The sequence below is a fragment of the Chryseobacterium sp. CFS15 genome (genome assembly GCF_031118795.1).
Lineage (GTDB): Bacteria > Bacteroidota > Bacteroidia > Flavobacteriales > Weeksellaceae > Chryseobacterium > Chryseobacterium indoltheticum.
Map to the genome: position 1 here is coordinate 1 of NZ_JAVHYL010000014.1, position 57671 is coordinate 57671.

Below are 57671 nucleotides of genomic sequence, written 5' to 3' on the forward strand. Positions count from 1 at the left end.
TTTAAAGTTTTTTGATGACCCTAAATCCTTACCCAAACATCCAACCCCTCTACTCCTGCGCTCCCGTTTTACCGGATTGCAAAGATACTAATCTTTTTAACTTTACCAAATTTTATTTATAAAAAAATTAAAAGTCTTTATTGATCTCTATCCATCTGTAGATGACATTAGTCTTATCGTTTCCGCCTCCTTAAAAGCTCTTCTGCGCTACCGAATCACTCTCGTTTTTCAGTGGGGCAAAAGTAGAACTTTTATACAACACAATCCTAATTTATGTAACATTATGTTTAATTTTAATTCATATTTAAAGCTAAGGTATTGGTTACGTGAGAGAATAATTTTATGGGGTTTGGGTTGTTTGAGGGTTGGCGAGTTGGAGAGTTGTATGGAAGGTTTCGGATTTGGCAAGGGCAAGGTTTACAAAACAGTACCTTTTATATATGATATAGTCTTAATTCTTACAGGTCGCTCCCACGGAGCTTAATTTCCTATTATGGAATGTCGCATTCTATTCTATTAACTGGTCGCCACTCTGTGGCTTTTCAATCTTTACTTCTAGCGCATCGGGTGTGGTCAACTGAATGTATATATCCAATTAATTATAAAAGAATAATCTAAATTTTAGATTTTGAATTTAAAACTTTGAAATAGAAGTTTTAAAGATACTAAAAGCTCTACTAGAACTGAACCCTAGCCCGGAATGTTCTATCCGGATTTGGAAGAAAACAGCAGCAGGGGAATAAAATCGGGGGAGATATCTTAGTATCAGTGAAGCGTCTACCTTTATCCTGCTGCTCTTGCTCTTTGGTTGATTTTTTTAACCAAATTATTAATCTATTTTACTAATGCAAACTTACCATTGAACGGCATGTATGAGCTCTTTTTGCCGCAAAGGAAAAGCTCGGCAAAAAAAGCGAGTAGTGAAAGCCGGAAATAGCTACAAGAAAAAAGTTGGAGCGTTGGAAAAATGGATGGGTTGGAGAGTTTTAGTTGGAAGATTTATCGGAATAGGTAATATTTATATAAAAAATACCTCCGACAAAGTCAGAGGTAAATGTGTTTTAAGCTTTTAAGGCGAAATCAGAGATAACGTTTCGCTAATACCTTATATATATAGTAGCCGATTAAGCATCCTATGGTATCAGCAACAATGTCGAGTGTTTCCATTGATCTGCCGAGTTTCATTTCTTCCTGGAAAATTTCTGTCAGGAATGCGTAAATCAAAATGATCTGGAAGAAATAAGAAAATCTGATTCTGGGAAAAGCAGCAATAAAGCAAAAGCCCAATGCCGCAAATATACTTAAGTGCAAAACTTTGTCGATACCGTCGAACATAAAGAAGTATTCGTGATTTTCGACACCGGGACGCAGAAGCATATAAGTAAGAAATGCCCAATAAATGGGCAGTATCTTAATAAATATGTTTGAAATTTTATCCAATGAGTGCTTGATATTCTTCTGCTGAAAGCAATTCTGAATGATCCGCACCTTCCGCAATCTCAAGCTTAATGATCCATCCGTTTCCATAAGGATCTGTATTTAACAATTCTGGCTGATCTTCCAACGCAGCATTAAACTCTGTTACTTTTCCTGAAATAGGCAAGAATAAATCTGAAACCGTTTTTACAGCTTCTACACTTCCGAAGACATCTCCTCCATTCACATCATCATCTACTGTATCTACATCTACATAAACGATATCTCCCAACTCGCCTTGCGCAAAGTCTGTGATACCAATTGTAGCAACGTTACCTTCGATCTTTACCCACTCGTGGTCTTTAGTGTACTTTAATTCTGACGGTGTATTCATTTTATTTTTTTTATGTTGACAAATTTATTCAAAAATACATTAATGCTCCAATAAAATGTTGAAATATTTAATGCTTTTCAAACTTCTCATTTTATTAGTTTTCTTTGAGGTCTGTTTTATTTAAAAGTTGGTGAAAAGATTCGCAATTTAGCTTTTTTGTACTATTAGATTTTCTTTCAATCGAGACATTAAATTTTCCAAAATAAAGATCATCGAGCTTCTCATCAGAACATAGGGCATTGTGGATATTGGAAATACTCATATTTTCTGCTTTTAAAGATTTATTGTTCTCAACTTCCATATTTCCATTCTTAATAAAAAAAGAAACACGTTGATATTTCATTGTGAAATCTTGGGTTTCCACTTTCTTTAAATTCATATCTGCAGTTTCGTTTCCTAAAACGATAATGGCAACTGCAACAAAATTATTGAGCGCGTGCAATAGTATTGAATATATCAGTCCGAAATTCAGAACCATCCAAATTAAAATCAAGCCCATTCCTGAAGTCATTACAATGCCAATCCCAGTGTCTAACAGTTTTAAGTCATTAAACTCATAATGCATCAAACCAAAAAGCACTGCATTAATATAATAGATATGGTATGGAATATTCTTACTCCTATTTAATTCAAATGCTACAATAAATATGGCAAGTATTGGAATTAGATAATAATTCTGTAATAATATAATGTAAAGTAAGGATCCTAAATACATTACATATTTAAAGATCTTTTTCCCTGTAAAAATTCCTCGGAAGATCAATTCTTCCAAGACGGGTGCGATTGTAAAAGCTGCAATAAAATGAATTAAGGTAAAATCGTTGAAACGTGTTATACTAGAAGAAAATTCTGATTCATTAAAATATGATAAAATAATATTACCTATTAAAGATCCAAAGAAAATAATAATTCCTGCTTTTAATAAATTATTTTCTGTATAAATTCTCTTTCTCTTGTTTGAAGTTTCCATGCTGGTCATTAAAAAAACAAAAGACACACAATACTGCGCATCTTTTATTCTTATTTAAATTAATTATTATTACCTACCAAAGATAATGATTGAAAACCTATTATCCAATAGTTGTGAAATAAAATTCCTTTCTTATTTTAGAAAGGAATTTTATTAACTTATTTATAAACCTCCGGAATCACCAAAAGTGAATGTCGCAGAAATCCCGGCTCTGATTGTTGACAGCGGGAAAGCCGTTGAGATTTTGTATTTTGAAGTCATCTGCTCGTAGAATAATCTCAGATTCAGATTTTCCGAAACATTGTAATCTGCAGAAAGCTTGATATTCATTAATTTTTGTCCACCCGTAATTTGAGAATCATTTAATAAGATATTCATAATACTTGTCTGGCTGTCTCGCAGAGAAATATCACCACGGATATTTAGGTCTGAACCTTTCGCTCTTGCTCCTCTCTGATTATTGGTTCCCAAACGGAAGTTTCTTACGATATATCCCAATCTTACCACATATTCTGTATACGCATCTTCAGTAAGAGAGTGATTAACCAAACCAAGAATCATACTTCTTGTTTTGTTGTACTGCACCCCAAACTGCATATTGTTTCTCATCGTAACATCAACTCCGATAAGTGGTGAGAAAGATTCTGTATAACTTACCTGAGAGAATGTATAAGGATTTATATAATTATCATTCACGTCTCTTAAAGAACTCGATGTGTCATTTCGGCTGTTGAAATAATCAATATTCGATTGCACTCCAGTTGCTGTATACGTTGCGGTATAACTATGAAGAATATCAAATTTGGTAAACTGTCCGTTAATAATCGGGATATTTCTAAGGCCTGAATAGATAATTCTCCAGTTCGGAATCGGAAGTCCTGCTTTTTTTGCATTTCCTAAGCGCTCAGGATTTTTACCTTCCATTGCAGCACGGAATGCCGGAATTAAAACATAAGCATTAGAAATACCATATCCTTCTGTATATCCATCAGGATTTAAAACTCCGCCCATTTGTTGTGAAATCAACTGAGCATTGGCTCTGATAGCATCATAAATCACAGTACTTTCTTTAAATGATGAATTTAAAAGAACCACCGTATTGGAATAGGACACCATATCACTTGCAAATGTTAGGTTTGGATTCGCATTTCCAAAATCATCTACATAATTGAATCCTGTATGCGAGAAATTTCGATTATAGGTTTGTAAAACATTAAAACTTATATTAAAATCATTCACCGGGGAGACTTGCAAATCTGCCCTAAATTCTCGTGTGGACATCTTCATATAAGGATCTATCATATATGGTGAATCACTTACCCAGCCTCTTTCCATAGACAATCGTCTGATGTCTGCCTGCGAACCAAAAAGGAAACCTATAGACGGACCTCCTAATGTCTGGCCATAACCGTATCCGTTTGGAGCAGATAGTAAACCAGGAAGTACACTTCCGTTATTTTCGGTGTACGTTACATTCAATTGCTTCATAGAAGTAAGTACAAATGCTGCACTCTGTAAAATAGAAAGCTTGTTTTTAAACTTATATTTTTTGTACGTATATCTGTTTTTCTCCCAAGCCTGATTCACTGCATTATTTAATGAATCCTGTTCCTGTTTACGCTTTTGCAGTGTTGTAGAAATCTTTTTAAAGTAATTGAACTGCCCAAAGAATTTCGGAAGATCTGCCGTAGCATTTGCCGAAATAATATTGGTATTCTGACCAATTGATCCTAAACTTCCTTCAGGACTTGCAAGAAGCGCTGTAGATCTTGCATTCCAGTTATACGTAAATCCGTAACCCAATTCTGCATCTATGAAATCGAGATATGGAAGATATTGAAACGGTAATTTATAATTTAACTGAACTCTGTGATTGTATAAAACCGGTCTTCCTGATCTGAAAATATTTCCGAAGATGGAAGAAGTATCCATTGTATTCACATCTACCTGGTCATTCAATGTTCTCGTTGCTGAATTGATTTCCAGTTTTAAAGATTTAGTAAAATTAAATCCTAAACCATATTGCCAACCGAAGTAGAAGTTTCTGTTCTTCAAAGCAGCAAAATCATCATTAAGATTTCCGCTAAGAATGGCATCAATATTTCTAAATTCTAGCTCGTTATAATTTCTGTCGAGCTCAGTTCTGAAAGATAATCTCGTAGGAACCGGATTGAAATTAAACTCTTTTACCCATCTCAGATATTTTGTAGATTTTGCCGTATCGCTTATCATTTTATTGAATGGCTTTATTACCCACGGTTTGAATGTGTAGTTGTAATCTAAATATCCTCTGAAATATTGTCTGTAGTTTTTCTTGGTGTAGATATCACGGTAATGATCGTCATTATAAACTGCCGTCAATGAAAGGTTTTCTACATCATAAAATTTAGGTTTACTGTCAGGTTTTACCCTTTCTTTATGCATGTTTACCACACCAATACTTCTCTGCTGAGTATACGTTCTGGCGACTTTTTTAAGCTCTTCCTTATTTGCAGCTTTGCTAAATTCAACATCGGTATCTAAAGGATTGTACTTCGGATCTTCGATGGTTTGAGAATAAGAATAATTCACTGGAATTTTCATTCCTGTTTTTTCAGGTAAGAATTTATCTACGTTCACAGCCGTATTGATACTGAACGCCGATTGTGTAGCCTGACTTCTTTCAGCCGGCTTAGAATCTATGTTTCCGAAACCTACAGATGAATAAGAAGCACTTGTATTAATCGTTGCAAAATCTCCCAAGTTAAAATTCAAACTTGCATTTCCTGCATAACCGCCATCATTTTCGATTTCAGAAAGACGAATTTCGTTTACCCAAAGAACTACATTATTTGGAGTTTCACGACCATTACCAATATTCCTTACACCAATCATTATGGTTGTAATATTTCCTAAAGAAGGTCTACCTTTTATGTATATTCCTTTACTTGCATCACCAAATTGTGCGTCTTTTGTTCTTTGAATAATATTGTTAGGAGAATTTCGGTCTCTTCTGATTTTTGCATCTACAAAATCTTGAATATTAAAATCAACATCATTTTCTGCAGGCCAGATTTCTAAAGGTGTTGTCGCAAAATTTGATGTATATTTTACCGAAGCTTCATATTCGTAATAGTTATCTGTTGCATCGCTACCAAATCGAATAAAGAATTTTGTATTAGGATCATAATCCGAAGCTGCTGGATTATCTAAGTTTTGACCATGAACAAATAATTTCAATTTCTTATATCTTCTCATGTCTAAAGATGTATTTTTGAATACCCCTCTAGCCTGATTTGCAATTTGTGTTGCCTTTAAATATAATGAAGATTCATTTTGTCTTTGTGCTCCCGCATTCCCACTAAGAACCTGTCTGTCAATTCCCGGAGGAAGCACATAAGGAGGCTGGTTTAATGCATTTTCTTCGATATTCACGCTTCCTACTTCAAGCTCGGCATTTCCCGGAGCGTTTCCTATACCTTCCTGATCTGAAGCTACAGTCGGACTTGCAATTCCACTAGTATATTTTCTCCAGTCAGATCTAATCAAATCCATTGTACCAAATCTCAAAGTTGAAGTCTGATCAAATCCTGTTAATAATAATCTTGCGAATCTCACATTATTAAGAACCGAAGCATTTTTCTCACCTCCAACTCCTGGTTCATTGAATTTCGAAACAGGAATTCTAAAAAGATACCATTTTACATCATCAGTAGATCCATTTTGAAAAGTAGCCGTTACTGTTTTCTGATCAATAATATAGTTATCTGTTCCCAATCCTAAACTTGCCTGATCTAATTTGATCGCATATTCATTATAGTTTTCAGTTTGATCCAGATTATAATCTTTATTGATATCTTCTGCATCCGGAGTCTGTGAAGAAACTTCCAATGAACCGCTTCTTGAATTTCCTTCCGGACCTCTGAAATATTTGTATCGTTGTACAATAGATGCAGCCTGATTTCCTGTAAATTTATCAGACAAATAGAATACAAAATCATCAACTGCAGGATCTGAAAGATTGGTCACCGGGTTTACAAAAGTATTTCCAAACCTCATCGATTCCTGATCTGAGCTTAATCCGTCATATCCTAAATCCTGTGCTGTTCTATCTGCCCCTTCAGTTGAAAATGCATATAAAATCGGCGGTTGTTTTGGCTGTACTCCCCAATTGGAAGCGGTCGTACTTGAAGGACTTCCTCCGGTAGGCAAACCGTTTTCATACTGCATTAAACCGTCTTTAAGCACATCTTCAGAAACATTTCCTAATTGTAGTAAAAGTTTAGGATTTGCACCTAAAGTATTTCCGTCCGCATAAGGATCCATCATCCAGAATTCTACATATTCAATATTTGAATTTACAAAATTGGTAACACTTATAGGACGCATAATTCCCGCCCATCTTTGAGCTGTTGTTTCCGTTGCCGGATTGGCATTATAAGGTCCTTTTTCCTGAGGGAAATAAGAAATATCAAAAGTATTGGTAAACGTCTGCTCACCCGCTACAAAATCTCTGTTGTTGAAAATTTCTGAAAACTGTACCCTTCTTGATGCGTGATTGGAAACGGAAGCTGCAGTAATTCCCTGCGGAGCTTTACCTCCTACGCCCCAAAATCTCGGATCGATATTATACCATGACAACAAACCTCTTCCGTAACCGTTTGTCAAATCATCATTAGAGCCGGCTCCTGTAAAAAGTGGATTTCCCTGACTTTTTTCAGGTTTGGAAGCTAAACTCCAGGCGGTAGGTTCTTTTAATGATATTTTTGAAGTAGTCTGCTCAAAATCGTCGATGTATGACTGATCGTTTGTTCCTTTATTGATTCCCGGAATTAAATAGGCGCCTTCCATTTTAAAGTTTAAGTTGGAAGGAGCTTCAGTGTTGATTCCCGGAATTTTATCGGTGAGTCTAGTCAGGAATGGTAACTGATTGTTGTACATCATATTCACTCCCGCCATTGTATTGTTTACGGCTTCCTGACCGTAATTCACTTTTTGGGTAAGCGGAGATTCGGAATAATTAACAACTGTTCCACCGAAAATAAAGTTTTCGCTGACTCTTCTTTCTAAATTTAAACCTAAAAATCTTTTTCTCTGAGTATTAAAGGTCAATTGATTTTCTAATGAGATATTGATTGCCTGACCAGATTGTTTTACCGTTTCATTGATGATGGTAACACTTCCAAGCATATAATCTACTGTATAATCAATACCTTCTGTAAGCTGTACTCCGTTTGCAGAGACTTTTACAGAACCTTGAGGTACGTTGACGGCACCCAAAGAAATACCCTGTCCCTGAGCTCCTTTATAACGACCTTCCAGCGTATAACGCTGGGCAAGATTACTTTGGCTGGCTTGTAATTTCTGTTGTGTATAAAGATCTGAAAACACATATTGAGGATCATTACTGCCCAAAACCTGAGACATATAACTTCCGAAAGGCTGTACTTTGGTAAACATAATCCGGCCGAGATCTTTTCGGATCGTAATTCCTTCTACAAAGTCAAACACCCCGTCACCTAATACACCATTATTAGCCTGTAAGTCACCATTCACATTAAGTCTATCCCAGTTTAAGAGTTTAAGCAAATTGGTGCCTTCAACGGTCGTTCCGGGCAAGTAATTTACTTTACCACCTGTCTTAGCGTCACGATAATAAACGTTTAAAATAAAACCATCACGGTCTACCTGTGCTGCATCTAAAGAATAGAAGTTCTTCATCATTAGATTCCACATCGGTGAATCTACTCTTGTATTACTGTTTGATCTTAATAGCTTGGTAACAAGTACCGGACTTTCTTCAGAAAATTCCCCTACTTTATAAACCTGATTGGTTCCGTTTACAGTATATGAAAATGACACCGCTAAAAGCTGATTTTCATTTAGTTTTTGATTTAAAGAGATATACCCCAATTGCGGATGATAGGTATATTCATTCGCATCCATTCTTCTGGCTTTGGTACTCAGTACAAAATGCTCCCCATTTTCATAAGGCTGTGTACTTCCTGCAAATGTTTGTCCCTGAAAATTGGTAAGATAGTTTTTCCCTTGTTCTCTTGGAGTTCCAATTGCGTTATTAACCTGATTGTATAATCCGTTCTGAGAATTATCCGGCAACCCTGAAGCTCCTTCTCCCAAATCTCTGATCCCGATAATACTTTTCTGATATGCTAAATTTGAATTTCCTTGATCTAAAACCCAAACTTCCATTCTTGAAATACTGATTCTGGAGTTGATCTGTGGATAATTTAGCAAAGCATTATCATAATTATTTAAGAAATACTGTCCGATAAAATAATGCTGATTTTCTTCATAATCTAACGCATTTATCTTGAAGTTGCTCATTGTTCCACCACCTTGTACGACGATATTTCGTGCTTCACCTTGTTGTTGCGAAAGCACCACTGTTCCGAAAGTTTTACCTAACTGAAACTCGGTTTTCACCCCGAATAAAGATTCTGAACCACGTATCAAACTTGTAGAAAGCGGCATATTTACATTACCAAACTCAACTCTTTTGATGATCTTATCTTCACCACCAGAATTCGGTTTGTTGACATCATTTAAGCCTTTAGTCTGAAGATCTCTCCAGGTTCCTTTTGATTGCCAGACCAAATTCATTCTGTTTTCAAAGGCAAAACCACTTTGAGTATCGTAATTTGCTTTAAGCTGTAAGTTTTCACCGACCTTTCCGATTAATCCCAACTGAATTCTTTGATCAATATCAAAGGTAAAACTTGTTCTGTTTTGTGGTAAAATTAATGGATTATCTATTTTTTGATATAAACCTCCAAAGTCAAATGAAGCATAACCCGAAGGAATAATTTCAATTTTATTGCTTCCAAAAATAGATTCAAAAAGTCGGTTATTGATCGTTAGAGAAGGAATCAAACCTTTCTTTGCCGCATCTGTTTTATCTCTTCTGAACATTAGATTATAACGGTCAGATTTATCTCTATAAAAAGCCTTGGACTGCTCTGCAAGCATAAACTCTTTATAATCTTCCGGCGACATGGCAACAGGTGGTCCGGTAATTGTATTACCAATCTTAGGATACACGTAGTACATTCCGATTTTCACATCGTAATATGCTTCGTAGTAAGTAGGGTCGGTAACTTCGTAATCCTTTTTTATAGAAACACCTTGCTGCGGTTGATCCTGCCCATAAATATGTATAGAGGAGAATAAAAACGACAAGAGTATATAGATGCTGAGAAACTTATTATTTTTCACCAAATGTTAAATGTTTTTTAAAATTTGTTTTACCAATTCTTCTACAGTAATTTCGGGAATTTGCTTCAAAATACGATCTGCAATTTTCTCACTTGTTCTCTTAGGAATCCCTAAAACTTCTAATGCAGATAACGATTCTTCCTTCACTTTATTATTCTCAAACGAAGAAATATTTCCTTCGGCATCCCCAAATTTCTGAACTTTGTCCTTTAAATCAACAATAATTCTTTCGGCAGTTTTTGTACCAATTCCTTTTGCTTTTTGAATTAGTGCGCCGTTCCCTGAAAGTATTGCCGATGCAATTTCCTCAAGGGTTAAAGTTGATAATAAAATAAGCGCCGAAACAGCACCTACTCCATTTACACTAATTAAGAGATTAAACTTTTCTTTTTCCAAGCGGGTATGAAACCCAAAAAGCAAATGTGCATCTTCACGGATGATCTGCTGAATGAATAAAAATGTTTCTTTATTTAAAACCAGTTTTTGAGAAGTCATGAGGCTGATCCCGGTATAATATCCCACACCATTTACGTTGATTACTGCGTAAGTAGGTGTAAGCTCCTGAACGATGCCCTGTAAAGAAAATATCATTATTAAATTTTATAACTTCCAAATATAGTAATTTAAACTAAGTAATAAATTCATTTAACATAAGAATGATATTTAACTTTTTTTGTATTAACAAAGACAAGAATTTAGCTTAAAAACAAAAAACTCCAAAATTGATTTGGAGTTTTTTATATTTGATAAAAATGAGTAATTATTTTTTTACCTCTCTTCTTTGTGCATCTAAAACTGCTACCGTTGCCAGATTAACGATTTCGTCTACGCTTGAGCGCATCTGTAAAACGTGAACAGGCTGTTTCAGTCCCATCAAAATTGGTCCGATTACTTGCGCAACCTTCATTCCTCTGATGATTTTGTACGACAAGTTTGCAGATTCAAGATTTGGGAAGATGAATGTGTTTGCCGGAGTTGTTCCTAATTTTGAGAACGGATAATCGCTCAAATGATCTGCATTCATTGCAAAATCAGGCTGAATTTCTCCATCCACAATCATTTTCGGGAACTTCTCGTGAAGAATGCTTACCGCTTTTGCTACTTTTTTGGAAGTATCTGAGATTGCTGCAAAGTTTTCAAAACCAAGCATTGCAATTCTCGGTTCGATAGCAAATGATTTCACGGTGTGCTCTGCCATTTTAGCGATATTCACTAAGTCTTCAGCTGTAGGATTTTGGTTGATAGACGTATCTGCGAAGAAAATAGGTTTCTTTTCAGACAAAATCATCATCATTGCCGCAACTTTATCAACGCCTTTATCTTTTTCGATAACTTCTAAAACAGGACGCAAAACTGAAGTATAATTTTTAGAAAAACCAATAATCAAACCGTCGGTATCACCATGTCTCAACATCAGCGGTCCGAAATAATCTCTCTGGCGAACATATCTTTTTGCCTTGTACTCGTTCATCCCTTTTCTCTGACGAAGTTTCCAAAGTGTTTCTCTGTATTTTTTTCTGTTTGCTTTTTGGTCATCATCACTAGGATCGATAATCGGCACATCAATGTCGATTCCGAAACGCTCCATCTGTTCTTTGATGTATTTTTTATCTCCTAAAAGACTCGGATAAGCAATACCTTCTTCATATAAAATCTGCGCAGCTTTCAGAACATTATATTCTTCAGCATTTCCTAAAGTAATTCTTTTCGGGTTTGCTTTTGCACGGTTTTGCATCATTCTTACCAACTTTTCATCTCTTCCCATTCTGTCGAGAAGCTGATTTTCGTATTCGTCGAAATCTGCGATTGTTTTTCTTGCAATACCACTTTCAATAGCTGCTTTTGCTACCGCACTTGATACTTTTGTAATCAATCTGTTATCAAATGGCTTCGGAATAAAATATTCTCTGCCAAACTGTAAGTTCTGAACATTATATGCTAAAATAACCGCTTCAGGAACCGGTTCTTTAGCCAAATTAGCAATCGCATGTACAGCAGCCAATTTCATTTCTTCATTAATACCTTTTGCCTGCACATCAAGTGCGCCACGGAAGATATATGGGAAACCAAGAACATTGTTTACCTGATTAGGATAATCACTTCTTCCTGTCGCCATGATCACATCTTTACGCGTCGCAATTGCCAAATCATAAGCAATCTCCGGATCTGGATTTGCCAATGCAAAAACGATTGGGTTTTCGCTCATGCTGCTTAGCATTTCAGGAGTCATCACATTACCTTTTGACAAACCGATGAAAACATCTGAGCCTTTTACAGCGTCTTCTAAAGTTTCAATATCAGTCTGAGCAATAAAATCTAATTTTTCCGGAGTAAGGTTTTCTCTTTTATGATTGATAACGCCTTTGCTGTCGCACATCAATACATTTTCTCTTTTTAAACCAAGAGAAATATACAGATTGGTACATGCAATAGCTGCTGCTCCTGCTCCGTTTACCACCATTTTCACTTCTTCAATATTCTTATTGGCAATCTGAAGTGAGTTGATCAATGCTGCGGCAGAAATAATTGCTGTCCCGTGCTGATCATCGTGCATCAAAGGAATATCTAATTCTTCTTTTAGTTTCTGCTCAATATAAAAAGCTTCGGGAGCTTTGATATCTTCAAGGTTGATCCCTCCGAAAGTCGGAGCAATACCTTTTACAATCTGAATAAATTTATCAGGATCTTTTTCGTCAATTTCGATATCAAAAACATTGATGTCTGCAAAAATCTTAAATAGAAGACCTTTTCCCTCCATTACGGGCTTTGAAGCTTCAGCTCCGATGTCACCCAAACCGAGAACTGCCGTACCATTGGAGATCACAGCAACCAGATTTCCTTTTCCTGTATAATCATACACTGTTTCAGGATTGTGATGGATTTCCATACAAGGAACCGCAACACCGGGAGAATATGCCAATGACAAATCTCTCTGTGAAGAGTGTGGTTTTGAAGGAATCACCTCAATTTTTCCTTTGGGTTCTGCTTTATGATAATCTAACGCTGCCTGACTAAAGTTTTTTTCGTCGCGGTGAGTTTTACTTGACATATAATTTTCTGTTTTTATTTAAAATTTATCAAATTAAAAGTTACTGTTTTATCTTAAAACAAAAGAATCAAAAATTCAAGACTGGATTTCTCCGCTAAAATTTTAAAAAACTTCCTAAAAATCGCCAAACGCGGGCGGAAACAATATTTCAGATGTTAGTCCTATTTTCTGCCGCCACTCAAACAGTGGAAATTTCTTTACGGAATCTTTTAGAATTTCTTTACGCTGCGAACTCCTAAGTCGTTTAGAAAAGTTTGATTACTTAATTTGACATGTATTTATATATTATTTTTTTATTAAAACTTATTACTTATTATAAAATATATTTAATGTGGTAATCAACCAAGCTTTCGATGGGCTTTTGCACGATGTGCCCCACATTCAAATTGAGTTCTGACGCTGCAGAACGTAAAATATTTTCGTAATAATAAGCAATAGAACCGATAAAATTAATCTCGGCTTCTTTGGCTTCTTCGTAAGGAAGAACCTGATAATCGAAGAAGTTTTTCATCTCTTCCAAAACCATTTGCTGGAAATAGGGATGCTCTTTTCTTTCGACCACAAATTTATTGAAATTGGCTAGATAAGCATTGGGTCTTGTTGTATGATACATGTTTTTTAACGCTTCATCGATCGTTAAGCCATATATTTCTTTAAACTCAAGGTGAAGATCCTGAGGAAGTTTCTGCATAAAGAATCTACGCACCAACTGCTTTCCTATGGCACTTCCGCTTCCTTCGTCGCCCATAAGATAACCTAATGAAGGAAGTTTTATCTTTAAATTTTCTCCGTTAAAATAACATGAGTTCGAGCCCGTTCCTAAAATACAGACTATCGTTGGCTTCCCTCTGTACGCAGCATATGCGGCAGCCATAAGATCTTCTTTTACAGTAATCTTTGCGTTGATAAAAACTTTCCCCACTTCTTCTTCAATGGTCTGGCAGTTTTGTCTAACGCCACATCCTGACCCATAGAAAAATATCTTGGTAATCGAATTTTTAACGGATACTAAGCTGTTGTTTTTTTCAATTTCCGGAACAATAAGCTCTTTGCTGATGAAATTGGGGTTGAAACCAATGGTTTCCGTTTTCAAAAAAACATTTTTGAATTCGTCTAATATTACCCAATCTGATTTTGTAGAACCACTATCAACAATAGCAACCATATTTCATATTTTAAGAGTGCTAAATTATGAATTTATCTTTTAAATAAGCGATTATTGACACGAGATATATGTCATTCCGATCCGGCAGATGCCTTATCTATTTTAGAGTATGCGTTAACTAGTTTAGAGATTGGCTTTTCTATTTGTGCACAGACGTGTTTTATTTTAAAAAAGGCTTATCGATTCCGGAGGATGCTTTATATACTTTGGAGGATGCCTCATCTATTTTGAAAGATGTCTTATCTATTCTGAAGGATGTCTTATTTATTTTAATTTGCTGTTGAGATCCTTTCAGGATGACAAACTGAAAAATATAAGTTTTGTGAATAAAACCTTATAGGTTTTTGGAAACCTATAAGGTTGAATGAATGATTTTTTTGAACCTTTAGTCCGGTTATGCTTTTTTAAATTTGATCTTAGAGATTGTTTTGTATTGTAATGAGCTTCCATCGAGAATTGTAAACATATAATCTTTGGCTTTGTTGAAGGTGTCTACTAAATTGTCTTCTGAATTATAAACCGTATTATTTCTTACAGTACGGGCTGCATTTAAAGGAATGAAGGAATCTGCAACTGTTTGGGTTGCCTGTAACATCTGCACTTTTTCCTGCTGGAGTGTAGGAACCTGATATTCTATTTCGTTTGGTAAATAGTTTGGTGTATTCTGTAATAATGAAATAAGAACCTCGTAATTATTGGTACGCTGATCATAGCTCATTTGTGAAATCGAAATTTTAATATTTTCTTGCTGTGGATCTGCAACAGCCGAATTATTCTTTTTAATCCCTTTCAGCTTTCTTGCAATGGTCATAAAATCTTCCAGCTGAGCCATCGTAACTCCTTCTGTCGTCTTATACATTTTCCGAAGCTTTGTTATTTTTTTGCTTACGGGAGCAAAAAGTTTTTCGCGATTATCTACCGCAAGTGAATAGGGAGCTATTGAATTGTTTACGGTTTCCTGATGTGCAAAAGCAGTATTGTACATATCCTTAAGATTTGTCAGGAGCAGTTTTGGATTACTGGGATTGTATTTTGCACCAAGTTCTGCAATGTGTGTGCATAATAGATTGGCATTTGCAATGTTTTTTACATGCCCTGTTTCATTTTTTGACATAATTTGTATTTTTTTATTAAGATAAATTTAGAAAAAATTTCACTATAAAAATAAACCGCAGAAAATTTCTGCGGTTATATTTATTTAAGAGTGATGTTTTGTAATACAAATCTTTTTTTTTCAATCCTTTCATATCCGTCACCTATATTTCAAAAATGTAAAGCTTGAAGCATTTCGGATGCCAAAGCGGCATTTTGATCTATTTCATTTTTCTTTATAAAAAAAATTTAATCAGGAAATAAAAGAACAATCAACCGGATATCAGGGAGTAGACAATCGGGTTTATCATGAAAACTCTGAATCGTCACAAAAGCTTATATCAATCTAGGAGCAACAAATCAAAGAATTAAAAGAAGAAGTGGAATATTTGAAGTCTAAAGTAAAATAATTACTCAGAATACTAAATTATAAAAGAGGGCTAATTACTTTGTAGCTCTCTTTTATAATTTGTGAATAGACTTCTTCATTTTAGTTCTTCATGTCAGTATTTTTTTGGTTAAACTGTATCAACCAGTCTTCTATCTCTTCTTCAAGATAAGTCGCCTGCACTATCATAGCGTTTATAAAATCGTCGGGTACAGGATCGCCTTTCGAACTTTCTAGATTCCAAAGTTCATCAGACATATTTTCGTACTCTGAGTACACCCTTCTGAAACGGGTATTTTCTTTTTCTAAAACTTCAATATTTTTTTGCTGAAGCTGAAATTTTCTGTATTTGTTTTGAGATTTCATACAAATATTAGGATTAATTTTGGTTGGTAAACTTGTGCAGATACTTCTCATCATGCATTACAAGATAGAAAGACCATCAACAGAAAAAGTTGAAAATGAGTTTTTTATCAGGTACAGTTTCTTTCGTTCTGAAAATTAAAATTAGAAATTATTTTAACACGAAAAAAAAATTTAACAACTTTTTTCACTGTTTAACATATAGTTATAAATTTGCGTATTATTAAAATAGATGAGAGCATTACTACTACGCCACAAACAAGTATTATTATTTATCATTGCGGGCGGCCTCAGTGCGATTGTGGAAATCGGAAGTTTCAAACTATTCAGCACCTATCTTCCGCAGGCTATTTCTCAGGAGCAGAATTTCCACGGAATCCATTATCCTTTAAGTAATATTTTCTCGACAAGTTGCGGAATTTTATTTAATTATTTTCTGAGCATCTGGTTTGTTTTTGAACGCGGAAAGCATTCTAAGCGAAAAGAGTTTGCCTACTTTATGGTCGTTTCTTTTATTTCGACCATTTTAAGTTTAAGTTTCTTCCAGATCTTTTACAGTTTTATATTTAAGGATAATATTGATTTAATTTTTTATACCTTGAGTCCGGAAATGATCAGTAAAATTGCTGCAATTCTGCTGGTTTCCATTCTTAATTATTCTGTAAAGAAAAAAGTAATATTTAACGGCTGATTTGTGACTACAATTTTAAATTACCTCTGGAGATTCTGGCTGATTATATTGGCATTTGTTCTGACTATTATTCTGGGAATACCTGTCTATATTTTATCTTTAAAGAAGAGTACCTTTAAGTACGCACACGGTTTTATAAGAATCTGGTGCTACGGAATGTTCTTCGGGATGGGTTTACGATACGAGCTCATTAATCTGACCGATAAAAAAATCGACAAAAACAAACAGTACGTTATCATCTCAAACCACACTTCAATTATGGATATCATGTTGCCATGCATTTTATTCCCAAATCATCAGCTTTGCTATGTTGGAAAAAAAGAATTGGTGAAAATTCCGATTTTTGGAACTATTTATAAAAGAATATGTGTAATGGTTGACCGAAGCAGTGCAAGAAGTCGTGCTGATGTTTATAGAAGATGTGCCGAAAAAATGGAAGAAGGCAACAGCATTGTTCTTTTTCCTGAAGGCGGAGTTCCGGATGATACTTCTATTGTTCTGGACGAATTTAAAGATGGAGCTTTCACACTTTCTTCTAAACACCACTCTCCTATTGCCGTTTTTACTTTTATCGGTTTGAAGGAAATGTTTCCATTCGATAATTCTAAAGGCTATCCAGGGAAAGTAAAAGTATTTTTCAATGATATTCTGGAACCGACCTCATCACCAAAAGAGCTCAAATTGTCAGCTTTTGAGGCGATAAAAAAAACTTTGACAGAACATAGTTAATCAAAGAAATAATATATATTTGTTATCAAGAATTTTTTTTTAACAAATATGTCAAAAACAACTACTCAACCAACAAATTACCCTGCACTGTACACACTGATCTTAGTGTTTTTCTTTTGGGGTTTTATTGCAGCGGGAAACAGTATCTTTATTCCGTTCTGTAAAAACTATTTTTCACTTGACCAGTTTCAGTCACAGCTTATCGATTTTGCTTTTTATACAGCCTATTTTTTGGGTGCCTTGTTACTTTTCATATTCAGTACCATCAAAGGCATTGATATTATCGGAAAATGGGGCTACAAAAAAAGTATCGTTTACGGGCTTTTGCTCTCTGCAATAGGTGCAGCGATTATGATCATTGCAGTGAAAGCAAATGTATATTACGGGATGCTTATCGGATTATTTGTTGTAGCACTGGGTTTTTCTATCCAACAGACTGCCGCAAATCCTTTTGCCGTTTTGTTGGGAGATCCTAAAACCGGAACCAGCCGCCAGAATCTAGCAGGAGGTGTTAACTCTTTTGGTACATCAATCGGCCCCATCATCGTTGGTCTGGCTCTTTTTGGAACTACCGCAACTGTAGATGATGATCAGATTAAACATTTAGCTTTAGACAAAGTAATTTTACTGTACACCGCTGTTGGAGCATTGTTTTTAATTGCCGCAGGAATTTTTCATTTTTCTAAAAAATTACCCGCAGGAATTTCTACAGAACCAATGGAAAAAGCAGGAAAAGCAAGAAAGAATTTGATTGCAATGACTGTATTGGTCATCCTTTGTTTCATCCCAGTATTTGCAAGTTATAATTCTGATGCCGCTAAAAAAATTGAGGTTTTCAACAATGAAATAACTGTTTTAGAAAACAGCAAAAAGACTGAAACTAATGTTGCGACAATTGAAAATATTCAAAAAAATATTGATACTAAAAAAGCTGAATTACAAGAAGTAAAACATCCTTTAGAAAAGACAAGAATGTATTATTTGGGTGGAGCTTTGCTAGCCGTAGTTTTATGCCTTGTTTATGCAAATACAAGCTCTAAGAAAAATCCTGAAGGATGGGGAGCTATGAAATATCCGCAACTTGTGTTGGGAATGCTTGCCATTCTTGCTTATGTTGGAGTGGAAGTTGCTATCGGAAGTAATTTGGGGGAGCTTTTAAGTCTGCCTGAATTCGGAGGACACCAGTCTTCAGATTTAGCGCCTTATATTTCGATGTATTGGGGAAGTTTAATGATTGGAAGATGGACCGGTGCTATTACCGTTTTCAATCTTAGCAAACAGCAACAGATGATTGCGACTATTGTAGTTCCGTTTATTGCTTTTCTGGTCATTATAGGAATTAACGTTATTGCGCAAAAAGACATGTCTAATCTTTATTTTTATGCAATCTGTATCGTTATTCAGGTGATTTTATTTCTTGTGAGTAAAAACAAACCAGCTTTAACGCTTATTATCTTCGGTATTTTTGGTGTTACTGCTATGATTGTAGGATTAATGACAACCGGAAATTTTGCTATTTACGCATTCTTATCTGGAGGTCTTGCCTGCAGCATTATGTGGCCATCTATTTTTACTTTGGCTATTACAGGATTAGGAAAATATACCGCTCAAGGATCTGCATTTTTGGTAATGATGATTTTGGGAGGCGGAATTATCCCTCCGTTACAAGGTAAGCTTTCTGATATTATCGGAATCCACAGCTCTTATATTATCCCGGTACTTTGCTTTGCTTATATTACGGTATTTGCATATCTTGCAAAGAAGACATTGAGCAAACAAGGAATTGATGTTGACGTTTTAGAATCTGAAGGTGCACATTAATACTACAAAAACATATAAAAAAAAGAGATTTTGGGTGGGTATTTTACTTGCCCAATTTCTTTTGTTCTTTGCTTTCTCGAAATTGCAGATCATGGTTTCTCTTTTTGAAAAGTTATTTGAATTTCAGAAAAAAATCCATCAGATATTTTTCGCCTGGATTCCTTTTTCATTAGGAGATCTACTGTATATCTTGTTGGGAATTTTATTAATCTATTTGATCATTAAAGCTTTCAAAAAGAAGATGAGAAGCAATACTTTATTTAATATATTGATTGTTTTGAATATTGTTTATTTCACTTATCAAGTATTTTGGGGAATGCTTTATTTTCAGACACCCATCATTGCAAAACTTCCCAAAACCGAAATTACACTGGAAGTAAGAAAAGCACTTGCTTTAGAATATCTCGAAAAATCGAAAGCAACCAGAAAGCTCGTTAACGAAGATAAGAATGGTGTTTTTGTTATTAAAGATCTACATGCAATCCAGCAAGAAATTTTAAACCAGCAAAAAACGCTTCCCAATTTTATAAATCAAAAAGAAAGCACTACTACCAATTCATTTAAGCCCAGTTTATTTGGAAAAACAATGAGCTTTACCGGGATTCTAGGATATTACAATCCTTTTACCGCAGAATCCCAATTCAACGCTGAATTACCCTCTTCTTACCTTCCGTTTACTCTTTCTCATGAAAGCTCTCATCAGCTTGGATTTGCAAGAGAACAGGAAGCCAATTTTATTGGATATTTGATTGGTGTACATTCAAAAAATCCCGAACTTAGGTACAGTACAGAATATTTTACTTTAAAGAGTTTGTTGAATTCTATTGTGGAAGAAGATGAAAAGTTTGTAAAAACAGCGTTAGGAAATTACTCCGAGGAAATGAAACGAGACCGATTGAATGAAAGGAAGTTTATAGCAGAACATCAGGGATACCTTAATGACTTTTTTAGTTTTACGAATAACCTTTTTCTTAAAAGCAATCAGCAGGAAGGCGCAATTACATATTCGTATTTCATCGATCTTTTGGTGCGTTACAAAAGCATGTATATTAAATAAAAAAAAGAATCGTATCAGGCGATACGATTCTAAAAACACAAATGATGAAAAAAAATTTATTACCTTGACTTGTTCCCTCATTCAAGGCACTGTAAAAGTACGATTTTTTTTTAAAATTCAAAATCACATACAACTTTTTATGCAAGTTTTATGAAAATTTTATGATTTAAAACTTTTGCACTTTTCACTAATCCCAAAAAAGAGATATATGATCTTTCACAAAAATTGACTATCAAGGTATTGAATGAAAAAGGGACTGTTTAAAATTAAAATTAGATAAGAATATTATATAGGTTTTAGCCTTAAATATTAACTAATTTTAATACAATTTACCGGCTATAATTTGCTAATTATCACCGATAAAACAGGATTTTCATGTGAAATTGAAAGATCTAAGCTTCTAAATGAAGCAAAATTTTCCACAAAATGAAAATAGGAAGTAAAAAACATCTCAAAATACATTTGCATGACTAAAAAAAAGACAAAATATACCTGAAAAAACTACCATAAAATTTTCAATAAAAAAGACCTAAATTACTTTAGGTCTACTGGAATATGGCTTAGTAAATTATAGTTTTTAATAACACATCGAAAAACGTTCTATTATTAAAATTTTGTAAATTATTAATAATTATACAGTCACCAGTCTTTCATTTATTTTACTTCTTACTTTTTAATGAATTTTATTGCTTTTTTCTGATCTTTTAGTTGCAAAATGTATTGCCCTTTTGCAAGTTCCTGTACTGCAATTTCGCCTTTCTTGATCTCGCCAGACTTTACCAGCTGTCCCACAGCATTGTAGATAACAAAAGAAGAATTATCTGCCCCGTCTAAATGAATGATATCCGTAGCAGGATTTGGATATAACTTGATCGATTTTGACTTTACAACATCGCTCGTTCCAAGCGTTGCTGCAGGAAGTACAAGGCTTTGTGCATACGTTAAAGGGTCTGCAGTTGGAGCAGCAGTTTTTTCCTCTTTAAATACAATTACCCCTCTGTTATTAACTGGCTTCAAAATGTTAATATAGCTTTTAGGTCTATTTAAAGTAGCCATTGGAATATATTGTTGAGGCCAAGCAAAGTTTCCATTATCATCCAGCAAAACAGCGTTTAATGATGTTGAAATCGGTGCGGCACCATTTATTTTTTCTACTACGAAATAGGGTTTTCCATTCGCAAAAAACAAATCGCCCGTATGCATCATAATATCAGATGATATAGGAAAAACTTGTTTTGCATTGTCTGTAAAGAGTCTATTCCCAGTGGCTTTGTCAAATTTTTGTACATATTCTCCTCCCGTTCCTTGTGCACTGCCAGTATAATTTGCAATTGCCCATATATTTTGCGAACCGGGAGCAAAAGCCACTTTAATATTTTTTTCAAAGTTAGTTTGGTTGGTATCAAAATCTACCCCATTTACTCCCCAAGGTAGACTACCATCAGGGTTTACTCTCTGTAAATATGAGTCGAATCTGTTATTCTGCCCGCTTGAGTAGCCATAATAAACATTGTTTCCATCTGCAAAACCAGAAAAAAGAGTTGTAGGAGTGGTTGTTTGTGTGCTAATTTGCTTTGCACCATCTGCCCACAGAATAGTTCCGTTTAAATCTAATTTTTGAGCAAATAAATAGCTGATCTGTGATGTAGCCATTTTATGAAAAATAATTTCTACTTCATTATTTCCTAAATCATAAATATCTGCAGGAAGAGTTCTTTTTGTAGTATCATTAGAAACTATTTCCACTGGATTTGCCCATACAGGCTGTCCAGCAGCATTGAATCTTTGCATCTTTAAATAAGGCTGACTATACTGACCGTGAGCTGTTATAATATCTCCATTTTGCAACGGGAGAATTGAAGGAGGAAACCCTTCGCCAATATTAATACCGTTCGCCCAGACAGAAGTGCCTTGAGGATTGATTTTAAAAACATGTACAGATTTTGTAGTACCAGTACCACTTACCCCCAAATAAACATTGTTTGATGAATCTGATACTATTTTACTAATTGCGGTATATGTAGTCATAGGAATTGTATTGCTCAGCATAATACCATTTGTTCCTAATTGCTTATTACCGTTCTCATCTAGAATTTGAAGCCACAATTCATAATTTGCCGGAGCTGCTACTTGTTTCCAATATCCGATAAACGTCTTACCATCATTAGTTGTTGTGGAAAATGAATATCCGTTTCCGGTATCCACTACAAATAAGTTTTGATCAGTATTAGGATTCCATTGTGCGTATGATGCAGAAATCATGAACCCTGTACATAATAATGTAATTAATTTTTTCATATTCTCTATTATTCTTTTTTCTAGAACAAAGGAATAAAGTATTATCAAAGTATAATTGCAAAATATTACACAGTTACCACCTATAGACTGAAAACCCTCCACACATGAACCACACACCTGAACCTAATTATTTAAAATACAACAATTTAGAAATCATCAAGGTATTTCGACAAATCTTCTTTTGTATTGGTAAGATCTAATTTTTTTCGCAATCTTGTGCGTGAATTTTCTATGGTCTTTGGGGTAACATTCAATAAATTTGAGATCTCTTTAGTCGATAATCGTAGCTTTAACATTGCTGCCAGTCTTTTATCGTAATTGGTAAGATTCTGGTGTTTCTGTTCTAAATTTTTATAGAACGATTCATGAATCTGTAAAAAATGATATTCAAAATCTTCCCAGGTATTTGGCTTTACACTTATCTTAATCTCATTTATAATTTCTGAAATCTCTTCAGCATGCTGATATTTTGTTTTCAGCGCATTTACCTTTTCGAGGATAGATTTAAAAATAGAATCAACTTTTTGTTGCTCCATTGATTGATATACCAATAATTTTTCTTTCATGTGGTTATCAAACTCCAGTTCTTTTTCTCTTGCCTCGATCAGTTTTTTCTCAAGATTTAAAGCTTCAGTTTTATTTCTATAATTAATTGTATATAAAATGCAGATCACAACGATTAACAGAAAAACTACCAGAATAATGATATAAACTAAATTTCTTTTTTCTTGTTTTAATTCATTTACCTTTTGTTTTAGCTCATATTCATGCTGAGCTTTTATTCTTTCTACATTGACGGCTTTTTCCTCAATATTCAGCATTTCTCTTATTGAATCATATTTTTTAAAAGCAACAGCTGCATTTTTATAATCATCATTGAGAAGATAGGCATTATATAAATTATCTAAGTATCTTATATTATTAAAATCTACAGAATTTTTTTGAGTAAAATCACCAGTTTTCTCGGCATATAATAATGCTTTTGGAGCGTTACGCCGCTCGATGTAAAAAGCTGCCAGATTATAGTTGACATTATAGTTGGCTTCTGTATCGGTGATCTTATTTTGCTCTAAAATATCTTTGGCCTCCAGCAAATAATTTTCTGACTGGCTATATTCTTTTTTACTAAAGAAGAGCTTGCCAAGATTTGACATTACAAATGCTTTTAAAGCAGGGTCATTGTGATCTTTAAAAATAACCTGACTTTTTTGAAAATAATATTGGGATGAGTCGTATTTAGATAATGTAAAATAAGCATTGCCCAGATTATTCAGAGCCTTGATCATTCCATCCTTATTATCTCTTTTTTGGTAAAAGCCTAGTGCTATTTTATAATATTTAATCGCTCTTTGAGGATCATTAAGCTGCGCATAGATGAAAGCAAAAAAACTATTCACCTTGGCTAATTTTTCAAGATCTTGCTTTTCAGTAAATATAGTATGAGCTTTGGTACAATATTCTAGCGCTTCGTCAAAATGATTCATATCAATATAAACCTGAATCGTACTAAGATAAAAATCTCCAAGATCCTTCTCTGAAACTATTTTTTTAGCTTTTTGAATATATAGATCTGCTTTCTTTACGTTTTTATACTTTACTTGATTAGCCGAATCTATGAAAGTGGCATAAGAATTTTCATTTTGTGCATTGCAAAAATGTGACAGCGAAAAAAATATTAGAACAAAAAATAGTTTTCTTTTCATCATTTACATTTACTAGAAAAATGATCCCAATTGGGATAGAATTTTAAATTCTTATTTAAATTTATAAAATATATTTTAATACGGAGTATAAATAGATGGTTTAAATAGATTATTATATGTTTTACTGTAAATACCACATACTATTTGTCTGAAAGTCTCGCAATACTTATATTCAATTATAAAAGAACAAATTTTGTAGGCTTCCAAGTTTTAGAACTGACCAAAATATTGATATTTTTTCACAAATAAAAAAACCGCAATCAATGATTGCGGTTTAATATTGTAGCGAAGACGGGAATTGAACCCGTGACCTCAGGGTTATGAATCCTGCGCTCTAACCAACTGAGCTACCTCGCCGTTTTGGTGGTGCAAATATATAAAATATTCTACATCCTCCAAAATTATTTTACATTAAAATATTGCAAAACATCACCTACATGATTGGGCTTGCTGATAATCTTATTGTTAGCGTCTAAAATAAAATATGTTGGTGTTGCGTGAATATTATAAATTTCTGCAAAAGAACTGTTCCACCCTCTCAATTCTGAATCATTGATCCAAGGGAATGCAGCAATTTTTGTGGTATACGCATTTTTGTCAGTATCTAAAGACAAACCGATGATCTGAATATTTTTCGCCTGAAGATCTTTGTATTTGGTTAAAAGTTGTGGTAACTCATTTTCGCAATGTGAACAGGTCGAAGACCAAAAAACAATTACTTTCTTATCAGCTTTTACATCAGCAATTGATTTTGCATTGGTATTTACCGCAGAATGAAATTTATAGGCCGGGAAAACTGCACCAATATCTGTAGCAGCATTAGACTTTAAGGTAGAAGCTAAACGATCGGTAATGGTACATTTTAAATTCTTGGCTAATGTGAGATATTTAGTTTTAAATTCAGTCATATCATACACGTCGAAAATATCAATTAACTCTGAAAGCACAGTCTGGCCTCTAGGTGTTTCAACATTTAATGTATTAATTAAAGTATCCACAGAGGTATTAACATTAGTATTTCCGCCTACATTAAGATATGAAACGAGGATAGGGCGTAAAAGAGACGAACTCTCTAACATATCGTTTGATTTATCGATAAAATTTACAATTTCTTCTTTGGTAACTTTCTTTGCAGGATTATTAGAAAGAAATTTATTATAATTGGTATTATAATAATAAACAAACGGGTGTTTTTCCTGGTCGATACTTCCAGTGCCTGAGAGTCTTCCCATTTCACTGATTAATGCCTTCCCAAATTCTGTATTGTCTTTATAATATTCTTTAATTTGAACCAATGCAGGAAGAATTATTTCTTTTTTCTGCGAAGACTCCTGAATAGCATTCATCAACTCATTTGATTCATCCTGATAGATGACATTCTGAATTTTATTGGCCTTCGTTTCAAGTTTGATATTGATATTTTTATTTTCAGAAATAAAACTTACAGAATTGTTGGTATTGGGAAAATACACTTTCATCATCCCTGAATAATTTGTGGGATACTTAAATGTCCATACATTACCTTTACTTTTTTCTTTGGTAAAAATAATATCTTTGGAACCATTCAATGTATACAAAACAGCTTCTTGCTCATTAAAATCCGGCTGCGACTGGATATTTACAGAAAACTGTCCGTTCATTGAAAATGCCAAAAGCATTCCAGACAATACAAATAACTTTTTCATAGTGTAAAAATAAAAAAACTCTCCGACTAATCAGAGAGTTTCAAATATTTTAATTTAATTTTTATATTTTTTGAGTTTTGTATTTTTTAGCAAAATAAGCAATTGCCAAAATTGCAACAATCATTAATACATAAACATACATATCTATTGGAGAAGTTACATCACATGGTGGAGCATCAAGTATACCGCATGGAGCACCAGGAGTATTACCTTGAGCCTTTGCCAGACTTACAACTAATATAGAAAATACTAAAAATATTTTTTTATCAAAAAATCTCGTCATACTGCTTGTTTTATTTGATTAATATTTTGGTATTTACGATATTTCCGTCATTCCCTACAACTTTTACTACGTATACGCTTTTTAACGTAGAATCAAGTCTGATCACATAGTCAGCATCAGCTTTTACTGATTTTTCTGAAATAACAAGCTTTCCACTTGCATCAAAAACTTCAACTGAAGCAGACTTCCACGCCGGATCAAATCTAACGATATAATTTTTGATATTAGGATTGTATACAACTAGTGTTCTAGATAGTGGTTTAGCCTCGTTAGTGTTTAATGTAACATTTTGAGGTGCGCCGTAATACAGACCATAGCTAGAATTTGTTACAGGAATCACATCACCTTGACTAATCTGCACTGCCTGTCCGTTTGCTACAGTATAATAGAAACCAGTACCGCCAGACAATAAATGCGTAGCAGCAGGAACTAAATTAACGTCATCTCTAATTTCAAATTTTAGAGAGGCTACATTCTGTCCGAAAACACTTAGATCAATTCTTTTCCCAAGATAATTTGACTCATTTGCTTCATTAATATATAATCTATAAGCAGAAGAATAGTTAGGATCAATACTACCATTAGGAGTTTCTTCAAATGTTTGAATAATTGCAGAGCTGGTAGTCATTGCCTGTACCGAACTTATATGAGCATCGGGAATATTACCTGTGGTGAATTGCGGAGCCACAACATAATATGTTTCTCCGATCTGATTACCGTTTGCATCTAATGCCAACACTCCTAATTGTTTAATACTACCTGTAGTATTGGTGTTTTTAGCAGCAGTAACACTATAAGAAGTACCTTCTACTCTTGGAATATAACTGAATCTTCTGAGATTATCAAAATCCATCTGTTGAGAAGCAGAACTTCTCAATTTAATTTTAAATGTACCTAATGGTCTTACCATTAAAGCAGCACTGACACTACCAACTGGTTTATGTGTATCAGCAGTAAAGGTAACCATCTGAGAAGGTGCATACGTAGACGTACCTCCCGTACCAGAATTATACGCAACACCCTGAGGATCAGTAACGATACCCCAAATATTATTAATTGCATTATTATCATTAACAGATCCTCCCTCCGTAAAGCCGATCATTGATAAATCAATATTAGTTAAGTAAGGATTTGAAAACTGATAGATGAATTGACCAAAACTACTTGTTGCCACGTTCCACGGAGTAGCGTTATCAAAAGGATCGTAAATATAAGTATTGTACTTTTCCTGATAAACATTTCTATTATTACCACCCGCTCCAAAAGTTGCCGGAATAGATGATGGAGTTAGAGATATTGTATTACCACCGGCTATCCCGTCTGCATACGGCACTCCTTTCACCGTATGTAATGTAACAGGATTCAGGGTTGTAGCTCCCAATGTAAAGTAAGCAGTTCTGTCTGCTGCAGTTGTAGCCGAAGCGACATCTATCGTAATACCTGGAGTATTAAGACTTGTAATTGGCGTAGAAGGCGGATTAGAACCATCAAATCTCAAGAACTGATTACTCCATTTCAAGATCTCTCTACCCTGCCATCTTAAATTATTAAAATTCCCAGCCAACTCAGTACTAAGGCTCGAGAAGGTTTTCCCAATAAAAGGAATACCAATTTGCTGATAAGCACCGTGTTTTGTAGCAGCATACTCCTTATCAACTACACCTGTAATATTACCTTGGGCAATACCTTTAATGTACAGCTGACCGTAAGGAGAAGTAACTGGCGAAGCAGTATCGTTAATTCTTATAATTATATTAGATCCATCAAACTTATTTGATGCATCTGGATTAATGGTTTTCACCACATCAGAACCGCTGCCCACGACCATCATGTTTCCGTGCAAATCAATATTGCCGGAGCCTCTGGTTTGAAGACCTCCACCGTTATAAACGAGGGTTCCGTTACTTACATACATTTTAGCTGTGTCATCTACATGAAGTAGAACCGTCTGCGCCTGAACAGATAAACCGGTTGCTAAAATCCCGATTGTTAATAAATTTTTTTTCATTGATGTATATTGTTTTTTTGTGTTAAAAAAAAATATTCGGTGTAAAGATATGACTTTTTTCTAAAAAAAAATTAAAATCACTTATTAATCAAAATATTATCTTTAGAAAGTACAATCTCGTCTTGCTCCCCTACCGTAAACATATAATCTTCTAAAACCTTCTCTGTAGTTCCACGTAATCCTCTGGCTCCCAAACCTTTTTCCATCGTTTCATCGACAATAATTTCTACAGCTTCATCTGTGAACACCAGTTTTGTACCGTCCATTTTAAAAAGTTCTACAAACTGATTGATAATAGAATTCTTTGGCTCTTTCATGATTCTTACCATCGTCTCTTTGGTCAGTTTTTCGAGATAAGTAATAATTGGAAATCTTCCCAAAAGCTCAGGAATTAATCCAAATGAGCGAAGATCGATGGCATTAATATTTTTTAAAACATATTCGTCTTCTCCTACATTATTGATCTTTTCTGCACTGAAACCAATCGCCTGCTTATTCATTCTTCTTTCGATGATTTCTTTAATACCATCAAAGGCGCCTCCGGCAATAAATAATATATTCTGAGTATTTACCTGAATATATTTTTGATCAGGATGTTTTCTACCTCCCTGCGGCGGAACATTCACTATACTTCCTTCCAAAAGCTTCAATAAACCTTGCTGTACACCTTCACCAGAGACATCTCTCGTAAGACTCGGATTATCAGATTTTCTTGCAATTTTATCGATCTCATCAATGAAGACAATTCCTTTTTCTGCTTTTTCTACATCATAATCTGCAACCATCAAAAGTCTCGAAAGAATACTTTCAACGTCTTCACCTACATATCCTGCTTCCGTTAAAATCGTCGCATCAACAATACAGAAAGGAACATTAAGCTCTTTGGCAATGGTTTTAGCCAAAAGCGTTTTTCCTGTTCCCGTCTCACCAATCATGATGATATTTGATTTCTCAAGCTCTACTTCCCTGTTTTCATCTTTCGCATGAAGCAATCTTTTATAATGATTGTACACCGCAATTGCCAGTTGTTTTTTAGCCTGATCTTGCCCAATCACGTATTGGTTTAGAAACTCTTTTATTTGTTTTGGTTTTTTTAGTTCGTCAATAGACTCAGCCGGTGAAAACCCCGCTGGCGAAACCGTATCTTTTACAATTGAATGTGCCTGCTCTATACAGTTTTCGCAAATAAAGCCATTCTGTCCCGAAATCAGCATTTGTACTTCATTTCTTTTCTTACCACAGAAAGAACATTGGTTTGGATTCATTTTTATATAATATATTATGTAAAGAAAATCGTAAAAAATTTCTTTTTTACGACCTTCTTTATATTGTTAAGAATTAATAATTAAATTTTGTATTTCGGAATATTCTTCCGCTGAAAGTTTTAATCTTTCGTTTCGAAAATTCATCTCTTCAACTTTATTTAATGGAATCAGATGAATGTGGGCATGGGGAACTTCGAGTCCCACTACAGCAACTCCTACTCTTACACACGGAATTGCATTTTTTACTTTTTTAGCAACTTCCTGAGCAAAAGCCCAAAGATTTTTGTATTCTTCAGTCTCCAAATCAAAAATAAGATCTACTTCTTTTTTTGGAACAACCAGTGTATGACCTTTTACCAAAGGCATTGCATCTAGAAATGCCACAAAATTATCGTCTTCAGCAATTTTATATGCAGGAATTTCTCCGTTGATGATTTTCGTGAAAATTGAGCTCATTTTTTTAAGTTGAAAGTTACAATTTTTGAGTTTTAAAGTGTTATTTCTAAAACTTCAAAAGATAATTTATTACCATTTGGAAGAACGATCTCTGCAGTTTCCCCAACTACTTTCCCCAACAGACCTTTTGCAATAGGTGTATTTACTGAAATTTTACCTGACTTCAAGTCGCTTTCGTTATCAGGAACCAATGTGAAGACCTGTTCTTTTTTGGTGTCGTTATTCAAAAGTTTTACTGTTGTAAGGATAGAAACTTTTGAAGTATCAAGCTGAGTTTCGTCGATTACTTTAGATGTGGTAACAATATCTTTAAGTTTAGAAATTCTCATTTCCAACATTCCTTGTGCTTCTTTGGCTGCATCATATTCTGCATTTTCAGACAAATCACCTTTATCTCTTGCTTCTGCAATCTGTTGAGTAATTTTTGGTCTTTCAATTTTCTCCAGTTGCTCAAGCTCGGCTTTCATTTTATCTAATCCTTCCTTAGTTACATAGCTCGCCATAATTTTAAAATTTAGTTTTAGTATAAAAAAATAATCCGACATTTGCCGGACAATGTTTTTGCGTGTTAATCGTTATTGTTTTACAAATATATAAAAATTTATCTTCAAATGAAAAAAACTTTCTCATTCATATCAATTTTCATCTTGCTGACATTCAGCTTTTTAAATATAAACTCATGCAGTAATCGGGATGATACAGTAAGCTGTTTTCCTAATTCTACAATCAACGTAAATTTAAACCTGAATCTGGCAGCTTATAATGACCTTAACTTCGTGGGGAAACCTATTTACATAGACGAACAGCAGTCTGGCACAAGAGGATTAATTGTTGTGAGAACCCTTGACAATCCGGCATCGTTTAAAGTATATGACAGAAATGCACCTCATCTTTGCCCGGATAATAATACTACGCTTGAAATAAAGAATGGCAACAGTATATTTTGCCCGAAAGATAATGCAACATGGATCTTAATAGATGGAACTCCAACCGCCGTATCTTCTCTTCCCCCAAAAACTTATTTTTGGAATTATGATGCAGCAACAAAAAATTTAAGCTTATACAATTAATGAAGGTAGTAATACAAAGAGTTTCTGAAGCTTCGGTAAAAGTTGATGGAATTGTGGTGGGTGAAATAAATAAAGGCTTTATGCTCTTGATCGGGATTGATGAAAACGATGAAAAAACAGATGCAGACTGGCTTGTACAAAAAATTTTGAACCTCAGAGTTTTTAGTGATGAAAATGACAAACTCAATCTGTCTGTTAAAGATATTAACGGAGAGATTTTGTGCATCAGTCAATTTACCTTAATTGCTGATTACAAAAAAGGCAACAGGCCATCTTTTATAAAAGCAGCAAAACCTGACAAAGCAATTCCGCTTTTTGAATACTTTAAGGAAGAGCTTTCAAAATCTGATTTACGATTAGAGAGTGGCATTTTCGGAGCCGACATGAAAGTTTCGTTAATAAATGACGGCCCTGTCACCATTGTAATGGACTCTTTTACAAAACAATAATACTTAGCAATCGTCTCTTTCTAATGAAACAATATTTTCAATAGATTAACTCTATTAAATTCGCAAAAATAACCGTAAAAACACGGTAAAAAACACCGTATTTTCCCTGATATTTAAATATACAGCAGTAAAAGTCATCTTTTATCAAATACATACTATTTTTTTTATCTAATTTTATGTACCAAAACTAGATTACTATGAAAAACTGCTACCTTATTGTAGCCCTATTGATAATGGGTTGCCATATAAATGCACAAGTGGGTATCAACACAGATAATCCCAAGTCGACATTGCATGTTCAAAAGAGAGCCGAGCTCACTTATCCGGATGGTATAATCCCGCCGAGAATTTCCGGGGATTCCCTCAGATTGAAAGAGTCAGCCTATACAGTTGCTCAAAATGGAGCTATCGTTTACGTAACAAGCCCTGTAACCACCCCTAACCCAACTGATTTTCCTAAAACTCAGGATGTGATTACTACAGGATTCTTTGTGTATGATGCGTATTACACTCATCCCAATAGTACCCAAGGAGTCTGGAATAAAGTTCTTGCAAATGATTTAGGAATGTCTAAAGCAACATATGCGGCAAAATTTACTGGAAATCTGTCCCTTGTCAATATAAGCCTTGGCCTATTCAGCAGTACTTTTAATTATCTACCGTTAAGTACTTCGGGTAGTACGGTTACTACTGAAATTGCATCCTCACAAATTATAAATAATGAATACGTGGTACCTTCTACAGGTATTTATCACGTCGATTACAGTTTTAGAACAGGACAGGGTGTTTCTGCTCAGCTTTTATCGAATAATCCGCCAGGAATCGCTATCGTAAAAACAGTAGGGGCAGGAGGAACAGCTGTAAGTACACTTTTAGATTACAGGGTATTCGGAGGTGTAAATCTATTAGATCTATCCGGCATACTGGGACTAAATCTCGTTGTAATCAATATAACACTTACCCAAGGACAAATAAGTCATATTTACAAACTCAATGCAGGAGACAGACTACGATTTGGCTTAGTACAAGGTGGGCTTAATTTAGGAGCTATATCAGACAAGTCTGCAGAGCTTTCAATTTATAAAATCAGGTAACACAAATTCATCATAATAAAAAAAGCTTTCTTAACTATAAGAAAGCTTTTGATGTTTTTGTTAACTAACTACTTTATCGTACAGGTACACTGCTGAAATTTAGTGCAACTTTCAGATTCATATCAGAGCTTGTTTGGTTCTTCAATTCGTAAACAGTTCTTACCGTTAAGCCTGAGCTTTTTACTACGGTATCCAGAAAGCCGGTATCATTTAAATCTAAATTTAAACTTGAAGAATTGGTATCAATAGCGGATCTCGAAGCCACTAATTTTTCGCCAGTTCCATTTGAAGAAATATAGATTTTCACAGATTTCAAAGCACTTAAGTTACCACCAACTGGTGAAGCAACAGAAATTTTAGCATCTGAAATTCTTACATCTTTAATCTGGGCATTGTTGTTTCCGCCCACCCAAGTCTGCACATTTGATGCAGTGGCAGTAGAAGAAACCTCTTTATCTGCAGGCACTCCCGTCGATACCAACACATTGGTGGTATAAGGAAATGTATTCTGTACAATAGACTGTACCGCACCACAACTTGCCAATGCCATTGTGGAAACTATTGCTAATGAAAATATATTTTTCATAATAATAAAATTTGAAAATTACATTTGCATAAACTATACCAATTTATTCTATTCTTACAGAAAACCGACCAACATTATCTCCATCTGCCATCAGATTCTTACCGATGATAAGTGCAACTTCTCCTCTGCCAGAAATTTTATACGAAATATCTCTTCCAAACGGACCGTCGTATTTTCCGTCTGGTGTTTTAATTTGATTAAAACGAATATTCATATTATTATTTTCAGGCATTATGGTCGCTTTCAGTTGATCTTTCTTATAGTTTGTTATTCTTACAACTACTTTTTGGATCTTATCTGTAAATTCACATTCTAATGTGCTTGGTAATCTTTCGCCATCAATCAATTTTACGATTTCACCATTTTGGGTGCTTACATTTTCATCAGCTTTCGGCTCTACAGACTGTAAAGTATCGTCCCTTTTAATGGTTTTCGAAGAATCTAATGCTGAAGTGTTTTCGCGTTGTTCTGAAACGATAACCGAATCTGTTTTCCTTTCTTGAGAAGGAACCGCTTTTTTGCATGACACAATCAATAAAAGGCTTACTAGTAAAACTGAATTTTTCATGACAATTTATTTTTGAATGGTTTCATAATAAAATACTTTAGATAAAAATGTAGACGAAATTCCTAACTTACTTTTTTCTAAAACTTGTTTTTTAAGGTCAATATCTTTTTTCTCTTCGGCGTACTTTAAAAGATATTTTTCGCTGAACCGAATCGATTTTAGATGATAATTAATGGCAAAATCAGGACGTTTCATATTTTGGGAAATAATAATACCTCCCCAATTAATGTAACTGCATACTAAAACCATTCCATAAAAACACCAACTCATTGAGTTGAAAAGAAATGCATTTCTTTTTTTGTATTGAATTTTAATGATTGTAAGAACCAGACCAATTAATGATAAAAGTAAAAATGCATAAACACCTAATTTTTTATAGGTAAATCCCATATTTGTAATGTATTCGGCGTTTTTTACCGCAGCCGAAATAATTAAAATTGAATTTAGAAAAAGCCAGATTTTCGCCAATATTTTTAAAGTCCTTGCCTTTTTATCAAAATTAAAAACACCTTTAAAATACAGCATAATAACTACAATTGCCATTATTATTGATAAAATGACTGCATCTACACGCTCATGGGTTTCTTCTCCCAATTGAATAGTTGTTTTGGAGATTTCATAAAACTGTTCATAATTATAAGTAACAATAAAGAAAATCAACAAAATATTCAAACAGATAAAAGAAATTACGCCACCCATTCTTTCTGAATCTAAATCCAGAAAAGAAAATGTAGGCTTCTGCATCTTGTTTTCTGTTTTAAATTCATTATCTAAAACATAATTCTGTTGATAAATTTGTTTTTCAACCACAAAATTGAAGAAATTGAAAGCAATGAAAAATCCTAAAACACCAAGACAGAAAATCTGCCAAAGATTAATGTCCAATTCAGAACCGTTAAAAACATTTGCAAAATGATCGCTTCCTGTTGCGTAAATTCCAAAAAATACGGCAACAAAAAAGAAAGGAATTAAAATAAAGGCAACCATTTTTTTCCAGAAGCCTGAATTTTCTGTTTTCGGAAACCATTCATGAAAGCTGAAAACCCTGCAAAAGAATGTGAAAAAATTAATCACAAAAACCGGAACGAGAAAAAGGCTTTTCAAACGTTTGTTTTTTGATCTGAAAGAAAGCAGCAAAAGCGAAACTACCAATGCCAGAAAAGAGCTAAAATCGCCGAACCAAGCAAAAGCTAAACTCGACAGAATACTAGTTGCAAAAAGTAGAAAAAACGTTTTGCTGCGGTTTCTATCCGGGGTTTTAATAAGCGTTAAAATTGAATATAGAACGCCTAAAATACCAAGATTCAGACCGACATTTTCGTTATAAAATAAAACGATAAATGCAATGGTGCTAAGAAATATATAGTGATGTGTTTTCATGAAATTGAGGTTAAGGTTAAGATTGAGGTTGAGGTTGAGGTTAAGGTTGAGGTTAAGGTTGAGGTTGAGATTAATAGTAAACCGGAGTTTCTTTTTGTATGAAAAAGTCCTGAACATTTTCAAAATTTTGCCATAATAAAGATTCAAAATCAATGTGGTGAAATGCTCTCATGTTTTTTCCTTTTTGATAGGCATTACGATACATTTTATAGTATTCCGGAAGAATAATACTTCCTAAAACCACCGCTGCCAAAAGATGGGCATTGAGTTTTCCGTTTCCGAGAAGAAGGAACTGCATCGCAATTTCATCTTCGAAGTTGGTTCCGCAGCCTGTTAATAAATGATGTACATCGTGGTTTTCCATTTTAGGAATCATTGTAAAACCGTGCTTTTTATAAAACTCACCCAATTTTCTGCCTAAAGAATCTTTGTGAAACTCCAGCAATTGTTTTTCATTAAACTGCCATTGTCTTTTTTTCTTTTTGAAATATGTTCTGTAGAGTTTTTGTGTTTTGTCGTAAACGAAAAGAAGGAATTGAATGCGTATTTTTTTCATAGTAATTTATGCTAATATTAAAAATATGTAGAGAAGAAATAAAATTGGGAAATTGAAAAACAAGAGAATTGCCGAATTTTTAAACTCTTTTTTATTTTCCGGAAATACATAATAAAAAACGAAAAGAAGCGCTATCGACAAGACATTTATAATTATATTCAATCCTGACAAAAAAATTAAACTAAATGCAAGTTCATCCTGTATTTCAAGAAGCATTAATAAAAAAATTATAATCCCAATCAGCCAACTGATACAGAAATAAATTAATGCAATATTATTTAGCTCAAACTTCTTCATCACGTTCAAGTTTGAAAACTGTAATTTCGGGACGCACCATAAATCTCACCTGAAAAGAATGACCCAAAGCGCGATTGATATACAACATTCTTCCATCTTCTAAATCAATTTCACCGGAAACATATTTTTTATTTTCCACCGGAAGAATTGGGGTAATGACTCCGGGAATTCGGCATTGTCCGCCGTGAGTATGTCCACTCAAAATCCAGCCTTGATAACCGTTCCAGACATCTTTGTCGCAAACATCGGGATTGTGGCAAAGCACAAGATTGGCTTTTTCGGGAATGTAATCTTTCATCACCTTCATGGGATCAAAATTAGGTGACCACAAATCATCAAAACCTATAATATTTAATCCGTGAGATTCTGTCTGCTCATTTTTAAGCATTTTGATGCCATTATTTTGGAGAATTCGATAAATCTCTTCTGAAGAACCTAAATCTTTCCAGTTTTTTCCGTAATCGTGATTTCCGAGAATTCCGAAAGTGCCCAGCTTTCCGTAAACTGCTTTTGCCATTACTTTTTCTAGATTTTTGTGATCTTCTTCTGTTCCATGATTTACGTAATCACCAGTGTACACCACAAAATCCGGATTAAATTCTTTTGCCTTCTGGAATGACTCAATTAAAAAATTCCAGTCGAATCTGTCTCCTACATGTAAATCGGAAATCTGCATGAGAATTTTTCCTTCCAATTCTTCAGGTAAATTTTTTATTGGAAGTTTTCGTTCTACAAATTCTACCCAAAAAGGCTCAATTTGCCAAGAATAAAGAAAAGGCAAAGCACCGACTGCCGAAAGCTGTAAAAGTCTTTTTAGAAATTTTTTCCTAGTCATGATTTATATATTGCGTGAAGTAATTTTTAACTCTCAATATTACATTAACTTCCGGCGAAAGGTGTCCCGAATAAACCTACTGCAAGCTCCACCCAAGTAAGAATCAGTATAAACAAAACCACGACGCATAGAAGGATTTTGTAGGTTTTGTTTTTTACAATCCGACGAATCAAATCGATAATAATTGCCGTTCCGAATAAAAGTATAACGGCAATAAGAAAATCGGCGGGAGACCAATTGAATTCTTTAGAAAATAGATTCCCAAGTACCGCAAACACCATTATTAAGGTGGGAACAAAATAAATCATTGTTGTTTTTTGTTTTTGTGTCATCATAATATTTAATTTTAATTATTAAAAGTACTTTGTATTTCAAAGTTAATTTTCAAAAAAATATAGGTTTTATCTGCCTATTAATTTTTCTAATGCATCTAAATGCTCGGTAAATGCAGTTCTTCCTGACTGTGTTACACGGTATGAAGTCTTGGGCTTTTTGCCTACAAATTCTTTTTTCACTTCAATATAATTAGCTTTTTCCAAGGCATTGCTGTGACTTGCCATATTTCCGTCTGTAATTTCAAGAATATTTTTCATTTCAGAAAAATCAACCCAGTCATTGACCATAAGAACGGACATAATGCCCAATCTTACACGGCTTTCGAATTCTTTATTGAGTTGACTGATGTTAATCATTGCTAATAGTATCTTAGTTAAAAAAGTTTTTTAGTTTTATTTATTTTGGTGATAATTTCTTATAGTTTTGATGTATCCATTCAATAATTTTCCAATTTCTTCACACGAATTAATAGCGTTTTCAAAGGTTATATTATTTATATAAATAAGGTCTCTTTCTAAAATTAAATAATACTTTACCTCTTGTAATGAACCTTCAGAATGAGAAATATAATTCAATTTATTTTGTAGGGTTTTCTTAGTAAATCCTTCTGCAATATTAGCTGGAATTGAAACAGCCGCTCGTCTTAACTGGCTTGTCAAAGCATAAGTTTCCTCTTTTGGAAATGCTGAACTTATTCTATAAGTCTCCAAAACAAATTCATGCGACTTTTGCCAAAAAATCAAATCCCTAAACGAAATAATATTTCCCATATCAACTAACTAACTAACTAACTAACTAACTAACTAACTATTTATACTTCTTATGCATAATCAAGCCATATACAATATGCAAAACTCCAAAACCAATCGTCCAGGCAATTAATCCCCATCCTAAGAATAGAAAGGAAAGCAACCCAAGAATAATTTGGCAATAGCCTAAATATTTAATATCCGTCAAAGTATAGCGTTCTGCACTTACCAAAGCCAATCCGTAGAAAATTAATGTGGCGGGTGCTACTAAAACAAATAGATGATGATACAGCAACACGAGACAAAATAAGCCACCTGTTACCAAAGGAACAGCGAATGTTACTAAAAGTCTTTTCGTGGTTGCGTCCCAGATTTTCAATCCTTTCTTTTTGCTTTTATTGGCAGTGAGAATATAACCGCTAAAAATTGCAACGACCAAAATAACAGCTCCGATAAGAACCAGTTCTTTAACCAGTTCTTTCCCGAAAATATTTCTGTCGCCATCAAAATAATCAATACCTTCTCTCTGAAAAACAAAGTAGACATAAACCGCTCCGATAATTGCCGCCAGACCAGCAACAACTCCGGATAATCCGCTTAATGAAATAAATCTAGAAGATCGCTCCATCATAGAACGAATATGCGATAAGTCTTCGTGATAGTTTTTTGATTCCATATTAAAAGAACTTTGAATTACAAAGTTATATTATATTTTGAAATAACAAAATGTTTTTTTATAATTTTTTGCTCAATGCTTTCGCAACTTTATCAATTGTCAATCCCTGAATCAGAATACTAAACAAAACCACAAAGTAAGTAGCAATAAGAAGAACTTCTTTAGATGGGCTTTCTGGCAACGATAATACTAACGCAAGCGAGAGCCCGCCTCTTAATCCGCCCCAGGCAATAATTTTTGCATCATTTTTACCAATACCAATTCTTTTTGGAAGAATTTTTAACGGTAAAAAGACGACTAAAGTCCTTATTATAAGAACAACAGCCACGGAAATCAGCCCTAAATAAATATAGCTTTCTTCAAAATCTATCACAACAAGCACGAATGCAATGATGATAAATAAAACAGCATTTAAGATAACGTCTACCAATTCCCAAAACTTGTGGACGTATTCCTGAGTAATATCGCTCATCGCAACAGAAGTACGGAAGTTTCCTACAATGAGCCCCATCACAACCATTGAGAGTGCCCCTGAAATATGGAAATAATTGGCAAAATAATATCCGCTCATCACAAATGCGAGCGTAAGTAATATTTCGGTTTCATAATGGTCGATAGATTTTAAGAAAAGATATAAAATATACCCTAAAACTACGCCCCAGATAATGCCTCCGATCGCCTCCTGAAGAAACAAAACGCCGAAATGCGAAAAGCTGAATTCTCCTGTTTTCAAAGTATCCAAAAGCGCAATAAAAACAACAACTCCGATTCCGTCATTAAATAAGCTTTCTCCAACGATGATAGATTCTGTTTTTTTGGGAACTCCTGCTTTTTTCAGAATACCCAAAACTGCAATAGGATCTGTAGGCGAAATGAGAGCCCCAAAAAGCAGACAGTAAATAAAGTTTATTTCTATTCCTAAAAAACCTGATATATAATAAGTAGCACCAGCAATAAGAATTGTAGACAACAAAACTCCTAAAATTGCGTAGTTGGCAATCGGCCTTATCTGACCTTTTATATCTTCCCAATCGGTATGCAAAGCGCCGGCAAAGAGAAGAAAACCGAGTAAAATATCAATTATAATTTTATCAATCCTTGCATTTTCAAAAAAAATTTCGACGGCACTCACATCAAATCCGAAGAGAAAGTGCGAAGAGATAATAGCGATCGATAATATGGTTGATAAAAAGAACAACCCAATAACGAAAGGCAATTTTATAAACTTCTGATTGATGTAAGCGAACAAAGCTGATAGACTTATGAGTAAAGTCAGTACTAAATATATGCTCATATAAATTGTAATTAATTATTTTAAAAGCCGGAAACTCAATAAGAGTATCCGGCTTTCAAATTATGGAAATTTTAGTTTAAAAAAATAATATTTAAGTAAAATCCACTAAATGGGACTTTCTGGTAAAAAGTTATTTATTTCTAAGCCTTTCTTTAATAGCCTCAATATTTTTCTTTGCAGAATCTTCAAGAATTAAACTTGCACTCATATGAATTCTTGCAGGCATCAATTCATTAAAATGTTCTGTGCCTTCCCAAGAAACTTTTTTTATTAAAGCTAAAGCACCCTCGCTTCTTGTAGACAGCGTGTTTAAGAATTTTTCCAATTTAGAATCCATTTCTACAATGTTTTCTGAAACTGAATGATAAATATTATGCTGTTCGGCCCATTCTGCCGATCTGAAGTCTGCGTCAATTGCCATTGCCGAAAACTGTGATTTGCCGATTTTTCTTTCTACATACGGACCGATCACGAAAGGCCCGATTCCTAAATTGATCTCGGTTAATGCCAAAGCAGAATCTTTGGTTGCAAAACAATAATCTGCTCCGCAGGCAATTCCTACTCCGCCACCTGTAGTTTTTCCCTGAACTCTTACAACGACTATTTTACCGCAATTTCGCATTGCATTTAAAACTTTGGCAAAACCTCCGAAAAATTTTGTGGAAGTCTCTAATTCATCGATGGCCAAAAGCTCATCAAAACTCGCCCCTGCACAAAAGGCTTTTTCACCCTCACTTTTTACAAGAATAGCTTTTACTTCATTTTTCGCACCTTCTTCTAAAATAGTTTGTGCTAATTTTTCGAGAATTACTCCGGGAAGAGCGTTGCTTTTTGCCGTGCCGAAAGTAATTTCGGCAATATTATTTTTAATTTCTGATGTTACAAAATCACTCATTTTTAGTCTTTATTCGATTTATACAAAAGTACTAAATAAAGCACTTTTGAGAAAGTTAATGCTATAATTTTTAGCGCTAAAAATGTAGAAGGCAAAATTACATCCGTATTTATACGGATATAAAAATACAGTATTTATACCCTATTCTAATTTATTTAAAATCTGTTATTTTGTGGTAATTAAAAAGGTAAAAACTAATTCCCATGAAAACTTTTATTAAACGCTAAAAGTTTTTAAAACACGATTCTAAGCATAAATGAAAATTCCCTTTTAGCAGGGAATTTTTTTGTTATCAGAAAACGCTTATCCTATTTTTCTTCCGTAAAGCAGCATTCTTTTAAACGAATAAATTGCAGGGAATTTCTTGAATTTTTCAGTAATTCTCTTTTTATATTCACCAATAAATCTCTCTTTACTCACCTCATTCAATCTTTCCAAATACGGAATTAACGCTGAACCCGAAATAAACTGAAATAGTTTCTCTGCATCATCAGTTATAATCGGATACACTTTTATAGAGATATTTAAATCTTTCAACCCTGCCTCAAACATCATTTTAGCATAATCGTCCAAACCTAAAACCGGAGAAACTCTATTCCATTGTTGAAGTTGCGTTTCGTAAGGTTCTTCTGAAGCGAGTTGAAACAAAATTTGATTGAGAATATTTTCAGACTGCAAAGGCATTTGAACGGCAAATTGCCCATTTTCACTTAGTAGAGAAAGCAGTTTGGGAAACAATTTTTCATGATCGTCTGACCACTGTAAAGCGGCATTGCTAAAAATTAGATCCCACTTTTCTTCGGAGTCATATAATTCTTCAACCTTTTTTTGCTGAAAACTTAATCTATCATTGTGAAAGGAAATAGATTGTGACAGCATTTCAGCTGAAGAATCAATTCCTAAAAACTCTGCATCAACAAATTTTTCTGACAGAATATGAGTCTGTTCGCCCGTTCCGCAACCAATATCGATTGCTTTCTTTAAACCATCTGCGGAAATAAGCTGCATCAAATCAAAAAATGGTTGATAACGGATGTTTTTAAACTGATTGTAAACTTCAGGATTCCAGGGCATATTTATATTTTTACTTGGTGAAATTATTTGTTCTTTAAAGCTAGAATATATTTATCAATAAAAAGCTGCTTTTCTTTTGATTTATATTGCTGAATATATCTCGGATGCTCTAAAACCGTCATTTTGTCAAACAGATTTGCTTCCGTATTTAATTTTGAAATGAACTGGGCATTCTTCTTTCCTAAAATAAAAACTTCCGAAGTATCGAGATTCAAACTGATATGTTTTTTCAGACAGTCGATCATGAAAACTTTTACAGCATTGAAAAGTTCTTTATCATCGTAATAATTGGCATTAATCCAGGTGTTTTTTGCTTTTCGTACAATTGCTAAAGGGAAAGGTGAATTGATGTAAATATCTCTGTAAAATTCATCTGCACCGCCATAAGACGCGATCATATCATACATAAAAACGGAAGAAACCTCATGCGTATGGGCTGATTCCATTTTAATTCCGCAAACACTTTTCAAACGTTTTGTATCAGTAAACGGAACGCCTGTAACTCCTGCTCCGTGTCGGCTGGGATTAATTCCGATTAAAAATTTTCTTTGAATTGAATCGTTGTAATATTTATGATAAAACTTTTCCATGACAACCATTGTTTCAGGATTATCTAAATACGGATTCAGAATCTGAAAATCTTTCGGCAATTGTCCAGAGTAGTGCAAGTTTTTATTGAACTCAACAATTTTTTCAGCAAAAGTATTACTCATATGAAGAGTTTATGATAGAAAAACAAAATTTTGTGGCTGATCATTTTCATCTTCGTCTTCATCCTCTTCTTCATCACTTAGTGCCAATTCGATGTCGATAAACTGAATATACAAGCCACAGATCTCTCCTTTTGCATCATACGCAAAATACACCGGATAAGATCCGTCCCCAAAGCCACTCGCAAACATAGGAATTTGAAATGCTGTATTTGGTATTGTCCAGTTGATCCAATCACCTGCATCTCTTTGATTTTGTGGATTCTGCTGATAACTTTGAGCAAACAATTCAGCAAAATAATCATCATAAACATTGTCTACAATTAGTTCCTCTAAAAACTTATCGAATACAGGAAGTGCTTCTGCATCGGCAATACATCCCAATCCGGCATCCACATGAAATCCAAAAAAATCGTCTTCTTTTACGCCTTCAAGATTTTCGTTTCCAATCAAAGCTTCCTGATAAAGAATAGGTTTTTCGTCACTAAACTTTACCTTTACAGCAGCATATCGGTCACCCCAATCCTCCGATTTTACAACAGCAATTGTTACGGGAAAATTTCCTTTTGGAGCTTCAAGAAAATATGGTTTTTGTTTTGAATTGAGAAATACCAAAGGATCTCGTACGACCACTTTTCCGGAAGGCAGAGAAACATTTCCGATTTCCATGACTTCCATTTTTTCACCAGCGATTTCTTTTGACGTAAAATAAGACTCCAAATCTGTAGGACAAGTCAGTATATTTTTTACTTTCTCGTACTTCTGCATCCAGCTTTCTTCCATGATAAATATTTTTTGAATTGATTTAAACATGAAAATAAGGAATTAAAATAAAGACATCAAATATGGCGAAGTTTTTAACAAAAGATTATAAAAACAGCGTAACAAAAATTGCTACGCTGTTAAATTGATATATTTCTAGTTTTAAACTAATTAAATCAAGCCAAACTGTTCAAAATGATGTGTGAAATGTTTTCTTTGGAAAAGCTCCATCATTTCCTTGTTCAAATGTCCAAATCTTGGATTATAATGTTCTGCAAAAGGATTTTCTTTGAAATAAACCATAAACTCTTTTAATGTTTCTATCAACTGAGTTTTAGCTGCATCCAGATTTTTATTTTTATTCTGAGGAATTTCTCCTTCTTTCCATAAGGGATATTGAGCTCCCGGACGAATCTTTTTATCAGTGTACAACCAATCCTGAAGCAGTTCTAATTTTTCGGCAGGAATTTCAGGAAAATCTTCCGGTTTCAAATTGCCGAAACCATTTCTCAATACTTCTTCCAAATGCTCAACCATTAATTGCGGAGTAAAATCTCCAAAAACAGGTTGCGTTTTTTCAGTCAAAGCATTTAATTTTTTCTGAATATTCTGAACTTTGAAATCAATAAACGGAGAATGTTTAGCGACTAATGTTAAAATTGTAGCAACACAAACTATTTCATCTCTTTGATTAACAACCTCAACCAACCATTTTACAACTCCGGAAGGAATGTTTCTACCCTTTACACCACGATTGATTTTTTCTTTTGCCGTTAAATAAACCGTAATTGTGTCTCCTGCATAAACTGGTTTGAAGAACGAACAGTTTTCTAATCCATAATTGGCGATAACCGGACCTTTTTTACCTGAAACGAACAATCCCGCCGCCGCTGAAAGGATAAAATATCCATGAGCAACGGTTTTATCGAAAATAGTTCCTGTTAAGCTTGTAGCATCGGTATGTGCATAAAAATGATCCCATGAAACATTCGAGAAATTCACAATATCTGCATCAGTAACCGTTCTTCCTGCTGTTTCCAACGAATCTCCAACCTCAACATCTTCAAAATATTTCTGGAAAGGGTGTTTGTCTGAATATTTTTTCTCCGCGCCTTGCTGATATACTTTTGTAATCGCTGTCAAAATATCCGGCGAACCTTGAATCGCTGTCTTTTGAAGGAAGAAATGAAGACCATTCAGTCCACCCATTTCTTCGCCTCCACCTGCTCTTCCGGGACCACCATGCATTAAAGTAGGAAGCGGAGAACCGTGACCTGTACTTTCTTTCGCATTATCTCTGTTTAACACGAAAATTCTACCGTGCTGGGAAGCCATTTTCCACGAAGTTTCGGCTACAAATTTCTCATCGTGAGAAACAATTGAACCCACCAAACTTCCTTTTCCTCTTTTTGCCAACGCCGCAGCTTCTTCCGCATCTTTGTAAGGCATCAACGTAGAAACCGGACCGAAAGCTTCAACATCATGAGAGATATTTTTGGTGAAAGGAGAATCATTTAAGAACAATTTCGGACTCATAAATGCACCATTTTCATAGTCTGCATCTACCAATTCATGTTTTCCGTCATAAATTAATTCCGTTTCAGTTTTTAAGATATTTACTTTTCTTAAAACCTCATCGTACTGCTGTTTTCCAACCAAAGACCCCATTCTGGTTTCTCTACTTAAAGGATTTCCTATTTTAGTTTGGTCTAAAGCTTTAGACAAAGCATTCTGAACATCTCCAATTAAGTTTTCAGGAACGAGAATTCTTCTGATCGCTGTACATTTTTGTCCGGCTTTTGTGGTCATTTCTGTACGAACCTCTTTAATGAAAAGATCAAATTCAGGAGTTCCCGGTTTTGCATCCAACCCAAGAATTGAGCAGTTCAAAGAGTCTGCTTCCATATTGAAACGAACAGCATTTCCTGAAACAGAAGGCAAAGCTTTTAACTTTCTACCTGTCGTTGCAGAACCTGTGAACAATACAGAATCTCCATCCTTAACATGATCCAAAATATTTCCCGGTTCACCACAAACCAATTGAAGAGCGCCTTCAGGAAGAACACCGCTTTCAATCATATCCTGGAAAACTGCATTCGTTAAATAAGAACCAAACGGCGAAGGCTTCACAATTGACGGAACACCTGCCAATAAAGATGTGGATAACTTTTCCAACATTCCCCAAACCGGAAAGTTATAAGCGTTTATCTGCACAGAAACACCTTCACTTGGCGTTAAAATATGAGCTCCCAAGAAAGTTCCGTTTGCAGAAATTTTCTGAGTTTCCCCATCTACCCAAAACGGAGTGTTCGGAAGCATTCTTTTTGCCAACCCAGAATAGGTGAAGAACGTACCAAAACCTCCTTCGATATCTACCCAAGAGTCTGCGTGCGTCGCTCCGGTTTTATATGACAATTCGTAATATTTTTTCTTTCTTTCTAAAAGGTAAAGTGCTACTTTTTTCAACATTTCTCCACGATCGTAGAACGTCATGGAAGAAAGATTTTTGTAACCCACTGTTCTTCCGTAGTCAAGAGCCTGTTCAAAATTCAGCCCTTCTGTATCTGAAACAGCAACCTGCTCTCCTGTCACGGCATTGTATAAAGGAATCCCGTTTCCGTTACCTTCTACCCATTCGCCATGAATATAGTTTTTTAATTTTTCCATATAGTTTTTATATTTCTAATTTAACAATGTATCAATCTAGCAGTTTACCAATGAGATGCTTTGACAGGCTCAGCATGACATAACGACATTATTGTTAGATTTTTACATTGGTATATTGTTACATTTATTTATTTCGGTTCCTGATACGGAAACAATTTCACTAAACCTTCATACAAACTTCTGTGAAGAATGGTTGCATGGTTGTCTGTTTCCATCATTTTATATTCTACCGTCCAGTTTTTCTTGTTTGATTTTTTCAGAATATCATCTAAACTTTCGGCATCTTTTATCATTACCGGATGCTCCCCTTTTCCGACAGAAACATAAATAAATTTCTTTGTATCGGGAATTTTAGTTAACAATTGAGAAGCTTGTTTTAGAAGACTTTCATCATCCCACCACAAACTCGGACTGATGATAAAATAGTTATTAAACATTTCCGGTTTTTTCAACAAAATTTCTGTTGCCAAAAGTCCACCTAAAGATTGCCCGAATAAATATTTATCTGCTGTTTTAAACTGACTTTCTATATACGGTTTTAATTCTTTCTCCAAAAAACTGATAAATTTATCTGAATGCCCCGTTGTAGGATAATCTGTCTGTAAATCTTTTAAATCAGTATGAAAAGTGAAATCTTTCTTTCTGTCAATATTGGCAATTCCCACCACAATTGTTTCCGGCATAGAATACATTTGATTAAAGAATTGCACCAATCCTGTAACGTGAATAAAATCTTCATTCATGCTTCCATCCAACAAATAGATAATTGGGTAAGATTTTGTTTTGTCGAAATTTTGTGGAAGATAGATGTTAAGAATTCTATCTTCTTTTAAAATCTTAGACTTGAATATTCTGATTTCTCCAATAGTCAATGGTTTTACATTTTCAGTCTGGGCAAAAACCATACTTTGAAATGCAAACAAAATACTACAGGAAATGAGAAGTTTTTTTAGCATACTTTATTAATTGTTAATCGTCCTTTCAAAACCTCATAGGTTTTAGAAACCTATGAGGTTTGAGTTGAACTCTATTTTATTCGATTGTTAGAAAATCATACTCAACATTTGACTTATGATATTCTACAAAATCTTTTATTGTGTCAAAATATTGCATCATTTCTTTTCTTTCAATTTTACTTTCTTTAGCCAAATTAATATAAGAATGATAAGATGAATATTTCCAATCATTAATATCTTCAACAAACCTGTGATTGACGGGGTTATTGTGAATATAATATAATAATTTAATCAAATACTTTTCATCGCCCACTTTCTTGCGTTTTAAAAAATCAAGAAAAAGTGATCCTTTTCTATTGTATTTCTTATTATATGCTTTTGCCTAACCATTTAATAAATTACTAAACTGTTTCATTAAATATTTATGCTCATCTTCATTTGATAGTTGGTTTGAATCTTTAAACCTTATTAATAAATGAAAATGATTGGGCATTAAACAATACGCATATATTTCAGCTATCAGAAGAATATATTTTAAAATCTTACTTAAAAAATATTTATAATTTTCATCTTCCCGAAAAATTAAATCTTTTCCGTTTGCATGGGTGTAAATATGATATACATAACCATATTCAAAACCTTCTGTATTTGACATGTTTTTTCTTCATTTATGTGTTTTAATATTGAAACCTCATAGGTTTTGAAAACCTATGAGGTTTAGCTATGGACAATCATTTCACATCATCCCAAATGCTGTAATCAACAACTTTCGTAGGAATCTGCTGAACATATTCTGTAAATGGTTCACAAGGTAGAATCGCATCTTTTCCTTCTCTTGCCAATTCCTGATAAAGTTTTGTGCCTTCTGTTTTCCATTTAATCATTTCATCAGAAACATCACGGATGATCTTTGCGGGACTACCAACAATTAATTTTCTCGCATCACATCTGAAATTCGCAGGAACAAAAGCCAAAGCACCGATAATACATTCGTCACCGATTACAGCTTTATCCATTACGACAGCATTCATTCCAACCAAACAGTTTTTCCCAATATGCCCGGAATGGATAATTGCTCCATGACCGATATGTGCGGATTCTTCTAAAATCGTTTCAATACCCGGAAAAACGTGAAGTGTACAGTTTTCCTGAACATTTGCACCGTCTTTGATGATAATTTTTCCCCAATCGCCACGGATAACCGCATTGGGACCTATATAAACTTCTTCGCCAATCTCAACATTTCCGATAATCACCGCTTGCGGATGAACGTAAGCGGAAGGTTTTATGATAGGGCGAATGCCGTGATATGAGTAGATATTCATAATTTTTTAATTAAAAAATTAATTTAACAATGTATCAATCTAACAGTTTACCAATTGATGCTTCGACAAGCTAAGCATGACAAGGCCAAAAATATTGTTACATCGGTAAATTGTTATATTGGTACATCAGCAAATTGTTACATTATTGAAAAAGTTATACTTTTTCAATTACCATTGCATAGCCTTGTCCGACACCGATACAAAGGGTACACAATGCATATTTTTTATCTTGTTTTTGAAGTTCCATTGCAGCAGAACCGATGATTCTTGCTCCGGAAACTCCAAGTGGGTGACCAATTGCGATCGCTCCTCCGTTTGGATTTATTCTTGAATCGTCATCTTTCAACCCTAAACTTCTTGTTACGGCTAAAGATTGAGCAGCAAAAGCTTCATTCAATTCAATAACATCCATATCTTCCAATGAAAGATTCAGTCTTTTTAATAATTTTTGAGTTGCTTCAACAGGACCAATTCCCATGATCCTTGGTTCAACACCGGCAACTGAAGATCCTAAAATCTTAGCTTTTGGTTTTAAACCATATTTTTTTACGGCTTCTTCGCTTGCTAAAATTAAGGCAGCAGCGCCATCATTCATTCCTGAAGCGTTTCCGGCAGTTACGGTTCCACCTTCTTTTCTAAAAGCAGGGCGTAATTTACCTAAACCTTCCATTGAAGAAGTTGGTTTGATGAATTCATCTTTATCAAAAATTTTAGAGTCGCCTTTTCTTTGAGGAATTTCAACTTTTACAATTTCTTCCGCCAATCTCCCACTTTCCTGAGCTTTTGTGGCTTTTTGCTGTGACCAAAGAGCAAATTTGTCCTGATCTTCACGGCTGATATTATGCATTTCTGCTAAGTTTTCAGCAGTATCTCCCATTGCATCTACGCCATACATTTCCTTCATTTTCGGATTGACAAATCTCCATCCGAAAGTGGTATCAAACATCTGACTATCTCTACCGAAAGCTGCACTTGGTTTTGACATTACATAAGGTGAACGCGTCATATGCTCAACTCCACCTGCGATATAGATTTCACCTTCTCCAGAAGCAATCGAACGGAAAGCATTAGCAACCGCCGACATTCCAGAAGCGCAGAGTCTGTTTACTGTTTCCCCTCCAATTTTGTATGGAAGTCCAGCCAATAAAAGTCCCATTCTTGCAACGTTTCTGTTATCTTCACCCGCTTGATTTGCACATCCGAAAATAACATCCTCGATTTCCTCAACGGGAACTTCTGGGTTTCTTGCAACAATTTCTTTTAGAACGATTCCTGCCAAATCATCGGCTCTCACTTCTGATAGCCCCCCACTTAGTTTTGAAATAGGAGTTCTGATGTAATCTATGATGTATACGTTGTTCATAATTAAATTAATTTAACAATGTAGCAATCTAACAGTGTAACAATGTTAAATGCCTTGATTTTTATTTAAACTTGTACTTAATATTTTATAAATAATTTTTCCTAATTCTACAATTTGATATTCAAGCTTTTCATCAAACGGATAATTTTTGGAATGTTTACACAGATAAAGCCAATATTTGGTTTCTTCCAATTCTTTGGCTGAAATTTTTATCTTATTGATAAAATCATTTTTACTGTGTGGGTTTTGAGCTTCAAATGCATTTGCACCAATGCTTGTTCCGCAACGTAACAATTGTTTTGCAATTACAAACTTTCTTTTTTCTTCTAACAATTCACAAAACTCAATTATATCTAAAGAAAACTGAACTGTTTTCTGAATCAATGGATTATTTTCAAAATTTATCATTTGTGTTAAAATTTTTTATTTCATCATTGTTAGATTGCTATACTGATACATTGTTACATTAAAATTACAATTCTTTAATTTTTTTTCCGATTTTATAAACTGTTCCGACGAATTTTGCAATCATTTCTTGATTTTGATTGGTAATTTTAATATCATAAACAGCGGTTTTTCTTGTATCATTCACCAGCATACTTTCTGCTCTGAAAACATCGCCTTCTTTTCCGGCTTTGGTAAAATTAATAATGCAGTTTAAAGCAACTGCCGCATCGCCGGTATTATTAGACGAAAATGCCAACGCAGAATCCGCAAAAGCAAAGGTAACGCCTCCGTGAACGGTTTTCAACCCATTAATCATTTCTTTTTTGATGGGCATTTCTATTAAACAATAATTTTCTTTTACTTCGATCATTTTGATATTCATCCATTGGGAAAAATAATCCTGATCAAACATATATTCTGCAACCTGTCTTGGATTCATTTTTAATTTCTGCTTGTTAATTTTTCATATAATTCATCAGCCAATTTATCGTAAACACCCATGGTTTTACCGAGAATTATCTGTTCGTTTGAAAGATTTTCTGAATTTGATGGGTTTTCGGTTGGATAAAGAGCATTTAAATCAATCCCACTTTCATTCGCTAATCTCTTGATCAGCTCTTTATATTTTTCATTAAACCTTCCTAATAAATCAAACTTTTCTTTATCATCCTTTATCGAAGAAAGTTCCTGAATTATGTATTCTTTTTCAATGAGAAGCCTTGTTTCCAATTCGGCTCTGAATCCATCTATATCCATTTTTTAATGTAATAATTTAACAATGTAACGATTTACCAATTGAGATGCTTCGACAAGCTCAGCATGACAGACAGATTGCTACATGGTTATATTGGTATATTGTTACATTTTACGTAGTAACGGGCTTTGTCTGTATCTTTCTTCCTGATATTCTTCGTAAAGATTTTGCAGGGTTTCAGAGATTTTTGAAAAACCTATTTCTTTTCCCCAAGCCAATAATCCTCTTGGATAATTTACTCCTTTTTGCATTGCCAATTCTAGATCTTCATCATTCGCAACACCTAATCTTTTTGCTTCAACCGCTTCGTTGATCAGCATTGAAATTATTCTCAGAAATATTTGTTGATAAAGGGTCTCGTCTTTTTGAGCAACAGGTTTTATAGCATCTTCACTATAATCGTAGAAGCCTTTTCCGGTTTTTCTGCCGTGAAGTTTTGCTTCAGACATTCTTTGTTGAAGAAGAGACGGTTTGTATTTCGGGTCGTAGAAATATTCGTTGTAAACCGTTTTTGTTACTGAGAAATTTACATCAACTCCAATTAAATCCATCAATTCAAAAGGACCCATTTTGAAGTTTCCAATTGTTTTCATCGCATCATCAACTTGTTCTACAGTTGCAATGTTTTCTTCAACAATTCTCAAACCTTCACCGTAGTAAGGTCGAGCGATTCTATTAACAATAAACCCTGGAATATCTTTAGCAATCACAGGAATTTTACCCCAATCTTTCATGAGGTTGTACATTTTTTCGGCTAAAGATTTTTCTGTAAGGAGAGATGGAATAATCTCAACTAAAGGCATCAAAGGAGCCGGATTGAAGAAGTGAATTCCGATGAAACGTTCCGGTATTTGTAATTCTGCACCAAGAGAGGTGATGGAAATAGATGATGTATTAGAACCAATCACACAGCTTTCTGAAACGTGTTTCTCTAATTCTGTGAAGACTTTTGTTTTAATTTCTTTATTTTCGATGATGGCTTCAATGATTAATTCACAATCTTTAAAGTCCTTCAGTTCTGTAGCGATGGAAATATTAGCTAAAATTTCGGTCATTTTCTCTGCCGAAATTTTCTGTTTATCAACCAATTTGGTCAATGTTTTTTCCAAACCTACGGTTGCCGTTTCTACTTGTTTTGCGTTGGCGTCATAGACCCAAACTTTGCATCCGTTCGTTGCGGCTACTTGTGCGATGCCAATTCCCATCGTTCCGGCACCGATAATTCCTACATTCGTCATAATGTAACAGTGTATCAATGTAACAATGTAACAATCTCTATCATGCTGAGCTCGTCGAAGCATTTCATTGGTAAATTGCTACATTGGTACATTGTTATATTAATTCTTATTTTCCTTTATATTCAGGTTTTCTTTTTTGTAAAAAGGCTTGTACCCCTTCTTTGAAATCTTCTGTTTCGGCAGCTTCCTGCTGTAAATCTCCTTCCAGTTCCAACTGTTCTTTCAAAGTGTTGTTGTAAGAATTGGCGAAGGCTTTTTTGGTTAATTTTAAACCAACAGTCGGCATGTTTGATACTTTTTCTAAAATTTCCATTGATTTTGAATTGAATTCTTCCTCCGTGAAAACTTCAGCTACCAAACCATACGATTTTGATTCTTCAGCTGATAATTTTTTGCCAGTAAATGCTAAATAGTTTGCCAATTGTCTTCCCAATAATTTAGGCAAGAAATAAGTACCTCCTGTATCAGGAATTAACCCAATATTTGAAAATGCCTGAGAAAAATATGCTTTATTATTAGCTAAAACAAAGTCACAAATCAAAGCCAACATTGCTCCAGCTCCAACAGCAGGACCATTGACCAAAGCCACAACAGGTTTTTTGCAACGTGTAATTTCGAGTACCAAAGGATTGTAATAATCCGTCACAATTCTTCTGATAATATCGTCATCATGATGGTCGTTGCCTTGTACGAAAGCATCATCTAAGTTTTGACCTGAGCAAAAAGCTCTTCCTCTTCCTGAAATCGCCACACATCTTACCGTAGGATCATCACTGCATTCTTTTATAAAATCTTTTAGATCTCCCAAAGATGGCTTTGTAAGCGCATTCATCGTTTCAGGCTGATTGAGGTAAGCGATTTTCAGCTTTCCGTCAAAATGTGATTCAATATCAAGTTGTGTGTACATAGTTTTATTTTTTTATAATTAATGTAAATTTACGCATAAAAATGTAGCAATGTATTAGTTTACCAGTCTAACAATATTTGCCGCATTCAAAATTGTTACATTTTTACATTGCTAAATTGTTACATTAATCTAGTGGCATTTAAAATAATCAAAAGGCTCTAAACAGTCTAAGCATTGATACGAAGCCTTACACAAAGTAGACCCGAATCTGCTTATTTGTTTTGAATTCATCGAACCACAACGAGGACATTTTTTCGGTTTCCCGATGTGATGTTCGTCGGCTCCTTTTTCGGGAGGTGAAATTCCGTAAACACGGAGTTTTTCTCTCGCTTCATCTGTCAACCAATCTGTTGTCCAAATCGGAAACATTTTGGTGACTACTTTCGCATCCCATCCGTATTCTTTCATCAATTTAATGATATCTTCTTCAATGGTAAACATAGCGGGACAGGCAGAATAAGTCGGCGTAATGGTTACTTCACAAGAATTCTCACTCGTAACTTTCGCTTCTCTTACAATGCCCAATTCCACAATATTGATTACCGGGATTTCCGGATCGGGAATTAATTCTAATATTTCTAAAGGATTTTTCATTAATTAATTTGAAAATTTGAAAATTTGGGTAATTTGAAAATTTAAGGGTGCCCTCAATTTCAAATTAACTCATTTTCAAATTAACTCATTGATTTTATTACCACGTACATCCCGGATACGCTCTCTGCATATACTGCAATTCACAAAGGATAAATCCGAAATATTCGGTGTGATATCCTGTTCTTGATTTTGGCTGCATGAAATGATCTGTTGGATATTCCAAACCAAAATCTGCGAAATCTTTTTCTGTGATTGAGATAAACTGGTTATACAATTCATCAACATTTGGAGTGATATTTAAAGCAATTAAATCATCTTCTCCTTCTACTTTTGCGAATAAGCCTTTGGTATATTCCCAAACATTTTCGATTGCTTTTACCAAACGGGTTTTGCTTTCTTCAGTTCCCTGAGCGAAAATTTTCATCCAAGAAGCAGTATGCGTATAATGATATCTTACTTCTTTCAAAGATTTTTGAGCGATTGCAGAAAGTTCTTCATCGGCAGAATTTGACAATGCTTCGTACATTAATTTCTGATAGACAGAGAAAATATACACTTTAAGAATTGTCTGTGCATAATCTTCATTCGGAAGCTCGGTTAAATGGGCATTCAGATATTCATGTTCATATCTTAAAAAAGCCAAATCATCTTCACTTTTACCGTTATCGGCAACTCTTGAGGCATAAACGTAGAAGTTATTTGCCTGTCCAAGTTCGTCCAAAGCGATGTTTGTCAATGCAATATCTTCCTCCAAATAAGGACCTTCACCGCACCAAGCAGACAAACGCTGTCCCATGATGAAACTGTCGTCCGCTAATTTTAATAAATAATTATATAATGGGTTCATTTTTATAGAATTTAGAAATTAGAGGTTAGAAATTAGACTAAATTCTAGAATCTAACTTCTAACTTCTTTTATTACATATTTTTTACATCGTTTGGAATATCGTAAAACGTCGGGTGACGGTACAATTTGTCATCAGCCGGATCAAAGAAAGCTTCTTTATCAATTCCTTCTGAAGTCACAATATATTTACTTGGAACTACCCAAACAGAAGTTCCTTCTTTTCTTCTTGTATAAACGTCTCTTGCGTTCTGCAAAGCCATTTCTGCTGTTGGTGCCTGTACAATTCCAACGTGTTTGTGAGATAATCCCGGTTTAGTCTGAATAAACACTTCCCACATATCTAAATTTGCCATAAATAAAATTAAATTTAACAATGTATCAGTCTAACAATTTACCAATTAAGATGCTTCGACAAGCTCAGCATGACAAATTGATTGTTACATTTTTACATTGGTATATTGTTACATTGAAATTTTTTCCTGTTTCTCTGCAAAAGCTGCAGCTGCTTCTTTTACCCAAAGGTTTTCTTGTTGCGCTTTCACTTTTGTCTGTAATCTTTTCTTGTTACAAGGTCCGTTTCCTTTTAAGATCGTCATGAATTCATCCCAAGGAAGTTCTCCGAAATCGTAATGCTGCCTTTCTTCATTCCATTTCAAATCTTTGTCTGGAATAGTTAATCCTAAGAATTCAGCCTGAGCAACGGTAACATCAACAAATCTCTGACGAAGACTGTCGTTACTTTCTCTTTTCACTCTATAATTCATCGAGATTTTAGAGTTTGGCGAACTGTCGTCATTCGGGCCGAACATCATCAGAGCCGGCCACCAGAACTGATCTAAAGATCGTTGGGCCATTTCTTTCTGCTGTTTGGTTCCACGGCAAAGTGCCATCAGAATTTCATATCCCTGCCTTTGGTGGAAAGATTCTTCTTTACAGATTTTCACCATCGCTCTGGAATAAGGACCGTAAGAATTCCCCATCAGCATCACCTGGTTCATAATTGCAGCACCGTCAACCAGCCAGCCGATCGCACCGATATCTGCCCAACTTAATGTAGGATAATTGAAAATACTTGAATATTTTGCTTTTCCTTCCAACATATCGTCGTAAGTCGCGTCTCTGTCAGCTCTAATCGTTCCGTTTCCTAGAGTTTCAGTTGCAGAATAAAGGTATAAACCGTGACCCGCTTCATCCTGAACTTTAGCCAGAAGCGCCATTTTCCTTCTCAATGAAGGTGCTCTGGAAATCCAGTTGGCTTCCGGTAGCATTCCGACAATCTCAGAATGCGCATGCTGTGAAATCTGACGAACCAATAATTTCCTGTAATCATCAGGCATTACGTCTTTCGGTTCTACTTTATTTTCGTCGTGTACGTATTGTACAAATTTTTCTAAATCCATAATTTTTCCAATTTAGCAATGTATCAGTCTAGCAATGTACCAATGATTGTTACACTGGTAAATTGATATATTGTTACATTAATTTAATTACACGTCATAATTAAGCATCACCACATTCGTTGTCGGGTGACATTGACACGTCAGAACGTAACCTCTGGCTACCTCATCTTCGGTAAGCGCGTAGTTTTTCTCCATGAAAACTTCTCCTTCCAATACTTGCGCCTTACACGTACAACAAACTCCTCCTTTGCACGCAAAAGGCACAGGAAGATTGTCTTTCAATGCTTTATCTAAGATACTCTCTTTTTTAGAATTAAGGTGGAACGAATATTCATCATCATCAATGATCACCGTTACCATACTTTCTAAATTGGCAATTGCCTTGAATTCATCACTCATTTCCTCAGAATTTTCTTCGTCAGGAGCGGTAAAATATTCAAATAAAACCTGAATTGCAGGTACTTTTTTCTCTTTCTTTAAATAATCAGCAATGCCTTTAATCATCTCTGAAGGTCCACAAATGAAAAATGTAGATTCTCTTACATCGATATCTGCATATCTTTCAAACAATAAATCTAATTTTTCTGGAGAAATTCTACCTTCAAAAATCGGGTCTTCATGCTGCTCACGGCTTACTAAATAAACAACTTTCAGTCTTCCGTTAAAAGTTTCAACCAATTTATCGATTTCAGCCTTTTTCATTACGTGATTCATGCTTCTGTTGCTGTAGAACAGATAAGCGTTTGAACTCGGCTCCTGGTAAAGACTTTCTTTAATATTTGATAAAACCGGAGAAATTCCACTTCCTGCCGCCAAACCAATGTAAGTTTTTACGTTTGTCGGGTGATAAGACGTATTGAAACCGCCCATCGGAGGCATCACTTCAAGAACTTCATCCATATGAAGATGTTCGTTGAAGTAGCCTGAAACTTTTCCGTTTTCCAACAACTTAACCAATACTTCCAACGTGTTACTCTTTTCACTTGGAGCATTACAGATAGAATAAGAACGTCTCTCTTCGTTTCCGTCGATCATTACTCGGAAGTTAAGATACTGCCCCTGCTTGAACCTGAATTTATCCTTCAGTTCCTCAGGAATCTCAACGGCTACATTCACTGCATCGTTGGTATCTTTCTGAACCCTTACCGTTTTTAATTTATAAAATGAATTCATTTTGTTTTTAATATTCTATTAATTTTTCCACCTTCGCACTTAGGCAAACTGTCCTGAGCATGAATTTTCACTTTCGTAGTGATTCCTACTCGTTTTTTTATTTCGTTTTCTATACTTTTTGCAAAGTTTCCGACAAAAATAGCATAATCATCGGTATTAATTTCAATTTGTTTGGCTTTCACAAATTCATCATCAATTTCCAGATCAATATCTAATGCTACACACATTTGTTCTTTCTCAATCGGTGTTAAATAATAATTCGGAACCACGCCTTCCACATGAGAAAACGCTTCTTCAATCTGACTTGGATACACATTTACCCCTCTTACAATCAGCATATCATCGGCTCTTCCAAGAATTGGTTTCATTTTAACCATCGTTCTTTTTGAGTTTTCTTCATAATAAAGACTCGTGATATCATTCGTCCAATATCGTAAAAGTGGCATTGCTTTTTTAGTTAAAGTTGTGATTACCAAAACTCCTTCTTCCCCGAAAGGAACAGGCTGTTTTGTGATCGGATCTAAAATTTCAGGATAAAAATGGTCTTCCCAAATGTAAGAACCACCTTTTTCCTCAAAATCTTCCATCGAAACTCCCGGTCCGATAATTTCACTCAAACCATAA

At 34.5% G+C, this 57671-nt stretch carries 56 protein-coding genes and 1 tRNA gene (1 of these 57 running past the window's edge); 8 read left to right on the top strand and 49 right to left on the bottom strand.

Annotation, left to right across the window (positions count from 1 at the left end; all coding sequences use genetic code 11):
* The first annotated feature begins 920 nt into the window (after positions 1–920).
* A complete protein-coding gene (locus OH814_RS18205; RefSeq protein WP_308829139.1) occupies positions 921–1073 on the top strand; it encodes a hypothetical protein in 153 nt (50 codons plus the stop codon).
* 7 nt (positions 1074–1080) lie between these two features.
* Here OH814_RS18205 and OH814_RS18210 read toward each other — a convergent pair whose 3' ends face one another.
* The 9 genes from OH814_RS18210 to OH814_RS18250 form a co-directional block, all read right to left on the bottom strand.
* A complete protein-coding gene (locus tag OH814_RS18210; RefSeq protein ID WP_308829140.1) occupies positions 1081–1527 on the bottom strand; it encodes a VanZ family protein in 447 nt (148 codons plus the stop codon).
* Positions 1433–1810, bottom strand: a complete 378-nt coding sequence (gcvH, locus tag OH814_RS18215; protein WP_308829141.1) for a glycine cleavage system protein GcvH — start codon at positions 1808–1810, stop codon at positions 1433–1435. Before gcvH ends, OH814_RS18210 begins: the two co-directional genes overlap by 95 nt.
* Before the next feature lie 94 nt (positions 1811–1904).
* Positions 1905–2780, bottom strand: a complete 876-nt coding sequence (locus OH814_RS18220) for a CPBP family intramembrane glutamic endopeptidase (RefSeq protein ID WP_308829142.1) — start codon at positions 2778–2780, stop codon at positions 1905–1907.
* Positions 2781–2942: 162 nt separating this feature from the next.
* Positions 2943–9992 carry a cell surface protein SprA gene (sprA, locus tag OH814_RS18225; protein WP_374990588.1) on the bottom strand — a complete coding sequence of 2350 codons (7050 nt, stop codon included), beginning with the start codon at positions 9990–9992 and terminating at the stop codon, positions 2943–2945.
* Positions 9993–9998: 6 nt separating this feature from the next.
* A complete protein-coding gene (gene ruvA / locus OH814_RS18230) occupies positions 9999–10583 on the bottom strand; it encodes a Holliday junction branch migration protein RuvA (RefSeq protein WP_308829143.1) in 585 nt (194 codons plus the stop codon).
* Positions 10584–10752: 169 nt separating this feature from the next.
* Complete coding sequence (locus OH814_RS18235; protein WP_123886870.1) at positions 10753–13041, bottom strand: NADP-dependent malic enzyme; 2289 nt, start codon at positions 13039–13041, stop codon at positions 10753–10755.
* A gap of 313 nt (positions 13042–13354) precedes the next feature.
* Complete coding sequence (locus tag OH814_RS18240) at positions 13355–14206, bottom strand: BadF/BadG/BcrA/BcrD ATPase family protein (RefSeq protein ID WP_076560032.1); 852 nt, start codon at positions 14204–14206, stop codon at positions 13355–13357.
* A 394-nt stretch (positions 14207–14600) separates the two neighbouring features.
* Positions 14601–15320, bottom strand: a complete 720-nt coding sequence (locus OH814_RS18245; protein ID WP_308829144.1) for a hypothetical protein — start codon at positions 15318–15320, stop codon at positions 14601–14603.
* Between the two features lie 468 nt (positions 15321–15788).
* Positions 15789–16052, bottom strand: coding sequence for a hypothetical protein (locus tag OH814_RS18250; protein WP_076560035.1), 264 nt, complete (start codon positions 16050–16052; stop codon positions 15789–15791).
* A gap of 229 nt (positions 16053–16281) precedes the next feature.
* Here OH814_RS18250 and OH814_RS18255 point away from each other — a divergent pair, with 229 nt between their 5' ends.
* The 4 genes from OH814_RS18255 to OH814_RS18270 all read left to right on the top strand — a co-directional run bounded on the left by OH814_RS18255 (position 16282) and on the right by OH814_RS18270 (position 20347).
* Positions 16282–16740 (top strand): GtrA family protein, encoded by a 459-nt coding sequence (locus OH814_RS18255; protein WP_076560037.1) that lies wholly within the window; start codon positions 16282–16284, stop codon positions 16738–16740.
* Positions 16741–16743: 3 nt separating this feature from the next.
* Positions 16744–17469, top strand: coding sequence for a lysophospholipid acyltransferase family protein (locus OH814_RS18260; RefSeq protein WP_308829145.1), 726 nt, complete (start codon positions 16744–16746; stop codon positions 17467–17469).
* A 48-nt stretch (positions 17470–17517) separates the two neighbouring features.
* Positions 17518–19290, top strand: coding sequence for an MFS transporter (locus OH814_RS18265; RefSeq protein WP_308829146.1), 1773 nt, complete (start codon positions 17518–17520; stop codon positions 19288–19290).
* A gap of 91 nt (positions 19291–19381) precedes the next feature.
* The gene (locus OH814_RS18270) at positions 19382–20347 is read left to right on the top strand and encodes a DUF3810 domain-containing protein (protein ID WP_308829147.1); all 966 of its coding nucleotides are present in this window, start codon (positions 19382–19384) and stop codon (positions 20345–20347) included.
* Between the two features lie 666 nt (positions 20348–21013).
* On the opposite strand, the gene OH814_RS18275 is transcribed toward OH814_RS18270, so the two are convergent.
* The 9 genes from OH814_RS18275 to greA form a co-directional block, all read right to left on the bottom strand.
* Positions 21014–22645: a T9SS type A sorting domain-containing protein gene (locus OH814_RS18275; RefSeq protein WP_308829148.1), complete on the bottom strand. Its 1632-nt coding sequence runs from the start codon at positions 22643–22645 to the stop codon at positions 21014–21016.
* Positions 22646–22791: 146 nt separating this feature from the next.
* Entirely contained in the window at positions 22792–24348 is a 1557-nt protein-coding gene (locus OH814_RS18280; protein ID WP_308829149.1) for a tetratricopeptide repeat protein, read from the bottom strand.
* Between the two features lie 283 nt (positions 24349–24631).
* A tRNA-Met gene (locus OH814_RS18285) sits at positions 24632–24705 on the bottom strand.
* A gap of 44 nt (positions 24706–24749) precedes the next feature.
* The gene (locus OH814_RS18290) at positions 24750–26033 is read right to left on the bottom strand and encodes a TlpA disulfide reductase family protein (protein ID WP_308829150.1); all 1284 of its coding nucleotides are present in this window, start codon (positions 26031–26033) and stop codon (positions 24750–24752) included.
* 61 nt (positions 26034–26094) lie between these two features.
* On the bottom strand, positions 26095–26316 hold the full coding sequence (locus OH814_RS18295) for a signal peptidase (RefSeq protein WP_308829151.1): 222 nt from the start codon (positions 26314–26316) through the stop codon (positions 26095–26097).
* Positions 26317–26326: 10 nt separating this feature from the next.
* Complete coding sequence (locus tag OH814_RS18300; RefSeq protein ID WP_308829152.1) at positions 26327–28324, bottom strand: T9SS type A sorting domain-containing protein; 1998 nt, start codon at positions 28322–28324, stop codon at positions 26327–26329.
* Between the two features lie 77 nt (positions 28325–28401).
* Complete coding sequence (clpX, locus tag OH814_RS18305) at positions 28402–29589, bottom strand: ATP-dependent Clp protease ATP-binding subunit ClpX (protein WP_201133311.1); 1188 nt, start codon at positions 29587–29589, stop codon at positions 28402–28404.
* Positions 29590–29655: 66 nt separating this feature from the next.
* On the bottom strand, positions 29656–30045 hold the full coding sequence (locus tag OH814_RS18310) for an HIT family protein (protein ID WP_123886854.1): 390 nt from the start codon (positions 30043–30045) through the stop codon (positions 29656–29658).
* A 32-nt stretch (positions 30046–30077) separates the two neighbouring features.
* Positions 30078–30548 (bottom strand): transcription elongation factor GreA, encoded by a 471-nt coding sequence (gene greA / locus OH814_RS18315; RefSeq protein WP_076560052.1) that lies wholly within the window; start codon positions 30546–30548, stop codon positions 30078–30080.
* Positions 30549–30656: 108 nt separating this feature from the next.
* On the opposite strand from greA, the gene OH814_RS18320 reads away from it, so the two are divergent.
* The 3 genes from OH814_RS18320 to OH814_RS18330 all read left to right on the top strand — a co-directional run bounded on the left by OH814_RS18320 (position 30657) and on the right by OH814_RS18330 (position 32658).
* Complete coding sequence (locus OH814_RS18320) at positions 30657–31115, top strand: hypothetical protein (RefSeq protein WP_308829153.1); 459 nt, start codon at positions 30657–30659, stop codon at positions 31113–31115.
* Positions 31115–31564, top strand: a complete 450-nt coding sequence (gene dtd / locus OH814_RS18325) for a D-aminoacyl-tRNA deacylase (protein ID WP_123886853.1) — start codon at positions 31115–31117, stop codon at positions 31562–31564. The genes OH814_RS18320 and dtd overlap by 1 nt, the downstream gene beginning before the upstream one ends.
* 197 nt (positions 31565–31761) lie before the next feature.
* On the top strand, positions 31762–32658 hold the full coding sequence (locus tag OH814_RS18330) for a hypothetical protein (protein WP_308829154.1): 897 nt from the start codon (positions 31762–31764) through the stop codon (positions 32656–32658).
* Between the two features lie 73 nt (positions 32659–32731).
* Here the strand turns inward: OH814_RS18330 and OH814_RS18335 are convergent, their stop codons facing one another.
* The 31 genes from OH814_RS18335 to OH814_RS18485 all read right to left on the bottom strand — a co-directional run.
* Positions 32732–33244, bottom strand: coding sequence for a hypothetical protein (locus OH814_RS18335; protein WP_308829155.1), 513 nt, complete (start codon positions 33242–33244; stop codon positions 32732–32734).
* A gap of 43 nt (positions 33245–33287) precedes the next feature.
* Positions 33288–33812 (bottom strand): hypothetical protein, encoded by a 525-nt coding sequence (locus OH814_RS18340; protein WP_308829156.1) that lies wholly within the window; start codon positions 33810–33812, stop codon positions 33288–33290.
* Positions 33813–33818: 6 nt separating this feature from the next.
* Positions 33819–35192: a DUF4153 domain-containing protein gene (locus OH814_RS18345; RefSeq protein WP_308829157.1), complete on the bottom strand. Its 1374-nt coding sequence runs from the start codon at positions 35190–35192 to the stop codon at positions 33819–33821.
* A gap of 70 nt (positions 35193–35262) precedes the next feature.
* Entirely contained in the window at positions 35263–35748 is a 486-nt protein-coding gene (locus OH814_RS18350) for a Coq4 family protein (RefSeq protein ID WP_308829158.1), read from the bottom strand.
* Between the two features lie 283 nt (positions 35749–36031).
* The gene (locus OH814_RS18355; RefSeq protein ID WP_308829159.1) at positions 36032–36880 is read right to left on the bottom strand and encodes a metallophosphoesterase; all 849 of its coding nucleotides are present in this window, start codon (positions 36878–36880) and stop codon (positions 36032–36034) included.
* 44 nt (positions 36881–36924) lie between these two features.
* The gene (locus OH814_RS18360) at positions 36925–37215 is read right to left on the bottom strand and encodes a hypothetical protein (RefSeq protein WP_308829160.1); all 291 of its coding nucleotides are present in this window, start codon (positions 37213–37215) and stop codon (positions 36925–36927) included.
* Between the two features lie 66 nt (positions 37216–37281).
* On the bottom strand, positions 37282–37572 hold the full coding sequence (locus OH814_RS18365) for a transcriptional regulator (RefSeq protein WP_079466503.1): 291 nt from the start codon (positions 37570–37572) through the stop codon (positions 37282–37284).
* Between the two features lie 36 nt (positions 37573–37608).
* The gene (locus tag OH814_RS18370) at positions 37609–37986 is read right to left on the bottom strand and encodes a four helix bundle protein (protein ID WP_308829161.1); all 378 of its coding nucleotides are present in this window, start codon (positions 37984–37986) and stop codon (positions 37609–37611) included.
* Between the two features lie 37 nt (positions 37987–38023).
* The gene (locus OH814_RS18375; protein WP_076560071.1) at positions 38024–38641 is read right to left on the bottom strand and encodes a hypothetical protein; all 618 of its coding nucleotides are present in this window, start codon (positions 38639–38641) and stop codon (positions 38024–38026) included.
* A gap of 58 nt (positions 38642–38699) precedes the next feature.
* Positions 38700–39935, bottom strand: coding sequence for a sodium:proton antiporter (locus tag OH814_RS18380; RefSeq protein WP_201133302.1), 1236 nt, complete (start codon positions 39933–39935; stop codon positions 38700–38702).
* A gap of 130 nt (positions 39936–40065) precedes the next feature.
* Positions 40066–40830 (bottom strand): enoyl-CoA hydratase/isomerase family protein, encoded by a 765-nt coding sequence (locus OH814_RS18385; RefSeq protein WP_308829162.1) that lies wholly within the window; start codon positions 40828–40830, stop codon positions 40066–40068.
* 303 nt (positions 40831–41133) lie between these two features.
* Positions 41134–41904, bottom strand: a complete 771-nt coding sequence (locus OH814_RS18390) for a methyltransferase domain-containing protein (RefSeq protein WP_308829163.1) — start codon at positions 41902–41904, stop codon at positions 41134–41136.
* 23 nt (positions 41905–41927) lie between these two features.
* Positions 41928–42617 carry an SMUG2 DNA glycosylase family protein gene (locus OH814_RS18395; protein ID WP_308829164.1) on the bottom strand — a complete coding sequence of 230 codons (690 nt, stop codon included), beginning with the start codon at positions 42615–42617 and terminating at the stop codon, positions 41928–41930.
* A 9-nt stretch (positions 42618–42626) separates the two neighbouring features.
* On the bottom strand, positions 42627–43397 hold the full coding sequence (locus OH814_RS18400; RefSeq protein ID WP_308829165.1) for a DUF4241 domain-containing protein: 771 nt from the start codon (positions 43395–43397) through the stop codon (positions 42627–42629).
* A 150-nt stretch (positions 43398–43547) separates the two neighbouring features.
* Positions 43548–46043 (bottom strand): phenylacetic acid degradation bifunctional protein PaaZ, encoded by a 2496-nt coding sequence (paaZ, locus tag OH814_RS18405; protein ID WP_308829166.1) that lies wholly within the window; start codon positions 46041–46043, stop codon positions 43548–43550.
* A gap of 128 nt (positions 46044–46171) precedes the next feature.
* Positions 46172–46999 carry an alpha/beta hydrolase-fold protein gene (locus OH814_RS18410; protein WP_308829167.1) on the bottom strand — a complete coding sequence of 276 codons (828 nt, stop codon included), beginning with the start codon at positions 46997–46999 and terminating at the stop codon, positions 46172–46174.
* A 76-nt stretch (positions 47000–47075) separates the two neighbouring features.
* Complete coding sequence (locus tag OH814_RS18415) at positions 47076–47312, bottom strand: hypothetical protein (RefSeq protein ID WP_308829168.1); 237 nt, start codon at positions 47310–47312, stop codon at positions 47076–47078.
* Positions 47313–47381: 69 nt separating this feature from the next.
* A complete protein-coding gene (locus OH814_RS18420) occupies positions 47382–47654 on the bottom strand; it encodes a transposase (protein ID WP_308829169.1) in 273 nt (90 codons plus the stop codon).
* A 76-nt stretch (positions 47655–47730) separates the two neighbouring features.
* A complete protein-coding gene (locus OH814_RS18425; protein WP_079466494.1) occupies positions 47731–48324 on the bottom strand; it encodes a transferase hexapeptide repeat family protein in 594 nt (197 codons plus the stop codon).
* Positions 48325–48478: 154 nt separating this feature from the next.
* On the bottom strand, positions 48479–49687 hold the full coding sequence (gene pcaF, locus OH814_RS18430) for a 3-oxoadipyl-CoA thiolase (RefSeq protein WP_308829170.1): 1209 nt from the start codon (positions 49685–49687) through the stop codon (positions 48479–48481).
* A gap of 45 nt (positions 49688–49732) precedes the next feature.
* Positions 49733–50095 carry a four helix bundle protein gene (locus tag OH814_RS18435; protein ID WP_308829171.1) on the bottom strand — a complete coding sequence of 121 codons (363 nt, stop codon included), beginning with the start codon at positions 50093–50095 and terminating at the stop codon, positions 49733–49735.
* A gap of 64 nt (positions 50096–50159) precedes the next feature.
* On the bottom strand, positions 50160–50573 hold the full coding sequence (locus OH814_RS18440; protein ID WP_308829172.1) for a hotdog fold thioesterase: 414 nt from the start codon (positions 50571–50573) through the stop codon (positions 50160–50162).
* Between the two features lie 2 nt (positions 50574–50575).
* Complete coding sequence (locus OH814_RS18445) at positions 50576–50890, bottom strand: hypothetical protein (RefSeq protein ID WP_308829173.1); 315 nt, start codon at positions 50888–50890, stop codon at positions 50576–50578.
* 102 nt (positions 50891–50992) lie between these two features.
* Positions 50993–52126, bottom strand: coding sequence for a 3-hydroxyacyl-CoA dehydrogenase NAD-binding domain-containing protein (locus OH814_RS18450; RefSeq protein ID WP_308829174.1), 1134 nt, complete (start codon positions 52124–52126; stop codon positions 50993–50995).
* Between the two features lie 106 nt (positions 52127–52232).
* On the bottom strand, positions 52233–53033 hold the full coding sequence (locus OH814_RS18455; protein WP_079466489.1) for an enoyl-CoA hydratase/isomerase family protein: 801 nt from the start codon (positions 53031–53033) through the stop codon (positions 52233–52235).
* Positions 53034–53162: 129 nt separating this feature from the next.
* Positions 53163–53627 (bottom strand): 1,2-phenylacetyl-CoA epoxidase subunit PaaD, encoded by a 465-nt coding sequence (gene paaD / locus OH814_RS18460; protein WP_308829175.1) that lies wholly within the window; start codon positions 53625–53627, stop codon positions 53163–53165.
* A 97-nt stretch (positions 53628–53724) separates the two neighbouring features.
* Positions 53725–54474, bottom strand: coding sequence for a 1,2-phenylacetyl-CoA epoxidase subunit PaaC (gene paaC / locus OH814_RS18465; protein ID WP_201133287.1), 750 nt, complete (start codon positions 54472–54474; stop codon positions 53725–53727).
* Between the two features lie 71 nt (positions 54475–54545).
* Positions 54546–54827, bottom strand: a complete 282-nt coding sequence (gene paaB / locus OH814_RS18470) for a 1,2-phenylacetyl-CoA epoxidase subunit PaaB (RefSeq protein WP_034679196.1) — start codon at positions 54825–54827, stop codon at positions 54546–54548.
* A gap of 108 nt (positions 54828–54935) precedes the next feature.
* On the bottom strand, positions 54936–55874 hold the full coding sequence (gene paaA, locus OH814_RS18475) for a 1,2-phenylacetyl-CoA epoxidase subunit PaaA (protein ID WP_308829176.1): 939 nt from the start codon (positions 55872–55874) through the stop codon (positions 54936–54938).
* Positions 55875–55961: 87 nt separating this feature from the next.
* Complete coding sequence (locus OH814_RS18480; RefSeq protein ID WP_308829177.1) at positions 55962–57047, bottom strand: 2Fe-2S iron-sulfur cluster-binding protein; 1086 nt, start codon at positions 57045–57047, stop codon at positions 55962–55964.
* Positions 57044–57671, bottom strand: the final stretch of a protein-coding gene (locus tag OH814_RS18485; RefSeq protein WP_308829178.1) for an AMP-binding protein. It continues 692 nt past the right edge of the window; the window shows 628 of its 1320 coding nt (coding positions 693–1320); its start codon lies off the right edge, out of view; its stop codon occupies positions 57044–57046. The genes OH814_RS18480 and OH814_RS18485 overlap by 4 nt, the downstream gene beginning before the upstream one ends.

What these genes read in the sequence shown, in the direction of transcription:
- OH814_RS18250 (WP_076560035.1), bottom strand. Translation starts at nt 16,052, where the DNA reads ATGAAATCTCAAAACAAATACAGAAAATTTCAGCTTCAGCAAAAAAAT.
- OH814_RS18320 (WP_308829153.1), top strand. Translation starts at nt 30,657, where the DNA reads ATGAAAAAAACTTTCTCATTCATATCAATTTTCATCTTGCTGACATTC.
- gcvH (WP_308829141.1), bottom strand. Translation starts at nt 1,810, where the DNA reads ATGAATACACCGTCAGAATTAAAGTACACTAAAGACCACGAGTGGGTA.
- OH814_RS18340 (WP_308829156.1), bottom strand. Translation starts at nt 33,812, where the DNA reads ATGAAAAATTCAGTTTTACTAGTAAGCCTTTTATTGATTGTGTCATGC.
- OH814_RS18335 (WP_308829155.1), bottom strand. Translation starts at nt 33,244, where the DNA reads ATGAAAAATATATTTTCATTAGCAATAGTTTCCACAATGGCATTGGCA.
- OH814_RS18330 (WP_308829154.1), top strand. Translation starts at nt 31,762, where the DNA reads ATGAAAAACTGCTACCTTATTGTAGCCCTATTGATAATGGGTTGCCAT.
- OH814_RS18290 (WP_308829150.1), bottom strand. Translation starts at nt 26,033, where the DNA reads ATGAAAAAGTTATTTGTATTGTCTGGAATGCTTTTGGCATTTTCAATG.
- OH814_RS18235 (WP_123886870.1), bottom strand. Translation starts at nt 13,041, where the DNA reads ATGTCAAGTAAAACTCACCGCGACGAAAAAAACTTTAGTCAGGCAGCG.
- OH814_RS18385 (WP_308829162.1), bottom strand. Translation starts at nt 40,830, where the DNA reads ATGAGTGATTTTGTAACATCAGAAATTAAAAATAATATTGCCGAAATT.
- OH814_RS18220 (WP_308829142.1), bottom strand. Translation starts at nt 2,780, where the DNA reads ATGGAAACTTCAAACAAGAGAAAGAGAATTTATACAGAAAATAATTTA.
- paaZ (WP_308829166.1), bottom strand. Translation starts at nt 46,043, where the DNA reads ATGGAAAAATTAAAAAACTATATTCATGGCGAATGGGTAGAAGGTAAC.
- OH814_RS18440 (WP_308829172.1), bottom strand. Translation starts at nt 50,573, where the DNA reads ATGAATCCAAGACAGGTTGCAGAATATATGTTTGATCAGGATTATTTT.
- clpX (WP_201133311.1), bottom strand. Translation starts at nt 29,589, where the DNA reads ATGAATCCAAACCAATGTTCTTTCTGTGGTAAGAAAAGAAATGAAGTA.
- OH814_RS18275 (WP_308829148.1), bottom strand. Translation starts at nt 22,645, where the DNA reads ATGAAAAAATTAATTACATTATTATGTACAGGGTTCATGATTTCTGCA.
- OH814_RS18350 (WP_308829158.1), bottom strand. Translation starts at nt 35,748, where the DNA reads ATGAAAAAAATACGCATTCAATTCCTTCTTTTCGTTTACGACAAAACA.
- paaA (WP_308829176.1), bottom strand. Translation starts at nt 55,874, where the DNA reads ATGGATTTAGAAAAATTTGTACAATACGTACACGACGAAAATAAAGTA.
- OH814_RS18395 (WP_308829164.1), bottom strand. Translation starts at nt 42,617, where the DNA reads ATGAGTAATACTTTTGCTGAAAAAATTGTTGAGTTCAATAAAAACTTG.
- OH814_RS18420 (WP_308829169.1), bottom strand. Translation starts at nt 47,654, where the DNA reads ATGTCAAATACAGAAGGTTTTGAATATGGTTATGTATATCATATTTAC.
- OH814_RS18400 (WP_308829165.1), bottom strand. Translation starts at nt 43,397, where the DNA reads ATGGAAGAAAGCTGGATGCAGAAGTACGAGAAAGTAAAAAATATACTG.
- OH814_RS18380 (WP_201133302.1), bottom strand. Translation starts at nt 39,935, where the DNA reads ATGAGCATATATTTAGTACTGACTTTACTCATAAGTCTATCAGCTTTG.
- OH814_RS18245 (WP_308829144.1), bottom strand. Translation starts at nt 15,320, where the DNA reads ATGTCAAAAAATGAAACAGGGCATGTAAAAAACATTGCAAATGCCAAT.
- paaB (WP_034679196.1), bottom strand. Translation starts at nt 54,827, where the DNA reads ATGGCAAATTTAGATATGTGGGAAGTGTTTATTCAGACTAAACCGGGA.
- OH814_RS18265 (WP_308829146.1), top strand. Translation starts at nt 17,518, where the DNA reads ATGTCAAAAACAACTACTCAACCAACAAATTACCCTGCACTGTACACA.
- OH814_RS18210 (WP_308829140.1), bottom strand. Translation starts at nt 1,527, where the DNA reads ATGGAAACGGATGGATCATTAAGCTTGAGATTGCGGAAGGTGCGGATC.
- OH814_RS18455 (WP_079466489.1), bottom strand. Translation starts at nt 53,033, where the DNA reads ATGTACACACAACTTGATATTGAATCACATTTTGACGGAAAGCTGAAA.
- OH814_RS18445 (WP_308829173.1), bottom strand. Translation starts at nt 50,890, where the DNA reads ATGGATATAGATGGATTCAGAGCCGAATTGGAAACAAGGCTTCTCATT.
- OH814_RS18280 (WP_308829149.1), bottom strand. Translation starts at nt 24,348, where the DNA reads ATGAAAAGAAAACTATTTTTTGTTCTAATATTTTTTTCGCTGTCACAT.
- OH814_RS18450 (WP_308829174.1), bottom strand. Translation starts at nt 52,126, where the DNA reads ATGACGAATGTAGGAATTATCGGTGCCGGAACGATGGGAATTGGCATC.
- OH814_RS18345 (WP_308829157.1), bottom strand. Translation starts at nt 35,192, where the DNA reads ATGAAAACACATCACTATATATTTCTTAGCACCATTGCATTTATCGTT.
- paaC (WP_201133287.1), bottom strand. Translation starts at nt 54,474, where the DNA reads ATGAACCCATTATATAATTATTTATTAAAATTAGCGGACGACAGTTTC.
- OH814_RS18310 (WP_123886854.1), bottom strand. Translation starts at nt 30,045, where the DNA reads ATGAGCTCAATTTTCACGAAAATCATCAACGGAGAAATTCCTGCATAT.
- OH814_RS18355 (WP_308829159.1), bottom strand. Translation starts at nt 36,880, where the DNA reads ATGACTAGGAAAAAATTTCTAAAAAGACTTTTACAGCTTTCGGCAGTC.
- OH814_RS18360 (WP_308829160.1), bottom strand. Translation starts at nt 37,215, where the DNA reads ATGATGACACAAAAACAAAAAACAACAATGATTTATTTTGTTCCCACC.
- greA (WP_076560052.1), bottom strand. Translation starts at nt 30,548, where the DNA reads ATGGCGAGCTATGTAACTAAGGAAGGATTAGATAAAATGAAAGCCGAG.
- OH814_RS18255 (WP_076560037.1), top strand. Translation starts at nt 16,282, where the DNA reads ATGAGAGCATTACTACTACGCCACAAACAAGTATTATTATTTATCATT.
- OH814_RS18410 (WP_308829167.1), bottom strand. Translation starts at nt 46,999, where the DNA reads ATGCTAAAAAAACTTCTCATTTCCTGTAGTATTTTGTTTGCATTTCAA.
- dtd (WP_123886853.1), top strand. Translation starts at nt 31,115, where the DNA reads ATGAAGGTAGTAATACAAAGAGTTTCTGAAGCTTCGGTAAAAGTTGAT.
- OH814_RS18425 (WP_079466494.1), bottom strand. Translation starts at nt 48,324, where the DNA reads ATGAATATCTACTCATATCACGGCATTCGCCCTATCATAAAACCTTCC.
- paaD (WP_308829175.1), bottom strand. Translation starts at nt 53,627, where the DNA reads ATGAAAAATCCTTTAGAAATATTAGAATTAATTCCCGATCCGGAAATC.
- OH814_RS18375 (WP_076560071.1), bottom strand. Translation starts at nt 38,641, where the DNA reads ATGGAATCAAAAAACTATCACGAAGACTTATCGCATATTCGTTCTATG.
- OH814_RS18365 (WP_079466503.1), bottom strand. Translation starts at nt 37,572, where the DNA reads ATGATTAACATCAGTCAACTCAATAAAGAATTCGAAAGCCGTGTAAGA.
- OH814_RS18370 (WP_308829161.1), bottom strand. Translation starts at nt 37,986, where the DNA reads ATGGGAAATATTATTTCGTTTAGGGATTTGATTTTTTGGCAAAAGTCG.
- OH814_RS18480 (WP_308829177.1), bottom strand. Translation starts at nt 57,047, where the DNA reads ATGAATTCATTTTATAAATTAAAAACGGTAAGGGTTCAGAAAGATACC.
- OH814_RS18300 (WP_308829152.1), bottom strand. Translation starts at nt 28,324, where the DNA reads ATGAAAAAAAATTTATTAACAATCGGGATTTTAGCAACCGGTTTATCT.
- ruvA (WP_308829143.1), bottom strand. Translation starts at nt 10,583, where the DNA reads ATGATATTTTCTTTACAGGGCATCGTTCAGGAGCTTACACCTACTTAC.
- pcaF (WP_308829170.1), bottom strand. Translation starts at nt 49,687, where the DNA reads ATGAACAACGTATACATCATAGATTACATCAGAACTCCTATTTCAAAA.
- OH814_RS18435 (WP_308829171.1), bottom strand. Translation starts at nt 50,095, where the DNA reads ATGATAAATTTTGAAAATAATCCATTGATTCAGAAAACAGTTCAGTTT.
- OH814_RS18270 (WP_308829147.1), top strand. Translation starts at nt 19,382, where the DNA reads ATGGTTTCTCTTTTTGAAAAGTTATTTGAATTTCAGAAAAAAATCCAT.
- OH814_RS18390 (WP_308829163.1), bottom strand. Translation starts at nt 41,904, where the DNA reads ATGCCCTGGAATCCTGAAGTTTACAATCAGTTTAAAAACATCCGTTAT.
- OH814_RS18240 (WP_076560032.1), bottom strand. Translation starts at nt 14,206, where the DNA reads ATGGTTGCTATTGTTGATAGTGGTTCTACAAAATCAGATTGGGTAATA.
- OH814_RS18295 (WP_308829151.1), bottom strand. Translation starts at nt 26,316, where the DNA reads ATGACGAGATTTTTTGATAAAAAAATATTTTTAGTATTTTCTATATTA.